Origin of the sequence: Flavobacterium sp. MAHUQ-57, assembly GCF_051908335.1 — a bacterium.
In the GTDB taxonomy this organism is placed as follows: domain Bacteria; phylum Bacteroidota; class Bacteroidia; order Flavobacteriales; family Flavobacteriaceae; genus Flavobacterium.
In genome coordinates, this window is the sequence record NZ_JBPZTE010000006.1 from 1,544,270 (window position 1) to 1,601,940 (window position 57,671).

The 57,671-nt window shown below is 36.5% G+C and carries 53 protein-coding genes (2 of these 53 running past the window's edge); 34 read left to right on the forward strand and 19 right to left on the reverse strand.

From position 1 onward, the window contains the following. The 9 genes from ACS8MM_RS07630 to ACS8MM_RS07670 form a co-directional block, all read left to right on the forward strand. On the forward strand, positions 1–505 hold the 3' portion of the coding sequence (locus ACS8MM_RS07630; RefSeq protein ID WP_379714864.1) for a hypothetical protein. 134 nt of this gene lie to the left of the window's left edge; the window shows 505 of its 639 coding nt (coding positions 135–639); its start codon lies off the left edge, out of view; its stop codon occupies positions 503–505. Positions 506–691: 186 nt separating this feature from the next. Then, complete coding sequence (locus ACS8MM_RS07635) at positions 692–1,195, forward strand: GbsR/MarR family transcriptional regulator (protein WP_379714866.1); 504 nt, start codon at positions 692–694, stop codon at positions 1,193–1,195. A gap of 115 nt (positions 1,196–1,310) precedes the next feature. Next, a complete protein-coding gene (locus tag ACS8MM_RS07640) occupies positions 1,311–1,634 on the forward strand; it encodes a hypothetical protein (RefSeq protein ID WP_379714868.1) in 324 nt (107 codons plus the stop codon). 3 nt (positions 1,635–1,637) lie between these two features. Then, on the forward strand, positions 1,638–2,351 hold the full coding sequence (locus ACS8MM_RS07645; protein WP_379714870.1) for a YqjF family protein: 714 nt from the start codon (positions 1,638–1,640) through the stop codon (positions 2,349–2,351). A gap of 10 nt (positions 2,352–2,361) precedes the next feature. Further along, on the forward strand, positions 2,362–2,805 hold the full coding sequence (locus ACS8MM_RS07650) for a hypothetical protein (protein WP_379714872.1): 444 nt from the start codon (positions 2,362–2,364) through the stop codon (positions 2,803–2,805). Further along, complete coding sequence (locus ACS8MM_RS07655; RefSeq protein ID WP_379714874.1) at positions 2,802–3,149, forward strand: hypothetical protein; 348 nt, start codon at positions 2,802–2,804, stop codon at positions 3,147–3,149. Before ACS8MM_RS07650 ends, ACS8MM_RS07655 begins: the two co-directional genes overlap by 4 nt. A 7-nt stretch (positions 3,150–3,156) precedes the next feature. After that, on the forward strand, positions 3,157–3,543 hold the full coding sequence (locus ACS8MM_RS07660; protein WP_379714876.1) for a hypothetical protein: 387 nt from the start codon (positions 3,157–3,159) through the stop codon (positions 3,541–3,543). A gap of 60 nt (positions 3,544–3,603) precedes the next feature. After that, positions 3,604–4,518: a TIGR01777 family oxidoreductase gene (locus ACS8MM_RS07665; protein WP_379714878.1), complete on the forward strand. Its 915-nt coding sequence runs from the start codon at positions 3,604–3,606 to the stop codon at positions 4,516–4,518. Further along, entirely contained in the window at positions 4,511–4,990 is a 480-nt protein-coding gene (locus ACS8MM_RS07670; protein ID WP_379714880.1) for an SRPBCC family protein, read from the forward strand. Before ACS8MM_RS07665 ends, ACS8MM_RS07670 begins: the two co-directional genes overlap by 8 nt. Before the next feature lie 32 nt (positions 4,991–5,022). Here ACS8MM_RS07670 and ACS8MM_RS07675 read toward each other — a convergent pair whose 3' ends face one another. The 4 genes from ACS8MM_RS07675 to ACS8MM_RS07690 all read right to left on the reverse strand — a co-directional run bounded on the left by ACS8MM_RS07675 (position 5,023) and on the right by ACS8MM_RS07690 (position 14,457). Continuing rightward, a complete protein-coding gene (locus ACS8MM_RS07675; RefSeq protein ID WP_379714882.1) occupies positions 5,023–5,310 on the reverse strand; it encodes a hypothetical protein in 288 nt (95 codons plus the stop codon). A 163-nt stretch (positions 5,311–5,473) separates the two neighbouring features. Then, entirely contained in the window at positions 5,474–6,280 is an 807-nt protein-coding gene (locus tag ACS8MM_RS07680) for a hypothetical protein (RefSeq protein WP_379714884.1), read from the reverse strand. Positions 6,281–6,284: 4 nt separating this feature from the next. Continuing rightward, the gene (gene pbpC, locus ACS8MM_RS07685) at positions 6,285–8,672 is read right to left on the reverse strand and encodes a penicillin-binding protein 1C (protein ID WP_379714886.1); all 2,388 of its coding nucleotides are present in this window, start codon (positions 8,670–8,672) and stop codon (positions 6,285–6,287) included. A gap of 46 nt (positions 8,673–8,718) precedes the next feature. Continuing rightward, on the reverse strand, positions 8,719–14,457 hold the full coding sequence (locus tag ACS8MM_RS07690; RefSeq protein WP_379714888.1) for an alpha-2-macroglobulin family protein: 5,739 nt from the start codon (positions 14,455–14,457) through the stop codon (positions 8,719–8,721). A gap of 251 nt (positions 14,458–14,708) precedes the next feature. Between ACS8MM_RS07690 and gcvP the strand changes: the two genes are divergently transcribed. The 6 genes from gcvP (at position 14,709) to ACS8MM_RS07720 (ending at position 25,789) form a co-directional block, all read left to right on the forward strand. Beyond that, positions 14,709–17,558 (forward strand): aminomethyl-transferring glycine dehydrogenase, encoded by a 2,850-nt coding sequence (gcvP, locus tag ACS8MM_RS07695; RefSeq protein ID WP_379714890.1) that lies wholly within the window; start codon positions 14,709–14,711, stop codon positions 17,556–17,558. A 28-nt stretch (positions 17,559–17,586) separates the two neighbouring features. After that, the gene (locus ACS8MM_RS07700; RefSeq protein ID WP_379714892.1) at positions 17,587–18,912 is read left to right on the forward strand and encodes a M48 family metallopeptidase; all 1,326 of its coding nucleotides are present in this window, start codon (positions 17,587–17,589) and stop codon (positions 18,910–18,912) included. A gap of 10 nt (positions 18,913–18,922) precedes the next feature. Further along, on the forward strand, positions 18,923–20,446 hold the full coding sequence (locus tag ACS8MM_RS07705; RefSeq protein ID WP_379714894.1) for a DUF6770 family protein: 1,524 nt from the start codon (positions 18,923–18,925) through the stop codon (positions 20,444–20,446). A 124-nt stretch (positions 20,447–20,570) separates the two neighbouring features. Next, entirely contained in the window at positions 20,571–20,951 is a 381-nt protein-coding gene (locus ACS8MM_RS07710) for a group III truncated hemoglobin (protein ID WP_379714896.1), read from the forward strand. Positions 20,952–21,139: 188 nt separating this feature from the next. Then, a complete protein-coding gene (locus tag ACS8MM_RS07715; protein WP_379714898.1) occupies positions 21,140–22,198 on the forward strand; it encodes a 3-oxoacyl-ACP synthase III family protein in 1,059 nt (352 codons plus the stop codon). A 270-nt stretch (positions 22,199–22,468) separates the two neighbouring features. Beyond that, on the forward strand, positions 22,469–25,789 hold the full coding sequence (locus tag ACS8MM_RS07720) for a T9SS type A sorting domain-containing protein (RefSeq protein WP_379714900.1): 3,321 nt from the start codon (positions 22,469–22,471) through the stop codon (positions 25,787–25,789). Positions 25,790–25,827: 38 nt separating this feature from the next. Here ACS8MM_RS07720 and ACS8MM_RS07725 read toward each other — a convergent pair whose 3' ends face one another. Together ACS8MM_RS07725 and ACS8MM_RS07730 are read right to left on the reverse strand one after the other, a co-directional pair. After that, positions 25,828–26,325 (reverse strand): hypothetical protein, encoded by a 498-nt coding sequence (locus ACS8MM_RS07725; protein WP_379714902.1) that lies wholly within the window; start codon positions 26,323–26,325, stop codon positions 25,828–25,830. Between the two features lie 108 nt (positions 26,326–26,433). Continuing rightward, positions 26,434–26,982 (reverse strand): helix-turn-helix domain-containing protein, encoded by a 549-nt coding sequence (locus ACS8MM_RS07730; protein WP_379714904.1) that lies wholly within the window; start codon positions 26,980–26,982, stop codon positions 26,434–26,436. Between the two features lie 287 nt (positions 26,983–27,269). Between ACS8MM_RS07730 and ACS8MM_RS07735 the strand changes: the two genes are divergently transcribed. From ACS8MM_RS07735 to ACS8MM_RS07800, 14 genes are all read left to right on the forward strand, one after another. Further along, positions 27,270–28,013: a hypothetical protein gene (locus ACS8MM_RS07735; RefSeq protein ID WP_379714906.1), complete on the forward strand. Its 744-nt coding sequence runs from the start codon at positions 27,270–27,272 to the stop codon at positions 28,011–28,013. A gap of 187 nt (positions 28,014–28,200) precedes the next feature. After that, positions 28,201–28,746 carry a GNAT family N-acetyltransferase gene (locus ACS8MM_RS07740; RefSeq protein ID WP_379714908.1) on the forward strand — a complete coding sequence of 182 codons (546 nt, stop codon included), beginning with the start codon at positions 28,201–28,203 and terminating at the stop codon, positions 28,744–28,746. Between the two features lie 274 nt (positions 28,747–29,020). Further along, on the forward strand, positions 29,021–29,524 hold the full coding sequence (locus tag ACS8MM_RS07745) for a DUF4199 domain-containing protein (protein WP_379714910.1): 504 nt from the start codon (positions 29,021–29,023) through the stop codon (positions 29,522–29,524). Positions 29,525–29,785: 261 nt separating this feature from the next. Next, the gene (locus ACS8MM_RS07750) at positions 29,786–30,346 is read left to right on the forward strand and encodes a DUF4274 domain-containing protein (RefSeq protein WP_379714912.1); all 561 of its coding nucleotides are present in this window, start codon (positions 29,786–29,788) and stop codon (positions 30,344–30,346) included. Between the two features lie 143 nt (positions 30,347–30,489). Further along, positions 30,490–30,840, forward strand: coding sequence for an immunity protein Imm33 domain-containing protein (locus tag ACS8MM_RS07755; RefSeq protein WP_379714914.1), 351 nt, complete (start codon positions 30,490–30,492; stop codon positions 30,838–30,840). Between the two features lie 201 nt (positions 30,841–31,041). After that, positions 31,042–31,320, forward strand: coding sequence for a hypothetical protein (locus tag ACS8MM_RS07760; RefSeq protein WP_379714916.1), 279 nt, complete (start codon positions 31,042–31,044; stop codon positions 31,318–31,320). Between the two features lie 290 nt (positions 31,321–31,610). Beyond that, positions 31,611–32,114: a hypothetical protein gene (locus ACS8MM_RS07765; RefSeq protein WP_379714918.1), complete on the forward strand. Its 504-nt coding sequence runs from the start codon at positions 31,611–31,613 to the stop codon at positions 32,112–32,114. Between the two features lie 174 nt (positions 32,115–32,288). Beyond that, entirely contained in the window at positions 32,289–33,005 is a 717-nt protein-coding gene (locus ACS8MM_RS07770) for a hypothetical protein (protein ID WP_379714920.1), read from the forward strand. Positions 33,006–33,083: 78 nt separating this feature from the next. Next, on the forward strand, positions 33,084–33,467 hold the full coding sequence (locus ACS8MM_RS07775) for a hypothetical protein (RefSeq protein ID WP_379714922.1): 384 nt from the start codon (positions 33,084–33,086) through the stop codon (positions 33,465–33,467). Positions 33,468–33,638: 171 nt separating this feature from the next. Beyond that, entirely contained in the window at positions 33,639–34,187 is a 549-nt protein-coding gene (locus ACS8MM_RS07780; protein ID WP_379714924.1) for a hypothetical protein, read from the forward strand. A 222-nt stretch (positions 34,188–34,409) separates the two neighbouring features. Next, on the forward strand, positions 34,410–34,922 hold the full coding sequence (locus ACS8MM_RS07785) for a hypothetical protein (protein WP_379714926.1): 513 nt from the start codon (positions 34,410–34,412) through the stop codon (positions 34,920–34,922). Between the two features lie 190 nt (positions 34,923–35,112). Then, complete coding sequence (locus ACS8MM_RS07790) at positions 35,113–35,718, forward strand: hypothetical protein (protein ID WP_379714928.1); 606 nt, start codon at positions 35,113–35,115, stop codon at positions 35,716–35,718. Between the two features lie 4 nt (positions 35,719–35,722). Beyond that, a complete protein-coding gene (locus tag ACS8MM_RS07795; RefSeq protein ID WP_379714930.1) occupies positions 35,723–36,025 on the forward strand; it encodes a hypothetical protein in 303 nt (100 codons plus the stop codon). Between the two features lie 4 nt (positions 36,026–36,029). Then, positions 36,030–36,281: a hypothetical protein gene (locus ACS8MM_RS07800; protein ID WP_379714932.1), complete on the forward strand. Its 252-nt coding sequence runs from the start codon at positions 36,030–36,032 to the stop codon at positions 36,279–36,281. Positions 36,282–36,379: 98 nt separating this feature from the next. On the opposite strand, the gene ACS8MM_RS07805 is transcribed toward ACS8MM_RS07800, so the two are convergent. From ACS8MM_RS07805 to ACS8MM_RS07815, 3 genes are read right to left on the reverse strand one after another with little or no spacing between them, the layout of a single operon-like run. Beyond that, the gene (locus tag ACS8MM_RS07805) at positions 36,380–37,843 is read right to left on the reverse strand and encodes a lipopolysaccharide biosynthesis protein (RefSeq protein WP_379714934.1); all 1,464 of its coding nucleotides are present in this window, start codon (positions 37,841–37,843) and stop codon (positions 36,380–36,382) included. A 13-nt stretch (positions 37,844–37,856) separates the two neighbouring features. Then, entirely contained in the window at positions 37,857–38,627 is a 771-nt protein-coding gene (locus ACS8MM_RS07810; RefSeq protein ID WP_379714936.1) for an FkbM family methyltransferase, read from the reverse strand. After that, on the reverse strand, positions 38,628–39,740 hold the full coding sequence (locus tag ACS8MM_RS07815) for a hypothetical protein (RefSeq protein WP_379714938.1): 1,113 nt from the start codon (positions 39,738–39,740) through the stop codon (positions 38,628–38,630). 135 nt (positions 39,741–39,875) lie between these two features. Between ACS8MM_RS07815 and ACS8MM_RS07820 the strand changes: the two genes are divergently transcribed. After that, positions 39,876–40,724 (forward strand): glycosyltransferase family 2 protein, encoded by an 849-nt coding sequence (locus ACS8MM_RS07820; RefSeq protein WP_379714940.1) that lies wholly within the window; start codon positions 39,876–39,878, stop codon positions 40,722–40,724. A 72-nt stretch (positions 40,725–40,796) separates the two neighbouring features. On the opposite strand, the gene ACS8MM_RS07825 is transcribed toward ACS8MM_RS07820, so the two are convergent. After that, the gene (locus tag ACS8MM_RS07825) at positions 40,797–42,008 is read right to left on the reverse strand and encodes a hybrid sensor histidine kinase/response regulator (RefSeq protein WP_379714942.1); all 1,212 of its coding nucleotides are present in this window, start codon (positions 42,006–42,008) and stop codon (positions 40,797–40,799) included. A 299-nt stretch (positions 42,009–42,307) separates the two neighbouring features. Between ACS8MM_RS07825 and ACS8MM_RS07830 the strand changes: the two genes are divergently transcribed. Both ACS8MM_RS07830 and ACS8MM_RS07835 read left to right on the forward strand, forming a co-directional pair. Beyond that, on the forward strand, positions 42,308–43,057 hold the full coding sequence (locus ACS8MM_RS07830) for an MlaE family ABC transporter permease (RefSeq protein WP_379714944.1): 750 nt from the start codon (positions 42,308–42,310) through the stop codon (positions 43,055–43,057). A gap of 2 nt (positions 43,058–43,059) precedes the next feature. Beyond that, complete coding sequence (locus ACS8MM_RS07835) at positions 43,060–43,827, forward strand: ABC transporter ATP-binding protein (RefSeq protein WP_379714946.1); 768 nt, start codon at positions 43,060–43,062, stop codon at positions 43,825–43,827. On the opposite strand, the gene ACS8MM_RS07840 is transcribed toward ACS8MM_RS07835, so the two are convergent. The 9 genes from ACS8MM_RS07840 to porU all read right to left on the reverse strand — a co-directional run bounded on the left by ACS8MM_RS07840 (position 43,824) and on the right by porU (position 55,577). Continuing rightward, positions 43,824–44,885 (reverse strand): mannose-1-phosphate guanylyltransferase, encoded by a 1,062-nt coding sequence (locus ACS8MM_RS07840; RefSeq protein WP_379714948.1) that lies wholly within the window; start codon positions 44,883–44,885, stop codon positions 43,824–43,826. The two genes, ACS8MM_RS07835 and ACS8MM_RS07840, sit on opposite strands and share 4 nt — an antisense overlap. A 50-nt stretch (positions 44,886–44,935) precedes the next feature. Then, positions 44,936–45,535 (reverse strand): SprT-like domain-containing protein, encoded by a 600-nt coding sequence (locus ACS8MM_RS07845; protein WP_379714950.1) that lies wholly within the window; start codon positions 45,533–45,535, stop codon positions 44,936–44,938. 1 nt (position 45,536) lies between these two features. Continuing rightward, positions 45,537–46,220, reverse strand: coding sequence for an SDR family NAD(P)-dependent oxidoreductase (locus ACS8MM_RS07850; protein ID WP_379714952.1), 684 nt, complete (start codon positions 46,218–46,220; stop codon positions 45,537–45,539). After that, positions 46,210–47,148: a M28 family metallopeptidase gene (locus ACS8MM_RS07855; RefSeq protein WP_379714954.1), complete on the reverse strand. Its 939-nt coding sequence runs from the start codon at positions 47,146–47,148 to the stop codon at positions 46,210–46,212. The genes ACS8MM_RS07850 and ACS8MM_RS07855 overlap by 11 nt, the downstream gene beginning before the upstream one ends. Before the next feature lie 75 nt (positions 47,149–47,223). Beyond that, positions 47,224–48,852 carry a pyruvate dehydrogenase complex dihydrolipoamide acetyltransferase gene (locus ACS8MM_RS07860; RefSeq protein WP_379714956.1) on the reverse strand — a complete coding sequence of 543 codons (1,629 nt, stop codon included), beginning with the start codon at positions 48,850–48,852 and terminating at the stop codon, positions 47,224–47,226. 3 nt (positions 48,853–48,855) lie between these two features. Next, positions 48,856–49,854, reverse strand: coding sequence for a pyruvate dehydrogenase (acetyl-transferring) E1 component subunit alpha (pdhA, locus tag ACS8MM_RS07865; RefSeq protein WP_379714958.1), 999 nt, complete (start codon positions 49,852–49,854; stop codon positions 48,856–48,858). Positions 49,855–49,982: 128 nt separating this feature from the next. Next, on the reverse strand, positions 49,983–50,465 hold the full coding sequence (gene cdd / locus ACS8MM_RS07870; protein WP_379714960.1) for a cytidine deaminase: 483 nt from the start codon (positions 50,463–50,465) through the stop codon (positions 49,983–49,985). A 70-nt stretch (positions 50,466–50,535) separates the two neighbouring features. Continuing rightward, positions 50,536–51,708, reverse strand: a complete 1,173-nt coding sequence (gene porV / locus ACS8MM_RS07875; RefSeq protein ID WP_379714962.1) for a type IX secretion system outer membrane channel protein PorV — start codon at positions 51,706–51,708, stop codon at positions 50,536–50,538. Positions 51,709–51,746: 38 nt separating this feature from the next. Beyond that, positions 51,747–55,577, reverse strand: a complete 3,831-nt coding sequence (porU, locus tag ACS8MM_RS07880) for a type IX secretion system sortase PorU (protein WP_379714964.1) — start codon at positions 55,575–55,577, stop codon at positions 51,747–51,749. A 201-nt stretch (positions 55,578–55,778) separates the two neighbouring features. On the opposite strand from porU, the gene gldJ reads away from it, so the two are divergent. Then, positions 55,779–57,527, forward strand: a complete 1,749-nt coding sequence (gene gldJ, locus ACS8MM_RS07885) for a gliding motility lipoprotein GldJ (RefSeq protein WP_379714966.1) — start codon at positions 55,779–55,781, stop codon at positions 57,525–57,527. 65 nt (positions 57,528–57,592) lie between these two features. Beyond that, positions 57,593–57,671 carry the 5' portion of a UDP-N-acetylmuramoyl-tripeptide--D-alanyl-D-alanine ligase gene (locus ACS8MM_RS07890; protein ID WP_379714968.1) on the forward strand. It continues 1,202 nt past the right edge of the window, so the window shows 79 of its 1,281 coding nt (coding positions 1–79); its start codon is at positions 57,593–57,595; the stop codon falls past the right edge of the window.

A 57,671-nucleotide genomic window follows, 5' to 3' on the forward strand; every position in this document is an offset into this window, starting at 1 on the left:
TTTGAATTGCGATCCGAATGACAACTCTACTTTTTTGTGGCAATTCAATAAGATAGACGACCAACATATTTCGCTTTCACCTGTCAACAGTTGCATTACAAAAACCATCTATGCCAGCGTAAGAGATGATATCAATTACTACGTACAAGTCCAGGCTCCGTATTCGGCAGATTGGATAACAGCCGTTGCGCGAGATGAAATCATAGGTTTTCAGTTGAGAAGTACCGCAATAGCACAACTAACCGGTTTCAACGGAAAATTCATCCGAATGAATGACCAACCGGACAACCAGAGTGGACATTCGGGTTATAGAGTACGAAGTATGGGAGAAACTTTTGATCAAAATGCACAATGGTTCATCGGAATCAAAAACTCTCTACAAAGTCATATACAATTCAGCGAACTGAATTATAGTATCGAATCCATCGGACAACAATTAAAGGAATCTCATATTGAAATTGAGGAAAATGTACTACAAAAAGTAGTTTCCCAATTACAATACTGATTATGTTTGTTTTACACCCGAAAAGCATAGACTCATTTCACCATAAATGAAGTGTATGCTTTTCTTTTAAATAAACTTTCATTTTTTTTTGAAAGTTTAAAAACTTTGTTATACATTTGTCTCATGACAATGAGCATTTTTAATGCGATTTGCATTTGACCTTTAATAAAGTGATATAAGCAGCAAATGGACTTCAAAGAAGCAAAAAATAAATTCGTTCAAACGTGGGGAGCATTAGGTTCACAATGGGGAATCAACAAAACTATGGCACAGATTCATGCCTTGTTAATGATTTCAAGCGAAGCCGTTTCTATGGAAGACATTATGGAGGAATTGCAAATTTCCAGAGGCAACGCTAGTATGAATTTGCGTGCGTTGATGGACTGGGGCATTGTATATAAAGAATACAAAGCAGGTGAACGTCGTGAGTTTTTTACAGCAGAAAAAGATTTGGATGAATTAGCTGTTAAAATTTCTCGTGAACGAAGCAAAAGAGAAATCAAACCGGCATTAAAGGTTTTAAAAGAAGTTTCTTCTATTGACGCCTCCTCATCGGATGAAGAAAAACACTTTGTAGAACAAACAGCAAAACTGTATGATTTCGTTTTAAAAGCGGATAATGTTTTGGATAAAATTACGGAATACAAAGACAATTGGTTAGCACAGATTCTAATCAAGTTCATGAAATAGTTCTTTTACAAAGCAGCTATTTATAAAACCTTAAAAAAGAAAAAGAATAATACATAACTATTTTTTTTAACTAAAACTTTCATTTTTTTCTGAAAGTTTAAAATGTACAAATACTATGAAAACAGCATTGAAAATAATTGAAATCATCAATATTGCCGCATTAATGTTTTTGCTAATGGGAGCATATGGCTTGCCTGTAACCGGTTTTTTACAGGTTGTCGCCGCACTAATTTTTGTTGGAACTTTCCCTAAAAACAAATTCATTTATGTCTACTTCGGATTGGTTATTTTCTTCTTTTCAGTCTGGAGTGGTTCTTTGGAAGATTGGTTTTTTATCATTCCCATTTTTCTGATTTTCTTTTTGACCTTCATTATTTACCATCAAAAATGGAAGCTAAAAAAGGAAAATCAAGAATCAGTTACAACAGAAAAAAATTAAAATATGAGCTTCTTAACCGCACAATGGAAAAACCTGATTATGGCAAACTATGTTGTCAATTCGGAAGTACTTGAAAAATACCTGCCAGCTGGAACGGAACTCGATTACTGGAACGGAAACTGCTATGTAAGTTTGGTTGGATTTCTCTTCAAAAACACAAAAGTTTTAGGTTTCAAAATACCGAATCACACCAATTTTGAAGAAGTCAATCTTCGGTTTTACGTCAAACGTTTTGAAAACGGAGAATGGAAACGCGGAGTGGTTTTTATTCAGGAAATAGTTCCCAAAAGCATGATTACTTTGGTTGCCAATACCTTCTACAGAGAAAATTACAAAACCTTGGTCATGCAGCATGAGAACCAACTGAAAGCTGAAATCAGAAAAGTGAGTTATAGTTGGGAAAATCAAAAGAAAACCAATCAGATTACGGTCAACGCATATGATTTTGCTTCAACAATAGATGAAGGAAGCGAAGCTGAATTTATCACCGAACATTACTTCGGTTATACCAAATACAATGAAAACACCACCTACGAATACGAAGTAAAACATCCAAAATGGCAACAATATCTGATTAAAAACTTCGAGATTACAATTGACTTCAAAAATGCGTACGGTAACGATTTTGCCTTTTTGAATGAACTGATTCCATCTTCTGTATTCCTAGCTAAAGGTTCTGAAATCAGTGTAGAAAAAAAACGAAAAATTAAACTTTAAATTCAAAATCATGAACATTCCCAATTGGTTAATCATCTCGGCAGGATTAGGTCAAATATTTACCGCTATGATATACCCGTATATACGACACCGCGTTTTTGATTGGTATACTGACGTTCAAAAACTAAAACCATTAAATCAGGAAATTGCGAAAACTTATGGACGATACATTCAAGGTTTGAATTTTTCTTTCGGAGCTATTACATTATTGTTTACCAATGAATTGAAAGAACAATCGGCGCTTGCGGTTGCTTTGACAGGATTAATTGCTGCGTATTGGGTTGGAAAAGTAGCCACTCAAATTGCCTATTATCCCATGTATGACATTCCAAAAAGAACCTTGTTTAAGATTGGAAGTTACTTCATGAATACCTTGTTCGTCCTTTTTGCGGTAACCAACACCTTGCTTTTCATTCACAATCTGACAGGACATTATAAACTCTTTCAGTCATGAACCTCAACATTGCAGGATATGTTATTTTCCTCATCATCATTAGCTATATCATTCTCGTTGTTGGAAAAATATGCTACCGAAATGGAAATATTTACGTCGCCTCACTAATTCCGGAACACATGGATTTATGCCAACAGATCAACAAAATGCTTTTGATCGGATATTATTTAGTCAACCTAGGTTACAGCGCTATGACCATAGTCAATTGGGAAGCCATTACTTCAATACAGCAATTGGTGGAAATCATAGCGACAAAAACAGCCATTATAGTACTACTCCTTTCGTTGCTTCATTATACAACCATTTTTATACTCACCAATTACATTCAAAAATTAATTAAATAAGAACATTATGGAAACTTCAAAAATTTTAATCGGTTACGCTATTTATTTACCCGTTGTATTTCTACTTACTTTTTATGTTTCACGAACCTTATTCAGAAATGGAAAAATATTCATGCTCGACATATTCAAAGGCCGAGAAGAAATTGCTTTTGCTACCAACAAATTGTTCGAAACTGGTTTTTACTTACTAAACCTTGGATACGCTTTACTGATTTTAGAATTAAGTCTATACCAAGACACTTATCAAAACCTAATCGAAAATTTAAGTTATAAAATTGGTGGTTTTTCAATTTACCTAGCCATTATGATGTTTTTCAATTTGTATCTGTTTTTCAGAGGAAAAAGAAAAGCTAAACAAAATCAAACTACAGAAGTGATTACTTATAAAGCGTAATCATTCAATTAAAATTGCGACTGTCTGAGTTATGACAGTCGCAATATAAACCCTAACAACATGAAAAAAATTGTAATAGTAGCTGGCACAGGTTTTTTAGGTCAAATTCTAGTCGATTATTTCCAAAAAGAAACAACGGAAATCATCATTTTAACAAGAGGAAAGACAAAAACAAAAGGCAACATCAAATTTGTTCATTGGAATGCCAAAACTTTAAACACTTGGCAACAGGAACTAGAAAATGCAGATGCATTGATTAATCTTGCAGGAAAATCGGTCGATTGTCGTTATACGGAAGAAAATAAAGTGGGTATTTTGAATTCTCGAGTTGACACTACCCAATTGTTGAACAAAGCCGTTTTACAATGCAAAAACCCACCCAAAATTTGGCTTAATTCATCAACAGCAACCATTTACAGACACTCCGAAGATAAAAAAATGGACGAATACACCGGTGAAATTGGTGACGATTTCTCTATGAATGTTGCTAAATCATGGGAAAAAGCCTTCTTTGAAACTGAAACACCAAAAACTCAAAAAACAGCATTACGAACTTCTATTGTATTAGGTAAAAGCGGTGGTGCATTCCTTCCAATAAAAAATTTGACTCAAATGGGATTTGGCGGAAAACAAGGAAGCGGGAATCAATTCATCAGTTGGATTCATGAAAAAGATTTTGCCAGAGCCTTAGCATTTATTATTGAAAAGCAAATAACTGGTGTTATCAATATTGTTGCACCAAATCCAGCAAAGAATACCGATTTCATGAGAACATTACGGAAGGCGATGAGAATTCCTTTTGGAACGCCTATTGGAAAGCGATTATTAAAATTTGGCGCAAAACTTATTGGAACAGAAGCTGAGCTAGTATTAAAAAGTAGAAATGTGATTCCTACTCGTTTACAAGAAAATAGATTCAAATATGAATTCGAAAACTTAAATGAGGCTTTCAAAAACTTATTAGAAAATGACTGAAATTATATTATATACAAAAATCAACGCCGGCAAACCAATCGTTTTTGACTTATCCCGAAACATCGATTTCCATCAACAATCGTTATCGCACACATCGGAAAAAGCAATCGCAGGAAGAACTTCCGGTCGAATTGAATTAGGTGAAACCGTTACCTGGAAAGCAAAACATTTTGGATTCAACCTAACGCACCAAAGTAAAATTACCGAAATGCATTACCCCAATTCCTTTACCGATGAAATGCTAGAAGGAAACTTTACTTCATTTGTTCATTATCATTATTTCGAAAGTGATGGAGAAGGAAACACCATTATGATTGATGAACTATTTTATGAAACTCCTTATGGCATAATTGGAAAACTAGTTGACGTTCTTGTTCTCAAAAAATACCTTCAACGGCTAATTGAAAAGAGAAACAAAACCATTAAGAAAATATCCGAAAAAAAACAAAGCGGCTCGGTGAAGCCGCTTTGAAATCCAATTAATATATAAACAATCTAAAAAAATTAGAGTCTTACAATTCCTGTAATGTATGGCGCACCATTCAGCGGTTGAAAAATTTCAACAATAGCTTCCCAAACTACTTCTGCTGGAGGCATGCTTGCAATACATTTGTAACGATAATTTGTTCCAGCAACTACTTGCGTAGAAACGGTTTGAGGTGTATAAGTTACTCCTACAAATCCCTTCATTGCTTCTTCAAATACTGCTTTATCTTGTGCTGTTAGTGGATGGTATGCTGTCCATCCTCCTACTACTACTTCCTGGTCGTTTAATAATGTGTTCGTTGACATAATTTAATTTGTTTATTTGATATCCTACTCATATGGCTTTTCAGATTCCGCCTTGTTTTTAAAGTTGTGTCAAACTCAACTTCGACGTCTAAGTAATATTACCACACAAATGTAACAGTAATACAAAAATCAAATCAGCGTATAAATACGTGATTTCAAACACTTAACAAAAAAACAACACGAGTAACCACCAAAACACGGGTACGCTTTCGACCCAAAAAGAAGTATAATAATCAGAACGCTTCGGGTTTGAGAATATCGTAAAAAGAGCCAACACGACAATGAGAATAAAATTGATCCAAAGCTGGCGCACCTGAAAATCCGATTTTAAAAACTCCAACCCATAAAAAGGAATCAACAACAAAAGGTTCAATCGTTTTGTTTTGTAAACTCCTAATTTTTGCGGCACTGTTTGCAGTGACCATGCATCTTTCTTCAGATCAATAATTTCAAAAATTAGAATTAGAATAATGACCAATAGAAAACGCTGGCAAAATTTCAATCCCACATCTTGATTAATTGGCAAATCAGCATTGATAATAGGCAGTAAAAGAGTAATCCCTGCCCAACAAAAAGCTACAATATAAATTTTAACACCAGCCCAATTTCGGGCGTTACCCAACTTTGGAAAAACAGGAAGCGTATACAAAACTGTTAATCCTAAAAAAAGAACGGTAATCCATTGGGTATGAAATTGCAATTGAAAGAAACAATATCCTGTTGCTACAAAAGAAAGCGCACTCAATATAACAATGGCTTTTCTTTCCATAGTCAGTTTGAGTTTTTTAGCCCGGACCAACTCATCGTATTTCACAAAATTATATCCGACAATCGTTCCGAAAAAAGCAAAAGCTGCCATCGGTGCATCATAGGCGATATGGAAGAAATGAAAAGTCATTTGCACCAAAGCATACACCGCCAATGCCACGTGAATACTTCCGTGAATATAAAAATCGAATATTTTTTTCAAAAAACTAATCATTCACGATTTCAACGTTCTGTTTGATTTCAGTTCCTTTTTCATCCACTACAGTAATCAAATGCCTTCCTGTATTGACCACAACAGGCATTTCATGGAAAGTTTGAGTGGTTCCCTTATATTCTTTATCAATGTACCAAAACAATTTGTAATCCCGGTTACTATGTGCTACTTTTAAGACTACAGGCTGGATTTTTCCTTCAAAATTTTTAGTCAAGTAAATGGTACTGTTCCCTTTAGGATAAATAAAACCCATACTTGCCTGTTGTGCACCCTGACAGTCATTCCTAAAAGGCGGCAATTGCTTATAATCAATATGAAGGTTCTTATAATACCATTCCATCACCGGAGGCAACACAAACCAACTTTGAGCAACTATATTCTCCACATTTTCGCAAGTGCTGTTCACCCGATATTGTCGTGTCGCATCCAAATGGATTAATTGATGATAGGGACAAGCTTTAGTTTTCTTATCATTTTTAGGAATCAATTGTTCTGTTTTAGGACAATTATCCTGTGCTAAATGCCCACTGAGCGAACAACATTCAACAGTTTCCAGATCATACGAAGGAGCTGTAAACCATTTTTTTCTCGGCAGAAGATTGAAAACATCAAATAAAACCGGTGCAGCACTATCAATTCCCGTTAATTCAGGTCGCCCTTCTCCAGAAGCATTGCCCACCCAAATGCCAACCACATAATCACTATTGGTTCCAATTGCCCAAGCATCACGATTCCCGAAACTCGTTCCTGTCTTCCATGCGATTTCAAGTGACGAATCATAAAAGCGCCATGCTTCATCCGCCTCCGGGCGATTCACTTCTTTCATGGCATTGTACGTTAAAAAAATAGAACCCGCTCCAAGAATTGGCTTTTCTGAAGTCTCGTCACCAAAATCCTGTTCGAAGTCGTATTGATAATTCAAATCCGAAAATTCATCCTCACGGTATTTCCCAAAACTCTGAATGTTATAATTCAGTGTCGACGTAAGATTTGCATAAGTTTGACATAAATCCCATAAATTACTTTCGGCTCCACCCAAAATCAACGACAATCCATAATGATCCGGATGCTTATTGATATTTTTCAATTGGAACTGTTGCAGCGTTTCATAAAATTTATGCACACCATGTTCCTGAAGCATTAATACGGAAGGAATATTCAATGAGCGCGACAACGCTCTTTGTGCCGGAACTGCGCCATCAAAAGTCAGATTGAAATTTTGCGGTGAATAACCAGAAATCTGTGTTGGAACATCAGCAACAAGTGTGTTGGGCAAAATTTCACCGTCATTCAGCATCGAAGCAAACAATAAGGGTTTGAGCACACTTCCTGTACTTCTGGGTGCCGATATGATATCCACATCTTTATCATGCAGCACATCTGTTGGAGTATTTCCGACATAACTGATCACATTTCTGTTTTTTATATCAATTACCAAAACGGCCATGTTATGCACTTCGTTTTGACTGTACTGACTGTGGTATTGTTTTACAATTTGGTTGATTCTGTTTTGTAATGAAAGATCAACTGTTGTTTTAATTTTTTGCCCTTCATGCTCCAAAGCAACTTTCTCCAACAAATGTGGCGCAATTTGCGGTAACATATAGGGTTTTTGAGGCAATGGTTCCCGTAAAGACAAATCATAAGTCATGGCATCAATGATCCCATTATCCATTAATTTTTTCAGCAATGCATTTCTTTTTTGCAATAGCTTCTCTTGGTTTTTTCCGGGATAAATGAGTCGGGGTGCGTTAGGTAAAACCGCTAATGTGGCACTTTCTGCCCAAGAAAGCTGATGTGGCTGTACACCAAAATACCGCCATGCCGCCATTTCAACACCCACAACATTTCCACCGAAAGGAGCATGAGCCGCGTACAACTCTAAAATCCTTTCCTTGGAATGTCTGAATTCCAATCGGGTGGCCAGAACGATTTCGATAACTTTTTCAAAATACGTTCTTTTTTTATTTTTTCTGGACAAACGGATAACCTGTTGGGTAATCGTACTTCCGCCACGCACTACTTTTCCAGCAGTTCTGTTTTGCTTCACCGCTTTTGCCATGGCAACCGGATTAAATCCGAAATGGTAATTAAAATGTTCGTCCTCAAAATAAATCAGGCATTGTTTGAATTTATCCGGAATGGAATCCTGTTCCGGAAAACGCCATTGTCCGTCACGGGCAATTTTAGCTGCCAACAAATCGCCTTCCTTACTTTCAATTACAGTCGAAAAAGGCTCCACAAATAAAGTCCGTGGTAACGAAAAATAATACGTCAACAGCAATACAAAACCCAAAATAGATTTGATGCGGTTTAATTTTATCCAATTAATTATCCTTACCAGTCGTGGAAAATTATCCAGTTTGATTTTACTGTTCATATTATAAAAACTGACAGGTCCTAAAAACCTGTCAGATACTAAACATTTATTTTACAATTTCAATCCATTGTCCTTTACTTCGAGCAATGAAACTATTATCATACATGGCTTCACATTGTACACCGGGCAAATAATATTTACCCAAATAAGAGGCATTGATCAACATTTTGAAAACACGTGTTTCCCTTGATTTCAATCCGAAATAATAATTAGCCCTATCATCCCGAATATCAATATAATCAGCGAGATTTTCGGTAGCATTACCATAATCCGTGTAGCGCGTATTGACGATTTCAAATCCGGACGGAAGAATCTGGGTTAAAGCAATAGTAGGCACAAACTCTCCTTTTTGGTTTGTTAAAATCACCTCAGCAATCAATTCAGTTCCCTGATTAATTTTACTCACATTAACCACATTTCCTTTTCGGTCTTTGAAAACTACTTTGGCCACCACATTATTGCTCATCACTTTTTCCTGTCCGACAGGAAGGATTCCGCTATTGATCACACGCACAAACAGTGTGTTCTTTTTATTGTTTTTGATAGCCAATTTATTCGCCTTGCCAGTTACGGTCAGATTACGTTGGGCAATCGCTTTTGTCGAGGTAATTTTCACTGTTTTTCCACCTGAAGTGAACTGCACATCGATTCCTTTACCGCCGTTGAATTTTGCAAATTTAGCCATCGCATACAATGCATAAGCGGTGGTTTGCGTACTCATCCAATTATCTGAAGAGAGACTTTTAGCCAAAGTCACAGCCATTGCAAAAGCTTTCTGTTTTTGTCCCAAGAGTATCAACGTTTCTAATGTCATTGCACGGTTTCTGTCTTCCGAACCATAGCTGTAATAGTAATAGGGCGAATAGCTTTCGGTGATATTGGTTTTAGAAAGTAAAGCCAATCCTGCCGAATTTTGCTTCAAGACCGCGTAAGCCGCTGCCAGTCTTAATTTACTTTCGTTGGAAATCTTTTGTGTTTCTCTTAAACGATTCATCGAAGCCAAATCAGCCGAACCGGCTAAAGCCAATGTATACAAACGGTACGCTTGCCCTAAATCGCTTTGGTACTGACTTTCATGGCGCCATTGTTTTGCCATTTTTTGCTGGTATGCAATCCACTTTGTTTTAAAGTTCACCGGCAAAGCATAGCCTTTTTTCTCAGCTTCAATAAGGAAGTGACCGGCATAACTCGTTCCCCAATCGTCTGCTTCAGGGCTACCCGGCCAATAACTAAATCCGCCGTTAGCCAACTGGAAGCTGGTCAATCTTTCAATGGCTGCCGAAACATTGCGTTGAATTGATTGTTTTCTACTGGCATCCAAATCAATGACATCGGTCAGATACAACTGCGGAAATACAGAAGAAGTCGTTTGTTCCACACATCCGTGAGGATATTGAATCAGATAATCCAGTCTTCTGCCGAAATCGATCGTTGGGATTGATGATATTTCCACCATTGCTTTATTACTTCCGGCTACGCCAAAGCTATTCCAACTGATGGTTTTACTGGCACCCGAACCTAAAGTCGCATCGGTAAATGCCGTTGTCACCGGATTAGGATTCATCACATCAATTTCCACATCATACACTGATTTTTCTGAGCCTGAAGTAGCTATAATCTGAATTTTCCCTATTCCGGTTGTATTCCCTACAACCAGATCGAAATACGCCATTTTTTCATCAGGCGAAGCAAAATATACTTTTTGTGATGCCGGTCCTGCCAGTCTTACCGCACTGTTTGTTTTCACTTGGACTGTTACATTTTTCACATGTTTTTCGGTAGCAAACAAAGTCACCGGAAGTGTTACTTTCTCGGACGGCGATATTTTTCTAGGTAAAGAAGCCAATACCATCAGCGGACTTTTCACAGCAGTTGCTTTTTCAGCCATACCATACGCACTGTTTTCTGCATTGGCGGCCACCACCATTGTTTTAACCGATCCGATATATTTCGGTAACTTAATCTGATGTGTTTTCGAATCGCCTTTACCCAGTTTAAAAGGACCAAAGTACATTACGACCGGTTTAAAGCGATTGGCTTTTTTAGCCTGAGCACCTCCTGCATCCTGATCTCCTCCGATACTGAAGATCTGATTTACTTTTCCGCCGTATGCTCCAATAACATTATCATAAATATCCCAGGTACGCACACCCAACGCTTCTCTGGCATAAAAACTATCCCAGGCATTTGGCGTTTTAAATCGGGTTAAATCCAACAACCCTTCATCGACAACTGCAATAGTATAGGTCATTGCCTTACCGTTTTTCTCACTCACTTTCACCGCCACTTTTTGTTCCGGGCGTAATACATCCGGCATCGAAATTTCAGGTTCCAAAACCGTTTGTTTGTCCACCACACTGATAGGCACAATACCGTACATACGGATTGGTGAATCGTTTTTAGTCGAAGCATGCGGTTGCAGCATCGTTACATTAATATAGACATTTGGTGTCATATCCGAAGTGATCTCTAAATCAACCTGAGTTTCTCCTTTTTTGGTTTTAGCCCAAAATGCCTTCACCACTCTTGATCCGTTTTCTACCGAAATCAGCGCACGGCCACCTTCACTTGACGGGAAGAAAATTTTAGCTTTTTCCCCTACTGCATACTCCTTTTTATCGGTTGAGAAACGCAGCATGGTAGCTTCTTTTCCTTCCGTATTTTTAGAACGCTCCGACCAATACGGATAATCTAAAAATACTGTTTGTCCCGAAGCGTGTCCGTCGTTAGGATCAATAGCACGAATCAGGTAACGTCCCCAGTCTTGTTCCGCAACTGAAAAATTCAAACTTCCCCTACCCGATGCATCCGTATTGATCACGAATGATTTATAAGCAGTTGTTGATGTTCCGGTGCTGTAACTAGACAAGTTATCTGAAGATTCATCCCACCACCAGCGTGAATCCACTTTATATACTTTTATTTCAAGACCTCTAACGGATTTAGGTCTTCCGTTTTCACCTAAAGTCACGAACTCATAATGGTTGTTTTTTCCAGTTTCAAGTAATCCGTATTTATTCGGTTCCGGAGCTTTAATACCCACATACGTTGGATACGGAGAATATTTTACCGAAGAAACATCAGTACTTACATCGCCTCCGTTTTCATATACTTTGGTAATAAATGCGGCATTCAGCATTCCCGGTGCCTGTCCCTGTAAAGAAGGATTGATCGGGAAGCTTACTTTCCCTTCCTGATTGACTTTACCGGAATAGACATTGATTTCTTCCGTAGAGAAATTACGCGTTGGGTCATCAAACACATATTGGTCATACCCTTTGAAAGCGGTTACCTGTTGGGAGAATTTAGCCTGAACTTCCGTTTTTAAATCTTTAGCAACCGCACCATGCATCCACAATACCTGAACTGTGTTCGCATTCTTTTTTGATGCCGACAAAACGCCTTCATTGAAACTGTTTTTAATTTTTAAACGGTTTGGTTTTATCGTTTCAATTTTCACACTCTTGTAAAACTGTGCACCTCCCACGCTTACCATGGCTTCCCAATTTCCGGTAACGGCTGAACTTTGGGTAATCAATCCGAATTTATAATGATTCAAATCATTTGCTTTCTGAATGGTTTGGTATATGGTTTTACCTGTTGGGTCATTCAATCGGAACTTTATCGGATGATTGGCAGGAATTTTATTCGCTTTATCATTCAGAATAAATGACAAATGGATAGAATCGCCCGGGCGCCAAACCCCTCTTTCTCCATAAATAAAACCTTTTAATCCTTTTTGCAACGTTGCTCCAGAAACATCGAAATTACTCACCGATAGGGAAAGTTCGTCATCCAACTTGACATAAGTACTGTTCTCACCTTTAGTTACAATGGCGAAATACGCATACTTCTTCAAATCAAATTGAGCCATACCATCGCCATCAGTAATCGATACAGCCAATTTTTGCTGTTGGTAATTATAGAGTTCCACTTTAACTCCTGCAACCGGATCAGTGCTTACAATGTCGTTCACTGTAATCATCACCGATTTATTATTTCCTCTTTTGGCAATTACCCCTAAATCAGTGGCCAGAATATTAGTCGAAACCTTCGTATTATAATAGTAATAATCGGTACACGGATCTTGACTTTCTCTCCATTCGTAATCCTCTTCGTAGTAATAATCATAATTTCCGCTCCCGCTATAATTTACGTCATCCTCTTCAGCCTCTTCGTCTTCAGCTCCATTATTTTCATCGGTACTCTCCGCACATTTAAATAAAGAATATTTCTTCTTGAATGAAAACTCCACACGATAGATAGCGCCGGGTTCCGGGGTAATTACTTTAGACAAATCAAGTGCATACGTATTCCACTTGGTATAATCCAGCAATTCATTTTGTTTGAGTTCCAGTGTGGATTTAGCCACAGGCTGACTGACCTTCTTGAGGTTATTTGCTCCGTTCAGTTCGTTATCCTGTAAAAACTGAAGAATGTTGTTTTTATAGATTTTATAGATTTTAACGTCAACCTTTTTAAGATTAGCCGCTTCAAAATTGATTTTTAAATTATTGGAACTTGGCAATATTGTTCCGTTTTTAACAAATTTCACTGCCGGATTGATCGGATCAAAATCGATTCTTTTCGAGTAATTCTGATTCATTTCATCACCATAGACATTTTTGATACCCTGAAATACTTCCACCAGTTTATTTCCTGAAACAGCGACCGTATTCGCAACCGGCGGTGTATATTCTTCCTCCTCATATTCTTCGTCGGCAACTGCCTCTACAACAGGTTCTGCAACAGCTGCAGTATCAAGAGCTACTCCAGCAGTATCCACATCCACTGCCGCCGCGGCTTCGGCTGCCGCTTCCACAACGGCTGCTGCTGAATCGACAGCCATAGTTTCCACTTCCGTTGCAGTAACCTCAACAACTTCTTCAGATTGCACCGGAGTCTGGTTATTGAAATACACTTTCAATACATTCCCCATAGTAGCATATTTCACGTCAGAAGTATTTTCAATGGCCACCAAACCTTTGAAGTCCTGGTCTTTTTTCAGCGGATCGGAAAAATTGATTACCAATGACTGGTTATTTTCATCCCCGATCTTAATATCCATTACTTTAAAATCGCCTTTAGCCGGAATGGCAATCTTCGTTTTACCTTCCGTATCAATGTCTGCATCATCACCATCCCATGCCAGAGTGATATCACTTGCTTCATCAAAGCGTTTGATGCCTTCCACCCTAAATTTGAATTCGGTTGTTGAACTGTTCTCTTTATCAAAAATCACGTTCAAATCATCGCCTTTTTGGCTGCATTCCACTAATTCTTTCACTTCATCAAACTCAAGAAAATCGGCTGTCTTTAAAGTCCCATTCATATAATAGGTTTCTTTGTCAGACGATTGGATATCATCGGTTGTCACCGTAAAATCCTGCTTTATTGTTTTCAGCGAGAAGTTGAACTCGGATAATTCCTTCGGAACATTCGTGATTTTATCTAACTTCAGTGAAACCTGATACAAGGTATTCTGATCTAATTTTTCATTTGGAACAAACGCAATTGTATTGGACGAAAGCGCTATTAATTTTCCACTGACACTGGGTGAAATATCCAACAAATCGCTGTCTAATTCCTGGTTGAGTTTCCAGGCAGGATTGTTAAACGCAAGTTGGACTCTGATATCCGATTTGACGGAAACAAATCCGGACGTAAAAGCCGAAATGTGATTTTTGAAAAGCTCAAAATTGGAATCAAAATCGGCCGCTTTTTTACCACACGAAAAAAGAACGGAAAAAATCAGGAAAAACCCGATAAACCTTGTTAGTTTCATAGAAGATGAAGGTTGTTTTTAAATAATTTTAAGTAGTAAATGTAAGAAGATTTACATGAAATTTAACATTAAAATTAATTTCGTTAAATACTAACTTGTTTTCTAAATAATAGCTACTTTTGTTCCTCAAAAAATCAGATTATTTTAGGTGATTTCCAATGAAGAAGGACATCCTATTCAGCGTAAAATGCTGTTGGAATACATAACTGATTTTAAACACACAACTTTATACATAGCATTTATCAAACAAAATGAGAACAGACGCATTTGCATTAAGACACATTGGTCCAAGGGAAACTGATCTACAACACATGTTTAAAACCATTGGCGTAAAAGATATGAGCCAATTGCTTTATGAGACTTTTCCAGACGGAATTCGTTTAAAAGAAGATATCCAATTAGATCCTGCGCTGACTGAGTATGAGTATTTATCTCACATCACACAGTTAGGATTAAAAAATAAAGTATTCAAATCGTATATCGGTTTGGGTTACCACCCGGCAATTGTTCCGCCGGTAATTCAAAGAAATATTTTTGAAAACCCGGGATGGTACACTGCGTATACTCCGTATCAGGCAGAAATTGCACAAGGTCGTTTAGAAGCTTTATTGAATTTCCAGACCACGATCATTGAATTGACCGGAATGGAAATTGCTAACGCTTCGTTATTGGATGAAGGTACTGCTGCAGCAGAAGCGATGGCTTTACTTTTCGACGTAAGAACTCGCGATCAAAAGAAAAACAACGTGAGCAAATTCTTCGTGTCAGAAGAAATTTTACCACAAACGTTATCTATTTTACAAACCCGTTCTACTCCATTAAACATCGAATTGGTGGTTGGAAACCACGAAACTTTCGATTTTTCTGCTGATTATTTCGGGGCTATTTTACAATACCCAGGGAAATACGGTCAAGTTCATGACTATTCTCAATTTATTGCTAAAGCGACTGAGAATGAAATTAAAGTGGCTGTTGCTGCGGATATTTTATCTTTGGTAAAATTAACTCCTCCGGGAGAGTTGGGCGCTGCAGTTGTAGTAGGTACAACACAACGTTTCGGAATTCCAATGGGATTTGGCGGACCTCACGCTGGTTTCTTCGCCACTAAAGAAGAATACAAACGTTCAATGCCGGGAAGAATCATTGGTGTTTCAATTGACGTTAATGGCAACCGCGCTTTACGTATGGCATTAGGTACACGTGAGCAACATATCAAACGTGAAAAAGCAACTTCAAACATCTGTACTGCTCAGGTATTATTAGCTGTAATGGCAGGTATGTATGCTGTATATCACGGACCAAAAGGTTTACAATACATCGCTAACAAAGTACACGCTTCGGCAGTGACAACTTCAAAAGCATTGGCTTCTTTAGGTATCAACCAAGTGAATACTACTTTCTTCGATACGCTTTTAGTAAAAGCCGATGCAGAAAAAGTGAAAGCGATTGCAGAGAAGAACGAATTCAACTTCTTCTACCCTAACAAAGACTGTGTTTCGATTTCTTTCAATGAAACAACTTCAATTGCCGACATCAACACCATCATTGCTATCTTCTCTGAAGCAGCAGGTAAGTCAGCAGTTCATGTTTCTGAATTGACTTCTGAAATCAATATTCAAAATAACTTAGTAAGAACTTCTACTTTCTTACAACATGACGTATTCAACAACTACCATTCGGAAAGCCAGTTGATGCGTTATATCAAAAAATTAGAACGCAAAGATTTATCGTTAAATCACTCGATGATTTCTTTAGGTTCATGTACGATGAAATTGAACGCTGCCGCAGAAATGTTGCCACTTTCAATGCCGAACTGGAATAGCATTCACCCATTTGCACCGGCTGATCAAGCACAAGGTTATATGACCATGTTGAAAAAACTGGAGCAACAATTGAATGTAGTAACCGGTTTCAAAGGCACTTCATTGCAACCTAACTCGGGAGCACAAGGTGAATATGCCGGTTTAATGGCTATTCGTGCGTACCACATTTCACGTGGTGAAGGTCACAGAAACGTATGTTTGATTCCATCATCGGCTCACGGAACCAATCCGGCTTCGGCAGCGATGGCAGGCATGAAAATCATTGTTACCAAAACCACTCCGGAAGGCAACATCGACGTAGAAGATTTAAAAGCAAGAGCCATTGAACACGCAGCTAATTTATCTTGTTTAATGGTAACCTACCCTTCTACGCATGGGGTTTACGAATCCACAATTATCGAAATTACGCAATTGATCCACGACAATGGTGGATTGGTATATATGGACGGTGCCAACATGAATGCACAAGTAGGTTTAACAAATCCTGCAACTATTGGGGCTGATGTTTGTCACTTGAACTTACACAAAACTTTCGCTATTCCTCACGGTGGTGGCGGACCTGGAGTTGGACCAATCTGCGTGAACGAAAAATTAGTTGACTTCTTACCTACTAACCCGGTGATTGCTACTGGAGGAAAAGACGCTATTTCGGCTATTTCGGCTGCACCATACGGATCGGCTTTAGTATGTTTGATTTCATACGGATACATTACTATGTTAGGTGCTGAAGGCTTACGTTCTTCTACCGAACATGCTATTTTGAATGCGAACTACATGAAAGCACGTTTAGAGGAACACTACCCAGTTTTATATTCTGGTGAGATGGGACGTGCCGCTCACGAAATGATTTTGGATTGTCGCGAATTCAAACAAAACGGAATCGAAGTGGGTGATATCGCAAAACGTTTAATGGATTATGGTTTCCACGCTCCAACGGTTTCTTTCCCGGTAGCAGGAACTTTAATGGTTGAACCAACCGAATCGGAAGATTTGGCTGAACTAGACCGTTTTTGTGATGCCATGATTTCAATTCGTAAAGAAATTGCAGAAGCTAGTGCCGAAAATCCAAACAATCCTTTAAAAAATGCACCGCATACATTAGCGATGCTTACTTCAGATACTTGGGATTTACCATACACAAGAGAAAAAGCGGCGTATCCATTGGATTACATCGCAGACAATAAATTCTGGCCTACGGTTCGTCGTGTAGATGATGCTTACGGCGACAGGAACTTGGTGTGCTCATGCGCTCCAATTGAGGCTTACATTGAAAATTAATATGAGGAAACAATTAATATCGTTTTACATGATTTTACTAAACTCTTTGTTTTGCTTTTCGCAAAGCAAAGAGTTTTCCTATTTACCGGCAAATAAAGATTCTTTAAACAATTACATCAAATCGGCCGCAGCAGAGAAAATAGTAAAACTTGGAGATAAGAACAGAAAAGACATCAAAAAAATTGTTGAAGAACGAAGAGACAATTTCATCAAATCCATAGAAGATAGCACCTATATTTTTGATAAGAAAATCAACAATTACCTAAAAGGGATTCTGTCGGAGATTTACCAAAAAAACAACATAAAAGACGCGAAGAAATTTTATTTTCTTATCGACAAGTCACCCATCCCTAATGCGGCATGCTACGGGAACGGAATTTTTTCGATCAATCTTGGTTTATTCAATCTGATTGATAGCGATGACGAATTGGCTTTCATCATTGCGCATGAGATTGCACATTATCAGTTGGACCACAACGACAGCAGTCTGTTAAAGTATATTGAAACAATGAATTCGAAGGATTTCAAATCGAAAGTAAAACAAATCGACCGTCAGGAATACGGCAAAAGAAAAGCTTTTTACGATTTGATAACCGGTTTGAATTACAATTTTTTACGACGCAGTAGAAAAGCAGAAACACAAGCCGACTCCTTAGGTTTAGCATTATTCAACAAAACAAAATACGACAAAAAGGCCAGTGTGAGTGCGTTGAAAAAATTAGAAAAAATCGACGAGATGATTTTCAATGAAGATCCGTTAATCAAACAACATTTTAATTTTGAGGAGTATCCATTCAAAGAAGCATGGCTAAACAAAGAAGAAAACCTATTCGATTTGAAAGAAACGGCGGATGATTATGCGATGCACAAAGACTCCTTAAAAACGCATCCTGATATTCCGATTCGTATTGAGCAGTTGAACGCTTTATTGAAATCCGAAGCCAATGGAACGGCGGCAATGTCTGACAACCTGCGTGAAATCAAAAGTATTAGTGCCAAAAATAGCATCCTGATATTTATAGACGATTCGAAAATTGACTTGGCATTGTATCAAACCATGATATTATTCAATCGAAAAGAAATCGACCAAGAACGCTATACCTTTTTGATTGCCGATTTACTAAAACGTACTTACGATAGTAAACTTAAACATTCATTCGGAAAGTATGTCGATCCGGTAAGTCCATTCTCAGAAGAGAAACACCTCAACGAAGTACGTACCTTTCTACATAATCTGGAAGTTAAAAACGTACGCAAACTAGGACATTCCTTCTGTTCCAAAAACAAGGAATTGATGAAAAACAATCCGGAGTTTGCCAAAATAGAGCAATTTTTTAAAAACCTAAATATTTAATCTTAATTCAATGAAAAACAAATTCTTAGCATTGGTGATAAGCTTATTATCACTAACAGCTTTTTCTCAAACCAGCAAAATTGGCGGGGTAAACAATTTCATCCTTAGAAATTCAGGAGCGATTTTAGATAAAAATAAGGATGTAGACGGCTATTACTTCTACTACCTTGTAGACAAGTTAAAAAAAGGAGAAGCTGAATTTGCTATTCAAATTTTAGACAAAAACTTAAACGAGGTTGCTAAAAAATCGTACGTAGACAACAAGAACACGTTCTTAATGACAAGTAGCTTTAACAACCAAGCTATGATGTTTGCAATGGCTAATTTCAAAGACAGAGAAATCAGTCTACTTAGCTTTGACAAAGGAGCTAACGCAAAAGAAACCGTTAAAATTCCTTTGGAGAAAAAAGAAATTGCGTACTTGCAATTGGCACAACAAACAGGAGACTTCAACGTATTGTTCCCAGTTGACAATAAAGGATTCCTTTTCAACAAATTTGAAGACAACAAAAAAATCGGTTACTCTTTGAAATACTACCCTACTGATGGTGGTAAAGCTTGGGAATTCAATTCACCTGAAGAATCAAAAGAAATTTTGGCAATCAACCCTATTGAAGTAAACGACAAAGTAGTAGTTGCATTGGAAACTTCAAAACCAGGTTTGCTTTCTAGAAAAATTACTTTACGTACGAAAGTAATCGATGTAAATACCGGTAAATTATTATTCGAAAAAGAATACAGCAAAAACGCAAAACCAAGATTGATCAACAATGCGTTCTTGGATGCGAACAACAATGTGGTATTAATGGGAGAATACTTCAAAGAAGGTGACAACATTTTCGCTGACAAAAGCTTAGGTTTATTTACAGAAGTAATCGATGTAACTGGAAAAACCATCAAAGAAAACTTCACAAGCTGGGCGAATGACGTAAGCAAAATTTTCAAAACTGAAAAAAGCTTTATCGATGACAAAGGATATGTATACTTCCACAACATCGTAAAAACTAACAATAACGAGTACTATGCTATTGGTGAGTTCTACAAAAGAACTGCAAGTGCAATGGGTATTGCTGGTGCTATGTTAGGTGGTGGAAATACAGTAACTCAAATTACAATTACGAACTCTGTAGTATTCAAATTCAACTCTGATTTCAAATTGACTTCAATTAAAGAATTCGAAAAAGGAAAATCAAGAGCGCCAAGTTTATCTGATTTCGGTAGCCCACAATTGAATGCTCACGCATTGAAAAACTATGGTGCATTCGATTATACCTTCACGCAGTTAGACAAAGCGAATGATAGATTCTACGCTAACTTCATCGATTACGAAAGATTAAAAGGAGAGAAAAACAAATTGGCTTTCAAAACAATCATCTATGATGAAGGTCAATTAACAGAAGACAAAATCTACCTTACTACTGACAACAAGTTCTTCAGAACTTTACCAGCAAAAGTAGGAAGCGTTTTATTGTTAGAATACGACAAGAAAAACAAAGAGATCAGCTTACACATGGAAAAGTTGAACATCAACTAATACGAAAAGGACTCCGTTGGAGTCCTTTTTTTTTATCCTCTTTACTCCCATTTTGTTCAAAAAAACAGTGCTTATGCATCCACTAGAGAAGTAAACAATCCGAGCTTTTCCTTATTTTTACATCATGAAAGACATAGAAAATCAAGACGACCTCTACTTGCTTGTAGATGAATTTTATAAAAAACTATTGACTGACCCAAGTATTAGCTACATTTTTACGGATGTAGTCAAAATTAAAATTCAGGAGCACCTTCCCATTTTGGTTACGTTTTGGTCACAAGCCATTTTAGGTACCGGAGGCTACACCCGCAACCTCACCGACATTCATTTGGACATTGACAAAAAAGAACATTTAACACCAGAATTGTTTCAAATTTGGTTAAACCATTTCAATACTACGGTCGATACCTTTTTCAAAGGAGCAAAAGCCGAGCAAATCAAAACACAGGCATTGAGCATTGCAACCATTATGCAAATCAAAATTATAAATCAACGAAAAGGCTAACCACAAATTGGCCTTTTTATATTCTTCCCAAAATGACTGTATAATTCGTAAAAAAAGAAGAAATAAAAACAGCATCTATAATTTTATAACTTTTTCTTTCGATTATTGGCAAAAATGAAGAAAACACACCCAATTACTATCAATAGATTAATATTATGGTTAATTTAGTGTAAACTTTATCTCAACTTATGAATATCCGAATTACTGGTTCGGGAAGCTATATCCCGACCGAAATTGTGACGAATAAAGATTTCGCCAAGCACGTTTTTTTAAATGATGATGGCACCCCATTTCCATTACCCAATGAAACCATCACCGAAAAATTTCACGACATTACCGGAATTGAAGAAAGAAGGTATGTGACAAATGATTTACTAACTTCGGACATTGCCAGTATTGCAGCCAAAAAAGCAATTCAGGATGCCGGCATCGATCCCGAAGAATTGGATTACATTATTTTTGCGCACAACTTTGGTAACGTGAAAGTCGGCGCAATACAAACTGATATTTTACCCAGTTTAGCCACTCGCGTGAAGTTTGACCTGCGCATCAAAAACCCACGATGCGTTGCTTACGATATGCTTTTCGGTTGTCCGGGATGGATTGAAGGTGTTATCCAAGCCCAAGCCTTCATCAAAGCCGGAATGGCCAAAAAATGTTTGGTCATTGGTGCCGAAACCTTATCGCGTGTCGTTGACTTGCACGATAGGGATTCGATGATTTATTCGGACGGTGCGGGAGCCACCATTGTAGAAGCAACAGATGCTGACGGTGGAATTTTAGCCCACGAAACCGCAACCTTTACGTATGACGAAGCCTACTATTTGTTCTTTGGCAATTCGTTCAACAAAGACCACGACCCGGATGTGCGTTACATCAAAATGCACGGTCGTAAAATTTATGAGTTTGCCTTGAGTCAAGTACCCAAAGCAATGGCTTCTTGTTTGGACAAAAGTGGTATTGACATTTCGGAAGTAAAAAAAGTACTGATTCATCAGGCGAATGAAAAAATGGACGAAGCGATTATTCAACGCTTTTACCGCATCTACAAACAAACACCTCCCGAAGGTGTGATGCCCATGAGTATCCACAAATTAGGAAACAGTAGCGTAGCCACCGTTCCTACTTTATACGATTTGATCGTAAAAGGCGAAATCGAAAACCAACAACTGAATAAAGGTGACGTAGTGATTTTTGCTTCGGTAGGTGCCGGTATGAACATCAATGCGGTGGTGTATCGATATTAATTATGAATTATAAACTCTGTTCACTATAAAAAGGCTACTCTTTCGAGTAGCCTTTTGTTTTTCAACTCTTTATTGTTTTTTTTTAACCGAGTGAAATTTTGGAAACACTCCTTTACACTAAACAATACAATTCTTTTACTTACTCCAGCACTATTGAAAGTAAAATCTTATAACCTAAATTCTTTTCAACATTCTAAAAGTCAATCCATTCCGACATTGATTCCTATTTTTTTTTCAATTATCTTCGTACGCTCTATTAATCCCATTTCTATGAAACAACTTTACACCTTATTCTTATTTATAAGTGTAACAGTTTCCACAACTGTAAATGCACAAATTGACCCACAATTACAGTGGGTATTAAACACCGAAAACACCTCCATCGAAGGTGGTTTCACCACTGGAAATGGCATCGCAGTGGATGCATCCGGAAACCGTTACATCACAGGATACTTTGACAAAACAGCGGATTTTGACCCGTCAGCAGCAACAGCCAACCTAACGTCCCTAGGCAGTTTTGACATTTATATAGCCAAATACGACCCCAACGGTAATTATCTTTGGGCGAAAAACATAGGCAACACCGGTGACGACAGAGCTAATGCTATTGCTTTGGATAATGCCGGTCAGTTCTATATTATCGGAAATTTCAAAAGTACAGTGGACTTTAATCCTTCCGCTGGTGCCGATAATTTAACATCCGTAGGAGCATTAGATGGCTTCATTGCTAAATATGATACCAACGGAAATTATATCTGGGCCAAAAGTATTTCTGGAAATGCCAGCATATCTTTAAGTTCCATCGCTCTAGACAGCAGCAACCAAATTCACATTACAGGTCACCACAACAACACCGTTGATTTTGATCCTTCGGGTGCTACAGCAAACCTCACAGCAGTAGCAGGAGGTACCGATAGTTTTATAGCCAAATACGACACTAACGGAAATTACCTTTGGGCAAAAAATATAGGTGGCAACAACTTTGACTACGCTTACTCCATTGCGGTAAACAGCAGCGGGCAAGTACACATCACCGGAGTATTTTCAGGCACCGCCGATTTTGATCCTTCGGGAGCTGCCGCCAACCTCACGGCTCTTTCTACAAATTCAGATATTTTCATCGCCAAATATGACACCAACGGGAATTATATTTGGGCAAAAGCAATTGGTGGAAACAACACCGACAGTTCAAATGCAATTGCATTAGACAGCAGTGGTCAAATACACATCACCGGCTATTTTAATGATACTGCCGATTTCAATCCTGCAGCCGCAGTCAATAATCTTACCTCAGCTGTGGCAGGTGTTCAGGATATTTTTATTGCTAAATATGACACCAACGGAAATTACTTGTGGGCAAAAACCATTAGCGGAAACAGTATAGAAAAATCAAATTCAATTGCCATAAACAGCAGTGGACAGGTACATATTTCCGGATCATTTTATGCTACCGTAGATTTTGATCCTTCAGTTGCCACCGCCAATCTTACTTCCACAGGAAACAATGATATTTTTATCGCCAAATACGACAGTAACGGAAATTACCTTTGGGCAAAAAATTGCGGAGGAGCTAACGATGACGTTGCCAATGCCATTGTTGTAGACACCAACGACAAAATATTCTTTACCGGTTTTTTCAGAGACACCGTAGATTTTGATGCTTCGGTATCTGTTTCCAACCTGACAGCCGGTTTCGGAAATGCGAATTGCTTTATGGCTTGTTACAGTGCAACAGGGACTTTTAACAATGCACAAGTTATTGGAGGGTATTCCAACCAAATCTTTGCAGAGATCGGAAAATCAATAACTACCGACAATCAAGGCAATGTGTATGTAACAGGTACTTTTAACGGAGCTACCGACTTTGATCCTTCAGCAGCAACCGCTTTACTTACGCCCATATCAAGCAATCAGGATATTTTTATAGCCAAATACAATTCCAACGGAAATTACCTATGGGCTAAATCCATTGGAGGAAATAATGCAAAATATGTCAATTCCATCAAGTTAGACAACAATGGACAAGTACTTATTACAGGCACCTTTGTTGGGGCCGCAGACTTTGATCCTTCCGCTGCAACAGCAACCTTAACTCCTGTGGGAAGTTCGGATATTTACCTAGCCAAATACGACACCAACGGGAATTACCTTTGGGCAAAAAACATGGGTGGAGTTAGTAATGACGAAGCAACTTCCATTGCATTGGACAATAACGGACAGATTTACCTTTCCGGATTTTTCTTTAATTCGGCTGATTTTGACCCTTCACCTGCAACTGCTAATCTGACAAGTGCTGGAGGTTACGATAGCTTCATTGCCAAATACGATGCTAACGGGAATTATCTGTGGGCAAAAAACATCAGCGGAACCAGCGATGAATATTCGATTTCTATGGCTTTGGACAATAACAACCAAATACATATCACCGGAACATTTATAGGAACTACCGACTTTGATCCCTCAGGTGCGGTTGCCAATCTTACATCGGTATCCGGTAATTCAGATGTTTTCATTGCAAAGTACGATTCCAACGGAAATTATATCTGGGCAAAAAACATAGGAGGTTCTGGACCTGAAGTAGTTCGTTCCATAGCATTAAACAGCACAGGACAAATTCATATCACAGGTACATTTCAAAACACGGCAGACTTTGATCCATCTGGAGGCAATGCCAACCTTTCGGCTGTTGGAGCGAGAGATATTTATATTGCCAAATACGACATTAACGGAAACTACCTATGGGCAAAAGGGATGGGTGGAACTAGTACCGATGAAGCAATGTCTTTAAGCTTGGATACCAGTGGCAGACCTCATATTACAGGTTATTTTCAAGGCACGGCTGATTTTGACCCATCTCCAGTAGCTGTAGCCAACTTAACTTCGGCATCAGGAAGCATCGATATCTTTATTGCCAAATACGATGTCAACGGTAATTATATCTGGGCAAAAGCCATCGGAAGTCTAAATGTTGATTCAGCGAATGCCATTGCATTAGATCGTAATAACAAAGTCCACATAACCGGATATTTTAACAATACCGTTGATTTTGATACTTCGGGAGCTACCAGCTACTCTACTGCTTTGAATAATATGGATGTTTATTTAGCGCAATACACTTCCTGTACGACTGCCAATACAAGTATTACCCGTAACGGTATGACTTTAACTGCCGATTCGACTGCCGATTCGTACCAATGGATAGACTGCTCTAACAACAATGCTTTTATTCCAGGCGCTAACAACCAATCGTATACCCCAACTGTAGATGGAAATTACGCAGTTATTTTAACGGTTGGGAGTTGCGACAGCGTTTCTGAATGCCAAGCTGTATTGGGCACTGAAGAAAATCAATTAGAGACGGTCGTATTGTACCCTAATCCTGTTACCAATCATTTTTTCATCTCCCTACCCCACATTTTTGAATCTTCAGAAGTGACGGTTACGAATTTACTGGGTAAAATCATTAAAAAAACGAACTACAAGCAACAACAACAAATCAATATATCGCTTGAAGACACAGCCAGCGGCATTTATTTTGTTCGTCTGGAAGGCGAACAAAAAACAAAAATATTCAAAGTCATTAAACAATAAATCAACCATCAAAAACCTTTCGGAAACGGAAGGTTTTTTTATGCAGGCTCATCAGTAAATTGTACTTCGCCTCCGACTTTTTGAATCTTTTGCTGAATTGCGGTTTTCATAAGAAGAAGACTTTCCTGGTTGAGATGCAACTGCTCTAGACTGTATTGATTGTATTTGTTGAATGTTTTCAGTGCGTGATCCCGGATAATCAAAATCAATCCATCATCGGGCACTTCCTGTTTGCTTAAGTGCGCCATGGTTTGGAATGCAGCTAAAGCTTCGATGCGGTTGCACTCCGCAATGGCGATTTCTTTTTGAATGCGACGGAGCTTGACCTCCGTCTTGATCTCCTCTTTTTTACATTGCGTGTTGGTGCGTTGTTCCTCCTCTTCCAACAATTGTGTCACTGCTGTAGACATTCCTTTTTCCTGTTGCACGCTTAGCAATAAGGCAGTCAATTGTTGCATGGGCTTCAATGGCAGCGCTAGTTTCCCTGATTTAAACATCGACCATTGACTTCTGGGAACACCTAATAACATTGTCATTTCTTCTAGTTCTAGTCACAGCATTTTTTTTAACTCACCTACCAGTAATTTGGTTATAGTCATGACTTAACATACTAAAAACCCTACCGGTTATCGGGAGGTTTTTTTTTACATCCAATTATCCGATTCACCCAACTTCAATCTTTTGATAATTTGATGTTCCAACAGGTTAAGATTTTCCAATTTTAATTTAGTCATTTCCAGTTTATGCATACTCCGCTTATCCAGCATTTTTTTGGCCCTAGATTGAATTGAGGATGCCAAAGCCTTATCCACCCCATCAAATCCATTCTCAATCACAGTCGCAACAACTAACGCCGCTAAACATTCTTTACGTTGATTTTCAAGAGTTTCAATTGCCTTTTGGATACGATACCGTTTTAATTTTATCGTTTGAAGTTCGCTTTTTAGTTGCTTCTGTATTTTCATCTCTTCCGTCTTTAAAAACGATTTAGTTGCATCAGGCACCTCCTTGACATTCTTTACCTCCCCCATAAGAGAAAACAATCTTATCTTTGCTGCAAAAGAAATCTCTCGCTTGGAGGATTTATACATTGACCAATGACTCACAGAAATCCCCAATAGCCTTGCAATTTCACTCTGAGTTAATCCCAGCACCGGTTTCATTACGTCCTTCTCTTTACATGTGTTTTTCATTTTTTATTTTTTTAAATCAAACACAACTCTTGTGCCTTTTTTTGAAAAAATTAAAAATTAAACACAAAAAAAGTGTTTAATTGTAAAAAAATAAATCCTAAACACAGGAATCAATGGAGTGAGAATTTGGTGTTTTTAAGGAGTAAGGAGAAATGAGTAGGTTGGGAGAAGAGGTTTTGTTTTATTTTTTTTGCATACTATTTAAAATACTACACTCATTCAATTCATTAAAAAATGTAATAAAGCTGCGTATATTTACGAGTTATATGGCATTTTGAAAAACATCGGTGAAAAAGACAGTTTACATATTGACAATTACATTCGGGCTAGCTTTCTATAACAGCAGAGCGCAAGAATCAAATGATAGTAAATCAAAAGTTATTTCTTCAGACACAATTACTAAAAAACAATTTGAAGTTAAAGACAGTATTTATAAAATTGGGGAATTCCTTTTTGAAGCTAAAAGGAATGCAAAATTTGAATTTATAAAAAAGGGTGAAAAGTCAAAAATCAAAACAAAAGGAGATACATTGTATTTTGATAATTACATTGTGCTTCTTGGAGATATTGACGAAATAACTAGTCCTGGCATTTTTAAAAAGTTTAAATTTAACTCACAATTTGAAAATTTTAAGACAAATAAAATTTATAAAGGAAAACTTGCAGATCCAATTTTTTCAACAGACAAATCCGCAAAACGCTTTATTACTCGAATAAAAGATGGTTGTAAAAAAACTGGTGTAAATTTCGCAGGACATTACACAATTATTGAATGGGGTTGCGGAGCTGCTTGTGCACAAATGGCAATTGTGGACAGGATTAGTGGTGAAATAATTTACTCCAAAATCCCTTTCGACAAAAATGATGGGCATTGTGGTGCTGAATATAAAATTGATAGTAGATTGTTAATCATAAACACAGAAGCATTAAGTGAATGGTGGGGATATGAATCAGGCTATAAACGTTGTGACCATTGGAGAATGACATCTGTATTTGAAATTGAGAATAATAAACTTATAAAAATTGAATAACAAGAAAAAAGCCATATAACAACGGTTTCACGAATTGGCGAGAATATTGGTAAATTCATATTTGTATTTCGCTATTAATTTTATCTTAGTGAAAAATATAAAGTCCCGAACTTCGACACTTCGCAAAGCTGCAAACCGTTATGCGGCATTTTACCCAAAAATCGTGTGATAGAAATAATTACAAAAGATGAACATAAATTTAAATACTGAAAGATTAAATATAAAACCAATTTCTGTACTAAATATTGAAGACATTTATAAGTTGCAATCATTAGAAGAAACGGCAAAGTTTAATACATCGGGAATTCCCAAAAATATAAACGAAACAAAAATTACTGTTGAAAATTGGATTGTCGAAAATGCAAAAGAAGACACCAAACGATTTACTTTTTCAGTTGAATTAATTGATGGAAATGAATTTATCGGTTTGATTGGAATTAATTTAGGGAAAGATCATTATAAAAATGCGGAAGTTTGGTTTCAATATGATTATAAATTTTGGAATAAAGGTTATGCAACAGAAAGTTTAAGAAAAATAATTGATTTCGGATTTAAAAACTTGAAACTACATAGAATTGAAGCTGGTTGTGCAATTGAAAATATTGGTTCAATCAGTGTTTTAGAAAAAGTTGGTATGCTTAGAGAAGCACATACACGAAAATTATTGCCTTTAAAGTCTGGCTGGTCAGATAATTATGGATATGCAATTTTGTCGACTGATGAAAGAAAATAACCCCGATAGCGCGGATTGACTTCGTCTGTTCGGCTAAAGACTAGGGTGCATTCCGTGCTTTATAAAACATGAAAAGACTATAACTTAAAAATGTTGTAGTCTTTTCATGTTTTAATCAATTTTGGACACGAGCCGAACGCTCGCCAGCTTTTGATCCCAATAAAGCAGGTTTACTTAATTTGTTACTACTTATAACTTCCGATCCAACCCTCAATTCATCCTACCGTAACAAACTTATTCAAACCCCGACTAATTCTGAAAAAACTAATCAACTATGAATCAAACTAAAAACCTTCCGGTAAAAAAAGGCTTACTTTACGGTGTAATGTTGGGAATTGTGGTAGTCAGTATCGGGATTATACGTTACAAAACCGGAATGATACTCCACGACGACCAAACACTGAGTTATGTATATTGGTGCATCTTCACATTGACCATTTGGTACGCTGTGTTCCAATTCAAAAAACAGGATGCTGCCTCCTTTTCCTATAGGCAAACCATAAAAATAGGGCTATTGAGCGGACTCATAAGTGCGGCCTTGTACACCGTTTACATTGTGGTGCTCAATACGTACATTGACCCTGAACTGGCTTCCAAAATAATAGAATACAAAACGGCCAACCAAGCAGGCTTATCCGCTGAGGATGTCTCCAACTCAAACAAAATCATGGAAATGAATGAAGCCCTGAGAGGCTTAGTGTACATGTTCGTGTGCATGACTTTCGGAAGTATTCATTCAACAATGGCAACATTTGTAGCAAAAAGGGGTAAGAGTTAAAACCAATACTACTCCCGCTCCGCATAGTCTGACTACGTAGAATCTTCGATTACCCGACTGTGCGACTATAATTAACAAAACATCTACTTTAATTTACATAATTAATGGCTCAAAATCAGGAGACTTTGAGCAGCAGGCTAAAGTTGTAGATATAACCTGTGCATTCCAACTATTTCCTTATTTTTGAAAAGCACTATACGATTGCTGGTTTAGACAAGTTGAATATTATCATATAACAAAAACACATAATAAACTAACGAAATGATACTATTGCCTTACAAAGAGAGATTGATTAGAGAAAATTTCTTGGATATTTCATTCAATAACGAAGGCGATGACAACTTAACTAATTTCAAACTTTTTGAAAAATTAAATTCGACTGACCAATATTATCTTGCAGAAAATTACAATTGGGATAATGGCATTGCAATACTAAAATGGATAATTGAAAGTAAAAAATGTGATAAAGGCACTGCCTCTCTTATTTTTTGGACGTCTGAACCTGATTACTATTTTGAGAAATCGGAAGCTGAAATTTCAGATTACGAAAAAGACATTTTTTTGTTGCTTAAAAGAATAGTCGAAAAGTTTAATCACAAAGAATTTAAAAAGTCAAACTTAAAATACAATCCAGCTGACAGGGAAAAAAGAATCGATTGGAGTAAACAAAATCTAGAATGGAATATTCCTGAAGAACTCAAAAAACCAACAAAAGGCTTTCCAATAATTAGTCTTGGAATTGTTCAGCAAAAAATTTGGGAATGGCAACGAAAAAGAAGAGAAACTAAAAGAGCTGAAAAAAGAGTGAAACGAAAAAAATAACAGTATACAACAGTCGCTTGGCTGGATTCCTTCGGTAGTCGCTAACCTCGTGTGCGAATCGGTGCTGTCTGGTATTTGAAAAAGCGTTAACTAAAAGCGGGCATATAATAACTACAAGTAATTGTAACGAAAACTCAACAGAAATGAACGACTGGAATTCTTACATTGAAGAACAAAAGAAAATTTGTAATGAATATAAATCTTTATGGAAGCCTATTAATGAAAATTTGAAAGTTGGGATCTCAACAGATTTGAATTCTGATCCGTTGAATGGTTTACGACATAACTCAGAAGACGGAACAACAGGTTGGTTTATTTGGTCTGGCGAATATGAAGAAAGAGAAGATTTCTTTGAGCCAATTTGTGCAGCACATTTACTGGAAAGAAAACCACAAGTAATTAAATATTTAGGTTTGGATGTTGGATTCAGATTTTTAATCGGAAAAGACAATTATGAAGACGTATGGTTTGACAAAAAAGTAGGTGAAATATAATAAACTCAACTACCTCCCACTGCTCCGCATAGTCTGACAACGTCGAATCTTCGATTAACCGACTTTGAGGCAATAATTAACAATATATCTTCTTTAATTTACATAATTAATGGCTCAAAGTGAGGTAACTTTGCGCAGCAGGTCAAACAGAACAGTTGTTTGTAGCAAGCACCAAAACGAAAAATCATCCCCTTTGAAAGTATGACAGAAATACTAAATTTCCTGAATGAATATAAAAACGAATTAACACAATGGTTAGAAAAACCAACTGTTTCCGCACCCCCGGAAGTAATGGAAAAAATTATTTCCACTATAGAATTATCACTACAACTTATAAACACAAACAGAAAAGTTTCAGCAGAGGAAAAACAAATGATTGAAGGCAGTTCATATCTTGCACGATACTTTGATGGATGGGGTCAAGATTATTTTGACAAGTATTTGGAAATGGTCCATTACATCAAGCGATATCATTATTAAAAATCAAAAATGCACGATCAACATTCTTTTACCTCTTTGCATTTTCCTGTTTCTGCTCCGCGAAGTCTGATTTTGTCGAATCTTCTATTTCCAGACGCCGAGGCGATCAATAATAACCCCATTCGTGGCACAGCATACTACTCGTGGCAAAAAAAGCAAAATAACAACAGATACTACGTTCGGCTAAAGTTGTAGATATAACTTGTACGTTCCAACTATTTCCCTATTTTTGAAAAGCACTATATAACAGTGGGTTTAACCGAATTGCAATCCTTCTTTACAAACTCCTTATGAAAAATCTTTTTGGCATTACGTTCATTTCATTGATGCTACTTATCGTGTTAGTGAATTTTGCTTGTCAGAAACAAGAAAACCATCTTTCCAACACCTTGCTTTTAGATCAATCAAAAGAATTGACAAATGCTAATAAGAGAGAATTGCACCACTTACTTTCATCCATTTGGTCAATAAATGTAAGAGAAAAAAAACAAACTTCTATCGAAACTCAAAAAATTGAAAATCTGTATACAGAATTTGAAAATTTTGAATTAAAAATTCAAAAAAGCGATCGCAAAAAAGCAATTGAATTAATTAATCAGCAAAATGCGAAATTTAAAAATGATAGTGTTTATAACATCCCAGGATTTATTTTTAAACCTATAGTTATTGAAGAATTAAATGAATTAAACGATGACGTTTTTAAGTCCTATTCGATATCAAAAATTTCAAACTTCTACTTGGTTTCTGCAGGTTATATTTTTACCTCACGTAGTTATGGCCGTGAAGCGCTTTAAAGCGGCTGCTAATAAAAGTGTTACACAATTGCGAATTTGAGGTTAATAAAGGTTTATTTTCGCTAGAAATTCTAACTTTAATAACACCAAAGCTAAAAGTGCATCATTAAAGTAAAGCAGTCAGTTCCGAAGTTCGCAACCTCAACAAGTAGTAAAACGTTACACGTAAATTGTATGTCGACACCAATAGACCACAATAAACTTCTCCAAAAAATCGCAAAAGAGCGACTGAAACCTTATGGAATAGTTCAAAAAGGACAATCACGCACTTTTCTTTACGATAAAGACTGGTATACTATTGTAATTGAATTCCAACCTTCATCTCGGACAAAAGGAACCTATTTGAATATAGGAATTGACTTTAACTTTTATCCAAGAGACTATTTTGCTTTTGGATACGGCTACAGAGAAAAAGGATTTGAAGAGTTCAAAGACGAAGAGCAATTCCATAAATTAGTAATCAACCTTTGTGAACTTTCAATACAACGAGTTCAGGAGCTTGAACAAAAATGTATAGACGTCTGGACTGCACTAAAAACAGTGGAAAAGGAAAAAGCGCACGATAGTTGGAGAATTTATGAGGTGGCGGTTTTACATATTTTGACTTTAAACTTTGACCAGGCAAGAAAACATCTCTTTCAATTGAGCAAAACGAAATGCAAATATGACTGGGAAATGGAAAGAAAGAAAGCGGCAGACGAATTATTGGATTGGCTACAAAAAGAACCTACAAATTTGGACAAGATAAAAAGCATAATCAACAAAACACGACAATTGAAAAAACTCCCGATAGTTCCATTGGACAATTTAACTGAAAGAAAAACGCTTCCTAACAGCACCTCCCAAAAAACGGGCCGGATGTGGTTAAAAAAACTTTTAGGCATTGAATAAATTATTAGCAGTTTGACTTGCTGGCACTTCGAAAGCTTTGCCATCGGGAAGCCGCAAAACAATAGTAGCAATTAAAAAATGACCGACAACAATTTAAAATTATTAAAATACAATCAACTGTGGCTGGAATTTGGCGTACTGACAACTGATATTCTACTGACACAAGTGAAAGACTTTGAAAGTGGTTTGGACGAAAATACGGAACACTATCGTTATCGTGCGTTCAAAAACTATTTAGAAACCCAATCCCAATTATCTGATGAGCAAATTGTCAACCTATTTGAACTCATTACAATTGAAACAGATATTGCAATGGCAACCTCCATGGCACTTGACATCTTAAAAAGAAAGTCACTTAACGATTCACAATTTAAACATGTCTCAAAACTTTTAAAACAAATAATTGGAGAGAACATGCAAGCCTATATCGACCAAGAAATAGTTTGGAGACAAAAACGGTAACAAGCATAATGAGTTACTGCTCATAAATTTTCGAGAAGGTTATGAATTTTGTGGTAAACTCATATTTCTATTTTACTAGACATTTTATCTCTATTCGAAAATGTAAAGTTCTACACTTCGCTACAAAAGAGAAGCCGCGAAAAATTGTATTCAACTAAAAAACAGCACCTAATGAAAAAAATTTTATTTCTTTTTATACTATTGAGTAGTACTTCTTGTACGTTAAAAAAACAAGAAGGAATTTTTTCATTTGAAAAACCTACAGGTTGGAAAAAAATTACATCAGATTCTATATTCGAACATATGAAATCAAAACACCAACCTATAGTGAGTAGAGAAACCTATATAAATATCAGACATCAGTCTAACAGTAGCCTTGACAATCCATTCTTTACAATTGTTAAAAGAGAAAATAAACATGTAAGTGATGACGCTTTTTTTGATTCTGTTCAAAAACAGGTTGACTTGTATAAAGAATTTTATCATCCTATTCAATTTACTGACGAACCAAAAATCATCAAAATTGACAAAATGGACGCATTATATTACTCTTTTGAATTTCAAGAATCAAGAAACAATAAAATAAAACAGCATAGAAGCAAAGCTTATATCATTCCAAATAATAATTTTTCTTATGAAATATATATGAATGATGAAAAAAATCGCGATTATCAAAAAGATTTTGATCAATTACTTTCTTCAATACAATTCGATAAATAGTCCGCTGCGCAAAGTCTTCTTTCATAACGACACTACTCGACAAAGTGGATTCCTCTAAAGGCTATTCGAATTGTTATGGCTATTTTATTTACTTTTGAAATGTATCACAAATAAGCAAAATGTAGGCATACATTCGCTGGAACAGAATAAAGTTTAATCCTTTTAGTTTACCAATCAACTATGCAACTATTCCGAAAATTATTAGGCAGAAAAACACCACATTTGAAAGAAGAAAATTTCAGTGTCACCATAAACAATTTAACGATTGACGACAGTCTGACTTCTGAAAAATTCTTACCTATGAAAAATGAGTTGGTAGAATTTCTTATCACAATTTTACAAGAAATCAATAGACTTGAACAAGAAATTTTTAACCGCAGTGAAAAGTTAAAAAATCCAAAAGAACCAAATCAAGTTCAACCTGGAGAAGATGAATTATGGGAGGAATACACTTCCCGATATCGAAAAATTGTCAGCCCCATCTTCTTGGATACTACTCAGGGAAATCCTGATTCTTTTGGCAACCCTGCAAAATATGATTACCTGCTCTATCCAGATACAAAGTTAATTTTCATAATGAAATCCGAAAATCGAGCGGTTGTTGAAATTGAATTCTATCAAAGTATTGGAAAAAAAGAACAGTTTGTTTTGAAAAAAGAAATAGAAAACTGGAAAATAGCAACAAAAAAATATGGCTTTATAGGAGAAAACACCTGGCACAAAGATTCATTATAATAATGTCGGTTTTCTTTTTACCATACACTATTCATCTTACCTAACTAAACTAAGACAACAAAATAGTATCTAGTCATGCTTTGTACAGTACGAATCCTATTTACTGGAATAAAAGCTACACTTTAGAAAATAAATTATCTTTGTCTATTCGAAAAAAACGCTCTCTAAGAGTTACTTTGTTACCATAAAAATGAGCCAGTCTACTACTACAAAAATTGTTTACAAGAATCCCTACTCCTATATTGCTTTACTTATAATCTGTTGGGGTATGTTTTTGATGAGCGTGACAACACTATATCTATTTGGTATGTGTTTCTTTGGGCTAGGCGCAGTCGTAGTTAGCTATCCGCTACTCGATCCAAAACAAAAAAAAATCATATTCACAGGAACCAAAGCATACAAAGAACAGATCAAAAAGGAATTAGCGAAAAGAAAAACAGATTTTGGGCTTTTTGCTTACACAGACAAAGGATTCACAATAGCATTGCAAAATAAATTTCACACAATAAACTGGACTGAAGTACTTTGCCTTTTTGGCTATAAAGTCGATCTATTTGCTGTTGACGAAATTCGTTTGGACGTTTTTTGCGAAAATAATATTGCATTTACACTTTCTGAAGAAACACCCGGATGGTATGTGTTTTTGGACAAAATCGTCGAAAACTTACCCCAAAGTAAACCAAACTGGGCAATTGAAATTGCTTTTCCTGCCTTCGAAACTAATTTGACACTTATCTTCGAAAAGTACAACAAAAGTGTAGAAGAAGCGAAACAACTGTATTATAAAGAAAAGTAAAGTTATGTATATTACTCTTGATATTAGTAAAAAAATTGAAATGGACTTCGGGCACAAAGCGACTGAAGTGTATGGCCTTTTCGATCAAGCCTTTGAAAGTGCTGCTTATTTGAAGGAGGAAAGAATTGTTCGATGCATAGTGTTTTTGGCCGAACAAAACATCGAAAAGCTAAAAAAATACATCAAAGCGGCCACCGATGATCCAAGAGATGTACTTTTTTGGGCCGAATACCTAAACCATAACGATAAACATCCAACAAAAATTCGAGATTTCGACCAACCTTTTGACCAAGCCACCTTACAGTAAACAAATGAAATTTATACAAAAAACATTCGGAATCCTTCTTTTACTTATTACATTACTTCTCGCCTCTTCCTTTGTTTATGCCTTTCGAATTCTTTTTGATAAATGTATCTACAAATTAGAAGCGAAAGCAATTGGAGCATCAGGATATGCCATTGGATTTGCCCTTCTTTTAAATTGTTGTTCCCTTCTGATTTACTTCTTAACCCGAATGAGTCTGTATTTACTCATAAAGAGAAAAATGAATAGTCGTAAATAAATTGATCGATATAAAAAATTTCAAAAGAATAAACAGAAAGACAACGAGAAAAGTCCCAACATGACTCTTTACTAAACCATTCTAGTACTTCTTCATCATTATTTAAATAACGATTTCGGTAGTACCTCTTTAATCGGGATAATATTAAAAATCCGGTTACCCAATGCAAAAATTACAAAAGCGATGGCAGGTTTGTAACACAGAGTTAGAAACTTATTAGGTGCATCGGGCAGGAATTTACCAACCACAAGCACAACAATCAAAAGCCCGAATACATACAAATACTTACTGCTAAACGGATGCACCCCAAACTTGCGGTAATTAAAACCAATTTTAATCAAATTGTAAACCGTTAATGAAATAGAGGTCGCTATGGCAACACCCGTAATTCCCATTTTAAAAATCAACAGGAAAATAAGATTGTTTACTATCGTTAATACCGCCAAAGCAATGGTAGTGGTATTATTGAACTTGTAATATTTGGAATTCGTAATGATGTAACCGTTAAAACCGGTCGCCAGATCAAACAATAATGCTAAACCTAAAATATAAACCACCGGAAGACCTTGCGCCAGTTCATCACCGTTTTTCATCAGGAAAAATAAATCTTCGATACCTGAGGCGACCAACCCGAATAAAACAGCTCCCATGGTAAACAAATACAAAGAAGTTTTATGATGCAGCGATTTTAAATCGGACATATTGTTTTCTTCAATATACTTTGCGATAATAGGTGCCGAAATGGTATACACGCCCAAAGCCGGAACGGTAATCATACGTACTAAATTAGCCGAAGTATTGTAAATCGCCAAAGGTTTATTCCCAATGAACTCACCAATCATAAAAGCATCGATATTGAGAGCAACGATAGAACCCAAACTACCAAAGAAAGTATAGAACGAATATTGCATGAGCTCCTTCTGGAAATTGTTTTCCTTTAAGAAAGCGAACGAAGTTTTTCCGGTAAATCGATCCAAACGTTGTACATAAAAAAACATCCCTATCAATGCCAATGCAAAAAACAACACTACAATCCAAATTGCTGTCGTAGCTGCTATTTTGAAAAAGAAAAAGGCACTAAAGGCTAAAATCAATCCGAGTTTAGGAAAAACATTTTCGAAAATATTAGGAACCACGATTCTTTTTTTAATCGAAATAAATCGTGAAAACAATTGGATAAGCGCCAAACACAGCATAACCGGAAAAATGTATGCTCCAAAGGCATAAAACTGCGATTCTCTGATTTGTTCACTAAAATAAGACAAAGTCCAAAACAATACCGTGACAATAACAAAATTCCTAAGGATAAACCAAATGGAATACTTTAATAGATTGTGTTGGTTATTGGTTTCTTCCATTTTGGGATAAAACCGAACGTTGGCATGCATAATCCCAAAAGTTACCAAAGGTAGTGCCAATAAGGCTGTAGGCAGAATGTATTGTATTTTACCTGCAAATTCCAAATCGTTAGGATACAAGAATACCGTTGACAGAATCCCTATCAACGTACTGAAGTACCCAACGATACTGTATTTTAAACTTTGCCTTGCTACTACGCTCATTTTGAGTTATGAATTATAATTCTTTCGGCACGAAAATGAAGTTATTGATATACGTATTAAAATCATTCAGATACTCATCCTTTTGGAAATCGGCCATTTGCGATACTTCGAAAGGTTGTAAGCCTAATGTTTTTCGGTCGAAGTAAAACACTTCGTATCCAAACCCAACAATAAAATCGAAGATATCCTTGATTGGGTAATGTGCATGACGCAATTCGATTTCGATGATGAAAGTCGGTTTGATTGTTTCCAGAATGGTTTTACATCCTTTAATCGTATCAAACTCGTGGCCTTCGACATCAATTTTTACGACATCAATTTTGGACACATTTTCTTTTTGAGCCCAATCATCTAGCGTAATGGTTTGAATTTCTATTTTTTCAACAGCATCACCCATATCTTCCAATGAAGCTCGCGTGTCTTGCAAACCGTCACCTTTTTTAGGAATGTGCAACACCGAAGTTCCCGTTTGGGAAGAAACCGCCAATGGAAACAATTTTACTTTTGGAAAAAGCGGCTGAATGTAATTCACCAATGTCTGATTCGGTTCAAAACCATAAATCTTTCCGGATTGAATTACTTTTTCGGCCTGATACAAATAAATGCCTTTATTGGTTCCGATATCGATAAAAACCGAATCACTTTTCAATACTTGATGAATGTACAACAATTCGGGTTCGCACTTATAATTACCGGTAGACAATGAATGCAACGTTTTATAATAACGCTTTTTGTATAATGATGGCCAGTACTTGTAGGCCAGTTTAATAAGACTTTGTAACATTTAGTTTTTTGTTAATTCTAGCAGTTGTTCTTCCAATATGTTTTTCACTTTTTCAAAGGTATATTTTTCAACGTAAGGATTTAGTTTTTCATATTCCTTTTTGAGTTGTTCTACTGTAACAGTATTCAACATCTCGTACAACTCGTTTTCATTTTCATAATACAGATTATGCCAGTCCATTTTCGGATAACTTCCCGGAAAGATTCCTATTTTACCGTTATATATACAATCGGCTTCACTCCCACTGACCTTCGTACTGCCGTAACATTCATCCACCCAATAAAATGAGGTTTGTTCTTTGACAGGACACAAAAGCAAATGCGCCTTACTGATGATTTTGCTGTAACTCACCCACGGAATAAACTGACTGAAATACGTAATCCGGATTTTGGAATGACAATTCTTTTTCAACTGTTCCAATTGACTCACAACCGAATCATTTTCAGGTTTCCCTAAGAATGTAAACTGTAAAGTAGATTGTGGTTGCAGTCGAGAAATAACGCTCAGTACCAAATCAACATCTTTCCTTTTATTCGAAACATTACCGGGCATCACAATGTGAATTACCTCATCCTCTGGAAAAACAGATTCATGGCAATAATTCATCTGAATCAATTTTGATTTAGCCGAATGCTTTCCGTTGGCTAGAATTGTTTGCAATGCTGCTTCTGAAATAACACCGTATTGTTTTGCCTTAAGAATTACTTTTCGTTGCGAAGCCACTTTTTCTTTCAGGTACAATTTCAAGAAATAGGTAAATCGCTCCTTTTCTTTCAAAATATTAGCGAAAGAAATAGTTTTGAAGAACAAACTGAAATTCAGGTTATGAATCAGACACAACACCTGTTGCGAAGTGAACAGTTTCTCATAATCTCTAAAATCACGGTGTAACGTATTAACCACGACACCTTCAAAATGGGAAAAATCTGTTTCTGCCACCGAAACGATAAGCGAAATATGTTCTTGTGGAATTGCCGTTAGTTTGTCATAAACTTTCGGACTTACAAAAAAATGAAAATCAATACGATTCATTCTAGAAACCAACAAATACCATTGTTCGAGCAGAGCCGAATGGGTTTCCATTTCAATAAAAGCAATTTTCTTCTTTTCCAAGAGTTTTCTATTTCTTATTGGACAAAAATAAAGATATTTCCGCTTTGAAAGGGATTAATTTCTGGTATTATCCGACACTTTAGTTAAAATTTATTTCTTAAAATTTATGTACGTTTGTAGTCATTATACTGAAAAATGAACTATTACATCGTCATACCCGCACACAACGAAGAAAAGTTTATAGGATTAACACTTGATTCTTTGATCAACCAAACCGTTTTACCCAAAAAAGCGGTCATTGTTAATGATAATTCTACGGATCAAACTGGTCCGATAGTGCAATCCTATATCGAAAAATACCCATGGATTTCATTGGTACATAAACAATCGGACGCCATTCATTTGCCAGGCAGTAAAGTGATACAAGCTTTTCAAGCTGGACTTGCTACTTTGGACGAAGAGTATGACATCATGATCAAAGGTGATTCGGATTTAATTTTTCCTCCCCATTATTTCGAAACAATTATACAGCATTTTGAGAGCGATCCTACTATTGGCATGGTAGGTGGATTTGCATACATCGAAAAAGAGGGCGAGTGGATTTTAGAAAATTTAACCGATAAAGATCATATTCGCGGTGCATTCAAGGCATATCGAAAAGCAACCTTCCATCAAATTGGCGGATTGAAACCCGCTATGGGCTGGGATACGGTAGATGAATTGTTGAGTAAATATTACAATTGGAAAGTGGTTACCGACGAAACTTTGAAAGTAAAACACTTGAAACCTACGGGAGCCAACTACAACAAAACAGCACGATACAAACAAGGCGAGGCATTCTATACCCTGGGCTATGGTTTTTTCATTACTGCAGTCGCATCTTTAAAACTGGCCATGCGAAAAGGAAAACCTTTATTGTTCCTGGATTATATCAAAGGTTTCTGGAAAGCCAAAGCCGAAAACAAAACGATGCTGGTAACTCCAGAACAAGCCAAATTTGTCAGAGCCTATCGCTGGAAAAAAATGAAGGCGAAACTTTTTTAAATTTGACAAAAAACAAATCATCCTAAAATATATACTTCCAGGATGACCGTTACGTTAAATAAGATTCTATTTTTAGTTTAGAAAAGCCACATCGATATATTTATTTACAACCGATTCAAATTCTTTTTTGTTCACCGGTTTCGATAAATAGCCATTGAACGCTTTATTGTAATTTTCTTTATTTTCTTTAAACGCATAGGAAGATTGCGCGATAATAGGAATCTCGGGCGCTTCATTTTTAATGAGTTGTGCCGCGGTATAACCATCAACTTGTGGCATACGAAGATCCATCAGAATTAAATTGATATCTGGGTTTTCTTTGTAAATCTCATAAGCTTCTTCCCCATTTTTAGCCCGAATAATTTCTACATCTCCTTTTTCCAATAATTTTTTAAGTAGCATGAAACTGATTTCTTCATCTTCAGCAATCAGTACTTTAATTTTTTTCTTTTCTTGAACTGCCAATTCATCTATTGTTGACGGTACATAAGGCACTTTAAAATAGAAAACGGTTCCCGCACCTACTTCCGATTCTACTTTCAAATCGCCCCCCATCAACTCGACATATCTTTTTACGGTTGAAAGACCTAAGCCAACATCTCCTGTATTACTCAACAATTTTTCCTTACTACTGCTATTAAGACCAATACCACTATCTCGAACATAAAATTTTAATTCATCCTTAACCAAGCGGTATCCCATTTCTATAAAGCCTTTATTGGTAAATTTCAACGAATTGTGAAGCAAACTGGTAAAAACACGAGTTATCTTTTCTTTATCAAGCATCACGGTATCTTCATCATCTGCCAACCCTTTAAAAGAACGCAAGTTCAGCCCTTTATAAAACACCTGATCTACAAACTTAATTTTCAAATCATCAAGCAGTTCATTTAAGGATACGCTTTGGGTATGAACCGATTCATTTTCGGATTCGAAAGAATGGTAACTTGTGAATTCGGCAAAAAGTCCGTGGAGTTCATTGGAACAATTGGTAATAATCTCGGCAAAGTTATTTTTCTCCTCCACATCCAAAGAAGCAGTACATAACAAATTGGACAAACCAACGACCGTATCTAATGGACCTTTGATTTTATTCAAAAAAGACACTACCATTTCAGGACTTTGAGGTGGATAACCACCCGGATTTTCCAGATTCAAACTATTTAAAACAATCTTTGCCTCTTTATCAGTATCATTCAACAATAAGGACAAACCCATGAGCTTTTCTTTTAAATGCGCCATCCGACTCTCAATCGCATCATAGGAGGATTTATTTGTTTCCATATACTCTGTTTTTAAATTAACACTTTCATTTATCATGGGGCTAATTCAAACAAGTTCAATGGGATGTAAATGTTTTTAAATTTTTTAATTATTTGAATATCATAAAGTTACAGTTTTAAAAAAGAAAAAAAAACGTTTTGTCAAAATCTTTACCCAATTTTATGTTAAACTATCCAAAACCATAAATTTATTTCAAACCTTCACTCTGTTTTCAAATATCAGGCCTACGACTTAAAATAATTCGGAAGCACTATCCTACTCCTGACAATTTTCGTATTTTCGCTATTATTTTTAAGCCTATGATGCTCGTTAGATATTTATCACAAATTGGGAGGTATTTTATCATGCTTCGCGAAATCTTCAAAAAACCCACCAAATGGTCTATGATGCGCCAATTGATTTTCAAGGAAGTGGATGATTTAGTTATCGACTCTCTAGGAATTGTTTGTTTCATTTCGTTTTTCGTAGGTGGGGTTGTAGCCATTCAGACCGCGTTAAATCTTACCAATCCATTGATTCCAAAATACTTGATCGGTTTTGCGACCAGACAATCGGTAATTTTAGAATTTGCCCCTACATTCATTTCCATCATTATGGCAGGAAAAATGGGATCATTCATAACCTCTAGTATTGGTACTATGAGGGTTACAGAACAAATTGACGCATTGGAAGTTATGGGTGTTAACTCATTGAACTACTTAGTTTTTCCTAAATTAATGGCTTTATTGTTGTATCCATTTGTAATTGGCATCAGTATGTTTTTAGGAGTCCTAGGAGGATGGATGGCAGCTGTTTATGGTGGTTTTACATCTGCAGATGAATTCATCAACGGAATTCAGGTTGAATTCATTCCATTTCACGTAACCTATGCATTCATCAAAACCTTTGTTTTTGCATTTTTACTCGCAACTATTCCTTCTTTTCATGGCTACTATATGAAAGGTGGTGCTTTGGAAGTTGGTAAAGCAAGTACAGTATCCTTCGTTTGGACATCTGTAGTGATTATTTTATGTAACTATATTTTAACGCAACTCCTTTTAGCGAAATAATTATGATTGAAGTAAAAGACATTAAGAAATCATTCGGAGACCAAATGGTCCTAAAAGGAATTTCTACTACGTTAGAAGCAGGAAAAACCAATTTAATCATTGGACAATCTGGCTCAGGTAAGACGGTTTTTTTAAAATCATTATTGGGAATTCATCATGTAGATAGCGGAACCATTTCATTTGACGGCCGTATTTACTCTGAAATGAGAGATGATGAAAGACGTGAGCTAAGAACTGAAATCGGAATGGTATTTCAAGGGAGCGCGTTGTTTGATTCGATGACTGTGGAAGAGAATATTGGTTTTCCTTTGAAAATGTTTACCGATAAAACAAAAAAAGAAATTAAAGAAAGGGTTGACTTTGTTATTGACAGAGTGAACTTAATCAATGCCCATACTAAAAAGCCTTCAGAAATTTCAGGAGGTATGCAAAAACGTGTCGCAATTGCTAGAGCTATCGTTAATAATCCCAAATATTTATTTTGTGACGAACCCAATTCAGGATTGGATCCCAAAACGGCCATCGTTATTGACAATCTGATTCAGGAAATTACTAAGGAATATAACATTACCACCGTTATTAACACACACGATATGAACTCGGTGATGGAAATTGGCGACAAGATTGTATTCTTAAAAAATGGATTAAAAGCTTGGGAGGGAGATAAAACTCAGATTTTCAAAACCGATAACGAAGCCGTTACCGATTTTGTATATTCATCTGAATTGTTCAAAAAAGTAAGGGAAGCCGTATTGAAGGAAGGAATTTAACGTTCCTTCAATTTCCCTACAACGGCTTTAATATCTTGTTCTTTATTTTTGGGATAAATCAAAAGTACATCGTCTTTATCTACCACAATATAATCCGTCAAACCATCGATTACCACTAATTTCTTTCCTTCGGTACGGATAATATTATTGGATGCATTCTCTAAAAACACCGTAGCATTAACTACGGCATTATCTTGCTCGTCTTTTGGCAATTTATCGTACAAAGAACCCCAAGTTCCTAAATCATTCCAATCAAAAGTCGCCGGGAGTACAAACACATTCTGTGCTTTTTCTAAAATGGCGTAATCCACAGATATATTCTGAGCTAAAGGATAATTGTCTTGTATAAACGCATTTTCTTTATCCGTATTTAACACTTCATAGCCATTCATAAAATGAGCATACATAGAAGGCTGAAAGGTTTCAAAGGCTTTTAGCACCGATTTGGCACTCCAAACAAAAATACCTGCATTCCACAAAAAGTTTCTACTTTGAATGAATTTGCGTGCTGTGGCATAATCCGGTTTTTCACGGAACTGTTTCACCTTTTTAACGGGACGTGAATCCAACTTATCGAATTCGATATAACCATAACCCGTATTAGGGAAAGTGGGCAAAATACCCAAGGTCATTAAATTTTCGTCTCTATCACAGAAATCAAAAGCGTGCTGAAGATTTCTACAAAATTGCACTTCGTCTTCAATCCAATGATCAGAAGGCGCCACAACCATTACCGCATCTGGGTTTTGTTTCTTGATTTTTAACGATGCGTACAAAATACATGGGGCCGTGTTACGCATAGCTGGCTCCAGAACAATTTGCTCTTGTTGCACCATTGGCAATTGCTCCAAGACAATATCGTTATAACTCTCGTGAGTCAGGATTAAAATATTCTCTTTTGGTATGATCTGAGATAAGCGGGAAAACGTTTTTTGAATTAACGTTTCACCTGTACCCAACATATCATGAAACTGTTTTGGGAACTCGGTTGTACTTACCGGCCAAAAACGGGAACCTACCCCTCCGGCCATAATTATAGCATAATAATTCTTGTTCATAGTTTAAAAGTTACGAAGTAACGAATCGGCAAAGTTACAAAGAATTCTATTTAACTAGGCAGTAACTCCACTTCCGCATTCGGATTAAACAAATAAATTTTCCCGGTGGCAATTTCCATACATTCTATACGCTTAGTCCGTAGAGCCACTTTTTTAAATATTTTCCCATTATGGATTCTGAATTTACTTCCATAGGGAATTTCGAAAACATAATTCTTGTCATTCTCGGGATCGAATTGTTTTAAAGCCAAAGCCAAAGTAGCATCGGTATCACTACTCGCTTTCGGATTTCTGAAATGTCTTGCAATTAAAGGCAATAACTGATTCGGAAAAATTTCCGGACGAATGAAAGGTACCATCAAACGTTGAAACGTCAGTTTCCATTCATCTCCATGTGGTTTTATCAATCGACCGTATTTTTCAAAAGCCACCAAATGGGCAATCTCATGAACTAAAGTAATCAGAAAACGGTATTTGTTCAAACTGGCATTGACTGTAATCAGATGATAACCCTGAGCATCCTTTCTATAATCCCCATGTCGAGTTAATCGTTCATTGACAATTTTAAGATGCACATGATGGGTTCTGATTAATTCAAAACACACGGGAACAGCATGTTCCGGTAGATATTTTAATAAAACATCGCTCAATTTAAGGTGTAGTTGATGAAACCTGAAGTACTTTTCCGTTGAAATATTGATTCCCGGTCAAAGCAAAATTAAAAATATAATCCGCCATTCCTGCAGCAGATATTGGAGCTTCATATCCTGGGAATGCTTCCTGTAGCATTTCGGTTTGTACCGCACCCAATGCCAATACATTAAATGCAATTCCTCTCTCCTTATATTCCTCAGCCAATAATTCTGACAAAGTAATCACTGCCCCTTTACTGGAACTATAAGCTGCTAATCCAGCAAACTTCATACTTCCTTGAATTCCTCCCATAGAACTAATGGTCACCACATGGCTCCCTTTCTGCAAATACGGAATACAAACACGAGTTAAATTAGCTACTCCAAAAACATTTACTTTATAGATATTTTCGAATTCCTCACCTGAAATCTGATCAAAGGGCTTTAACAATAACGAACCTGCATTATGAATTAGAACATCTACTTTCTTCCAAGTATGTTCAATGAAATTTTCAACTTTTTTCAAATCCTCTTCAATAGACAAATCGATTGACAAACAGGTAATATTTGAATTTTCAATTAATGCCTGTGGCGTTTTTCTTGAAATTGCCAGAACCTGATGTCCGGCGTTCGCAAACAAAAGTGCTAATTCATACCCAATTCCACGAGAAGTTCCCGTGATAATAATATTTTTATTTTCCATCTAATTGAATTTCTTTTTGAGGCGCATTAATCATTTTCTCCAAAACAGGAATACAAATATTGATTACTTTCTTCATATGTTTCACATCCATTTTTTCGAATTCATCATCTGCGTGATGGTAAAAATCATAGTTTTCAAAATCGAAGGTTGAAATCGTATGAGATGGAATATTATACTCTTGGTAAAATGGATAATTATCAGACGCTTTAAACAATTGGTAATGCGATTCAGCGGGTAAGTAACCAATCCATTTTTCACCCGCATATTCATTCATTCTTTTGGCCATATTGGATTTGGTGATACCAGTCATATAAACCAACATGTCTTTATCTTTCATTGGAACGCCAATCATTTCAAAGTTGAACATAAAATACACATCAACCCCGTCCTTTTTCATATTCTGAGCCAAATGTCTGGATCCCAGCAATCCTTTTTCCTCAGCTGTGAACAACGCTAAAACAATAGAACGTTTATTATTCCTGTTTTTCCCGAAATACCTTACCAACTCTGTTACAGCAGTTGTACCAACGGCATTATCATTAGCGCCATTGGCTATAATATCACCTTCAACCTCACTTGCTGTACCAATATGATCATAATGAGCACCGATTACTACATACTCGTTTTTCAATTTTGGATCCGTTCCTTCAATAACCCCTACGATATTAAAAGCCGGTTTATCGAAATTAGTCAACTTATCTCTATAGGTTGCATAGTAAGGCTTAACATTGTTTTCTTTGTAAATCTGTTCCAGAAAAGCCATGACATTTTCCATTTCAGGCGTACCTGGTTCTCTACCTTTATTCGCATCCGATGCCAAAAAAGAAAGAGTTTTAGTAATACTTTCTTCGGAAGACAAATTATTTCCCGATTGTGCACAGGAAAGATTCAGCGAAAAAAGTGCAGAAATAATGAAGAGATAGCGCATTGATTATTAGTTTGAGATATGTAAAAATAAAAAATCCCGACGAATCGGGACTTTTTGAATGCAAAAATATTTTAATTAGGCTAACATTGTAACCGGATTTTCCATAAAGGCTTTGAATGTTTGAAGAAATTGTGCGCCTGTAGCACCATCAACCGTTCTGTGGTCACATGCCAAAGTCACAGTCATGGTATTACCTACAACAATCTGACCATTTTTAACAACAGGCTTTTCAACGATAGCTCCTACTGATAAAATAGCCGAGTTCGGTTGATTGATAATCGAGGTAAAAGACTGGATTCCGAACATCCCCAAGTTAGAAATGGTAAAAGTGCTTCCTTCCATCTCATTTGGTTGAATTTTTTTCACTTTTGCTCTACCTGCCATATCTTTTACAGTAGCACCAATTTGTGTCAATGTCATTTGATCTGTGAATTTCAACACAGGAACAACCAATCCATCTTCAACAGCTACAGCTACACCAATATTTACATGGTGATTAATAATCATAGCCTCTTCTTTCCATTGAGAATTCACTTGTGGGTGCTTTTTCAATGCCATAGCCGATGCTTTGATTACCATATCGTTAAATGACACTTTAGTTTCAGGCAAACCGTTAATCATATTACGTGAAGCAATTGCATTATCCATATCCAACTCGATAGTCAAATAGTAATGAGGAGCCGTAAATTTAGATTCTGACAAACGCTTAGCAATTACTTTGCGCATTTGTGAATTTTTCACTTCTTCTTGGAATACTTCACCAGCTGGAACAAATGGTTTAACAGCTGCAACTGCTGAAGTAGCCTGAGCAACTGCTTGAGCAGGAGTTGAAGCTGCAGTAGCAGTTCCAGGAACAAAATTCTCCACATCTGCTTTAGTAATTCTTCCATTTTCTCCGGAACCATTTACCTGGGCTAAATTAATTCCTTTTTCCTGAGCAATTTTTTTAGCCAACGGAGAAGCAAAAATTCTACCCGAAGCATTAGCCACTGGAGCTGCAACTGGAGTAGAAGCAGCAGCAGTAGTAGCTACTTTATTTTCTTCAACTTTTGGAGTTTCAATTGAACCACCTACTTTAAAATTAGCAACAATCCCTGAAACATCTGTTCCGGCTGGACCTAAAATAGCTAATATACTGTCAACTGGAGCCGAACCACCTTCTTCAATTCCAATGTACAATAAAGTACCCGCATTGAATGATTCAAATTCCATTGTTGCTTTATCTGTTTCAATTTCAGCAAGAATATCTCCTTCTTTTACTGCATCGCCCACTTTTTTCAACCAAGTTGCTACAGTTCCTGTAGTCATGGTATCACTCAAACGAGGCATTGTAACCACTTTAACACCTGCTGGTAATTCTGCAACTGGTGCTGCAGTAGCAGTAGTTGATTTTTCTTCAACTTTTGGTGCTGGCTCTTCTGCTTTTGGTGCTGAACCACCTTTTAACAAAGCAGAAATATCTTCTCCTTCTTTACCTATAATAGCCAACAATGAATCTACCGGCGCTGATTGGCCCGCTTCGATTCCGATATGCAATAAAGTTCCTGCATTAAAAGACTCAAACTCCATGGTCGCTTTGTCTGTTTCAATTTCAGCAAGAATATCTCCTTCTTTAATTGTATCACCCACTTTTTTAAGCCATGTTGCAACGGTTCCTTCCGTCATGGTATCGCTCAAGCGCGGCATTGTAATTACTGTTGCCATAATTTATAATCTATGAGGGATGAATGGATAATTTTCTTGTTCGTATACTACATCATACAACTGTTGCGGATCAGGGAAAGGAGATTCGTCTGCGAATTTCTCACACTCAGTTACCAAATCAGCAACTCTCTGATCGATCACCTCGATTTCAGCATCTGTAGCATAGTTGTTTTCTTTAATCATATCTAAAACCTGAGTAATTGGGTCGATTTTTTTGTATTCTTCCACTTCTTCTTTGGTTCTGTATAATTGTGCATCCGACATTGAATGGCCTCTGTAACGGTACGTTTTCATTTCAAGGAACGTTGGTCCGTCTCCACGACGTGCTCTGTCAATAGCTTCCTGCATTGCTTCAGCTACTTTGATAGGGTTCATCCCATCAACAGGCCCACATGGCATTTCATATCCTAAACCTAACTTCCAAATGTCTGTATGGTTAGCGGTTCTTTCTACAGAAGTTCCCATGGCATAACCATTGTTTTCAACTATAAAAACTACCGGTAATTTCCAATTCATAGCCATATTGAAGGCTTCGTGCAACGATCCTTGACGAGCAGCTCCGTCACCAAAATAAGTCAAGGTAACTCCTCCAGTTTCAAAGTATTTATCTGCAAAAGCGATACCGGCACCTACTGGGATTTGTGCACCAACAATACCGTGACCACCATAAAAACCATGCACTTTATCAAAAATATGCATAGAACCACCCATCCCTTTTGAAGTTCCGGTTACTTTTCCAAGTAATTCTGCCATTACCCTTTTCGGATCAGTTCCCATACCGATAGGTTGCACGTGGTTACGGTAAGCCGTAATCATTTTATCTTTTGACAAATCCATTGCATGTAATGCTCCGGCTAAAACGGCTTCTTGTCCGTTATATAAATGTAAAAAACCTCTAACCTTTTGTTGAATGTAAAGGGCTGCCAGCTTATCTTCGAATTTTCTCCAGAAAAGCATGTCTTCATACCACTTCAATAAAACTTCTTTTGTTACTTCTTTCATGTGACTTAGTAAAGTATTGTGTGTAATTATTTTAAAGGACGCAAAAAATTGACCTCACACAAATTTGCGAAGAGCAAAAGTAAGACATTCCAAATAATTACTAAAATTTACAGCGTTATTTTTGTTGATTACAAATAGTTTTTATCAAATGTCAGGGGTAATAAATTTTGGATGGAATCCGATTTATAAACTTCTCCTGTTTCTCCCATAAAAAAAATTTCGATTGGAGCATCTTGTCTAAATTCATATTCATAAATAGACTGACGGCATGCTCCGCAAGGAGGTATTGGCTTGGTCGTAACATTTTCAGTTGCGCCTGCTGTAATCGCCATTTTTACAATTTTAGCATTCGGATAAACTGCGCCTGCTTGAAAAATTGCCACACGCTCAGCACATAAACCTGATGGATATGCTGCATTTTCCTGATTGGAACCTACCACGATTTCACCGTTATCCAACAACAACGCTGCGCCTACTTTAAATTTCGAATAAGGGGCATAGGCATTTTTCCTTACTTCAATCGCTCTCTTCATTAAATCTTGGTCTTCACTAAAAAGTTCCTCCAGTGAATGAAATACTAAGATTTTTGTGTCAATTTTAATTTCTTTCATACTTTATAAGGGAAAAAAAATCCAAATTTCAATAAAGAAATTTGGATTTGCATTTAATTATTAATTCTAATTAATATTGTTCGTAATCATCACCAAAGTTGAATGTTAATGAAAAACGCAATGTATTTTCTAATGGATTTTTAACTCTTGACATTGAAAACAAATAAGAAGCATCCAATTTGATTGCATTGTATTTGAATCCTGCTCCCAAAGTTGCAAACTTTCTAGCACCTTTATCTTTACTTTCATTAAAATACCCAGCTCTCAATGCAAATGAATCTTGATACCAATATTCCAAACCTGCAGAATACGTTAACTCCTTTAATTCTTCTTTAAAACCATCGGGTGCATCACCGAATGATTTAAAAATCCCAGAAACCCATCCAACATTATTGTAAGCATCTGCTGCAGCCTGATATTCCGGCCCATCTATAAAACCGTCACCATTAGCATCAGTAACAACTTGAGGCGTTGGCACTAATAACTTTGTGAATTCAAGATTTGTAGTTACTTTATTGTATTCATCAAAGATAAAATCAAAACCTCCACCCAAACGTAGATTTGAAGGCAAAAAGTTTGAACTTCTTTCCACATCTCCGTCGTAAGAAATTTTAGGACCTAAATTTTGCAAATTGAAACCTGCTCTCCAACGACCATTAAAATCATTGTATGCAATTTCAGCTGATTCGTAATATCCAGCAACATCCACAGCAAAAGTATTTGCTGCAGAAGCATCACCTGACGACGACGCAATTCTTAGGTTTGAACGAATATATCTACCGGCTACCCCCATGGAAAAATTATCACTCAACTGTAATGAATATGACAAGTCGAATGCCAACTCATTTGGTTTTACTGAACCAGTAGTTGTACCGTTTTGATCGGTCAACTCGATATCACCCAAACCAAAATATCTCAAACTTCCTGCAAAAGCACTACGTTCGTTGAAACGATTAAAATAAGTCACCTGACTTAATGAAATATCATTCACCAAATCTGTCAAATAGGGAGTATAACTCACTGAAAAACCGCTTTTCTTAAGTGAAAAAGCATATTTAGCAGGATTAAATTGTTGTGAAAAGGCATCAGGAGATGTTGCAACTCCGATATCACCCATACCTGCTGAGCGGGCATCGGCTGCAATCAATAAAAAGGGTACCCCAGTTGTAATTGGTCTTTCATTCTGGGCAAAAACAGTCGTAGATGCTACCAACCCAGTAAAAAGTAAGATTAGTTTTTTCATTATATTTTTCAAAATATTCAACAAATATATACTTTTTATTAAAGTATCACTAATTTCTCAAATTTTTCGGCTTTTTTGTTGGTCAAGGTAGATTTGACTGTCAATTTATAGACATAAACTCCTTTACCAATTTTATCACCGAAATCATCCCTTCCGTCCCAGGTGATATCTCTTGACGTAAAACCTTCGGTAGTAACGGTTTGATTTTTACTCCAAACCACCTTACCACTTATAGTCAACACCTGTACCTGAACATCCAACGGCTCGAAAGGTTTGTTGTGTGTAAACCAAAACTCAGTGTGACTGACAAACGGATTTGGATAATTCAAAACATTTTTCAAAACCAAATTATCATCATCAACCACTATAAACTGTAACTCAGATGTAATCAAATTATTGTACACATCCCATGCTTTAAAAGTTAACGTATGCAAACCCGGTGTCAAATTCTGAAACGGAAATCGCAATTTTCCTTTAGTATAATCATCCAATTCGGTTTCATAATAATCATTCAACACATACGGTTTTGTTTCATCACCATCCAAATAGGCCACAATATCATGACCGATACCACTAGCGGTATTAATCCCGTTTTCATCTTCCAAAAATGCCAAAAACAAAGGAGATTCATTTGTAATTCCTCCCGACACAAAAGACTCATCATTCATATATAAACGCACCCTTGGCGGTGTATTATCAACTGCCGCATTGGTATTCAATCCACCTATTCTAATTGATGTATCATAACCTGTTTGATCTTCTAACACATTCGTTTTTTTAGCATAAAAACTAACTTTACCATTCCCTTCAGTAATTCTGATATCTCTAGGCACCACAAAAGTAAATTCAAACAAGCCATTTCTGATTGAAGCATTTCCTCTAAAAATTGTCTCTCCCAAAGTTTTGAAATTCATTTTATACACTACCCCACCAACCATCGTTCCGTCATTTCCTAAAGTAGTTCGATCAATTTCCTTATCAAAAATATTTACAGACAAAGCACCATTATAATCGGACAAAAGCGCATCAAACTCATCGCTCACTTCACCCGAAAACTTCACAACACTCAATGCTCTTAGTGGCTCTGTTACCGAAGCAATTGGAACATCATTAATTTTAGTCAATCTGATTTTCGGTTTAGGAATTGCTAATTTTAGCGCAGGATCTCCAATATAAAACACCACATTATTTCCGGAATTCATCATATTTACTTTTGTAAGTCTGACAGCTTCCGCAATCGAAACATAATTATTCGATCCATAAGCAAATAAATACTCTGCAAATCTTTGATTAAAACTTTCCCCGGTATTTTGTCCAATTTGTCTTGTAGTAGTCACCATTGAAACCGCTCCTCCTTTAGGATTCCAATAGGTATATTCACCTGCAGTTTTTCGCAGAGGATTATCAAAACGAGTAAATTCACAAGTCACCGTAATAAAAAGTGGATACTTATATTTATTATTGAGATTCTGAGCATCTACGATTTCAAACAAACGCTCCTGAGCCAATCCATCTTCACCACCATGACCCAAATAATCAAAAAACAATGCTCCCTGCGCAAAGGAATCAATAAATTCCTCTTTAGCTTTGGGATATTTTTGGCCTCCCGAAGTAGTTTCTTGAACATATGCATCCGAATGGATTTTTTTAGCATTAAAAAAAGGTTTGTTGGACGTAATTGTATTGGCCATATTATCTACCACAGATTGCAACGAAGCATCACTTACTTTATCAAGATCGTCTGAAACGAAAACTAAATTATTTCTCCATTTTCCATAGGACTTCTCGTCATAATAATCAATAACTTTTGTTACCATTTGTTCTGCCTGATTCAAATTTGACGCCAAAATTCGTCCCACTGCAATATCCAAACTTTGCGATGACAACATACGTCCTTCATTATCATCCATCATCCCGAAATAATCATCGGATATAAATGAAGAGATAACAGAAAAACTATCCAAAGCATGAAAAATAGGAACAATGTTCGTATTGCCACTAATTCGGTTTTTAAAATCAAAAGAAGCATCTCCGAACAAGCACAAATATTTGATTCTGTTTGCGGGAGTAGTAGCATTTTCATATACATACTTCACAAAATTTCGTATTGCGCCAATATCCTGCTTTCCTGAAGAAAATTCATGGTATAGTTTTTCTAACGTAACCACTTTTACCTTTAACTGATTTTTATTCACATGAAAAGCAGCTAATCTTTCAGCCTGTGTAAGCAAAGATTGCGGTGTTACTATGACATAATCAACATTTTGAAAATTACCTTGATTATCTTTAAACACATCTCCTTTTAAATCCTGATTGGCTACAGTAGTATCTGAGTCACGCAACGGTGTGTAAAAATCCGCATTATCGATTGCCACATAGTTTCTTTCCTCTCCCATGGTAGCCAAAACAGAGAACTGACTTTGGGCAGCGTTGGCTTTTGCGGTAACGTTAAATATATCAGTTACATCCCAAACCTGACTAATTGCTGTCGCGTTACTGATCTGGTATTCACAAATACCAACATTAGCCTCAACTTCATCAACTTTAAAACTAAATTGTTTTCCAAAGCCTTTCAAAAAAGACTTCCCGTTAACTTTAATAAAATCAAGGTAGGCGTTAGCACTTGGCACCCCTCCATTATTATATTTAATAGTTACTGAAATTGTTCCAGGAGCAGGATTAGTCGTAAAAGTGTTCGTACTTGAAGAAGCGAAAACCGGACCTTCAGGATTGATTGCACTAAAATTCAAAATCCCCACATCCTGTGCATTCACTTTAACATTGAATGTTGTACCTACAACTCCAACAGCGGCACCGTTAACCACAACACTAACCGGAGTCGACGGAACCAGGTTAGGAAAACCAAATGGAAACGTTTGTTCATTTTGTGTTTGAAACTGTTCACCGTACCATCTTCTACCCAATTTCACTATATTAACATTATCCACTTCATGAAATTGGTATTCATCGAAAGTAGTGTAAATATTAGTCGGACTTCCAACTGGTTCAACCAACTGTTGAATCCTTTTACCAGGATTGGCTGAGGAAGTGATATAATAATACGATTTTGAAGCATACAAATTAGTATGGGTCTGACTTTCATCGTTCCAATTCTCAACTCCTTGTGCATAAAACAATATATAATCAGTATCATTAAAAACCCCGTCTTCTTCACCAACAAATTGAATGGCATTTTCCGTAAGATCATCAGGATAAGGAATAGAATTTAACAATGGCAACATTTTTCCACCATTACCATACAACTTAATATTTCTTGGATCCCCATTTGTATTAATCCCCAATCCACTTAGAAATTGTTTCGTTAATTTATAAACACCTGATTTTTCAACATAAAACCTTTTCCATGTTCCACTGCTTAACACAGAATTCGAAAATGCTCTTTGACGAGATGAGAAACTGCTCCTTTTTGTATCTGGAGACAAGATGTACGTCAATGATTTTATTCTTTTAAAATTACCATTTTCAGTGATAATAGGAGAAAAAGTTATAACACCGAAAAAATTATCACGTGCTTTCACATTTTCTACTTTAACATTTATGGCATTAGAAATATATTTCTTATCCAATTCCCCAATTTTCTCATTGGAAACGGTTTCGTATACTACGTTTGAAATTCGAACAGAATTTTCATCAATCGGAGCGTTCAGAGGTATAGCTTTAGAGAACAAGATAACCTTCTTTGCTTCATCGAAACGGAAGTTTCCTTCTTGAAAATAAGGTATCGAATAATGATACTTTTGATTCAATACGTACTTAGAATCATTCCACAACAAGTCAATATTGCCACTTTCCTGTGCAACAAGAGGTTGTAAAAAAGAAAACAAAAGGAAAAATAAAATCTTTTTCATATCTTTAATAAACGCAATAAAGCCTTTTATATTTTTAAGGTGTAAAAATAGCCAATTACACAATATAAAAAACAAGATAACGTTATCATCTGATATTAACGTTTAAAATTTTAAGATTTTTTTAAAATATTTATTCATTTAGTGTTGCAGTTTAATGGTTAATTATTATATTGCGCCACAAAATAATTACCTACTGAAAGTATGAAAGTAAACAAAACAATGACAGTAAGAGTACTTTTTTCCATGATGGTACTGTTAGGTTTTACTACTAGTTGTAGTAAAAAGTCAAGCACGAAAAACACTTCGTCAGCAACAGGATGGAAGATCAATGATCCGAACGGAGGTTTCCAGTACAACTCCAATTTTACAAAACAAGAAACTGCTCCAGGCCTTATTTTAGTTGAAGGTGGTACATTTACCATGGGTAAAGTACAAGATGACGTTATGCACGATTGGAACAATACTCCATCTCAACAACACGTACAATCTTTCTACATGGACGAAACAGAGGTAACTAATATCATGTACATGGAGTACTTGGATTGGTTAAAAAGAGTTTTTCCTCCGTCTGACGCAAACTATCGTCATATCTATGAAGGTGCATTACCGGACACTCTAGTTTGGAGAAATAGATTAGGTTATAATGAAACTATGACCAACAACTACTTAAGACATCCAGCTTATTCTCAATACCCAGTAGTAGGTGTTAACTGGATTCAAGCAAGCGAGTTCGCGAAATGGAGAACAGACCGTGTTAATGAAGCAATTCTTGAAAGAGAAGGCTACATGAAAAAAGGCGCAAAAGTTGTTGATGTTGATGCCAACAATACTTTCAATACAGAATCTTACTTAGTTTCTCCTTCTACTTCTTTCGGAGGTAACGAAGAAATTATTTTACAAAAACAAATGGGACGTTCTGCTGGAAAGTCGAAAAAGGCGAAAAAAGCAGAATCTACAGATACAACTTCTACTGCAGGTGCTGACGGGCCTAAAAATGTATACGCTCAAAAAACATCTGGTGTTTTATTACCTGAATACAGACTTCCAACTGAAGCTGAATGGGAATATGCAGCTGCTGCTGACGTAGGAAATAGAGAATACAACATTTACAGAGGACAAAAGAAATATCCTTGGAAAGGTCAATACACTCGTTCTGGAAACAGAATCACTAGAGGTGATCAATTGGCTAATTTCAAACAAGGCAAAGGAGATTACGGAGGAATTGCAGGATGGTCTGATGACAATGCTGATATTACAGCCGCAGTAAAATCATACAAACCAAATGATTTCGGTTTATATGACATGGCTGGTAACGTTGCTGAGTGGGTACAAGACGTTTACAGACCTATCGTTGATGATGAAGCAAATGACTTCAACTACTTCCGTGGAAACGTTTATACTAAAAACAAAATCGACAAAGAAGGTAAAGTAGAATTCGTAACTTCTGACAACATCAAATACGACACGTTAAGTAATGGTAAAATCATTGCTCGCAACAAGCCAGGAGAAATTGCTCAAGTTCCTGTTGACGAACAAGAAACTTACTTAAGACAAAACTTCTCTACAAGCAACAATATTGACTTCAGAGATGGAGACAAGTCGTCAACTCGTTTCTTTGATTTTGGAGGAAGTGAAGAAGGAGCTGCTCCTCTTTCTGAAAAGAAAAGAATGTATGACTCACCAATCCATAAAGTTTCTTCTGTTAAAGACACAGTTAGTGGAACTTCAGCAATGGATCGCAAATTCGACAAATCCGTTAAGAGAACTACATTAATCGGAAACGATGTAAGGGTTTACAAAGGAGGTTCTTGGAGAGATAGAGCTTACTGGTTAGATCCAGCAACAAGAAGATACTGCCACCAAGACATCGCTACTGATTACATTGGTTTTAGATGTGCAATGTCAAGAGTTGGTCCTAAATCTGATTTCAAGAAAAGACCAAGAAATTAATAATACTTTCATACAAAATAAGAGCCCTATTTTTAGGGCTCTTATTTTTTTAGTAAATTCGCCACATGAAGATAGAAGAAATTTACCAATGTTTTTTACAGTGTGAATCTATTTCCACAGATACACGCAAGATTGAACCAAATT

Bases quoted from the DNA above. Each gene is read 5' to 3' on its own strand.
- ACS8MM_RS07765 (WP_379714918.1), top strand. From the start codon at position 31,611: ATGAAAAATCTTTTTGGCATTACGTTCATTTCATTGATGCTACTTATC.
- ACS8MM_RS07725 (WP_379714902.1), bottom strand. From the start codon at position 26,325: ATGACAATGTTATTAGGTGTTCCCAGAAGTCAATGGTCGATGTTTAAA.
- ACS8MM_RS07710 (WP_379714896.1), top strand. From the start codon at position 20,571: ATGAAAGACATAGAAAATCAAGACGACCTCTACTTGCTTGTAGATGAA.
- ACS8MM_RS07825 (WP_379714942.1), bottom strand. From the start codon at position 42,008: ATGGAAACAAATAAATCCTCCTATGATGCGATTGAGAGTCGGATGGCG.
- ACS8MM_RS07750 (WP_379714912.1), top strand. From the start codon at position 29,786: ATGATACTATTGCCTTACAAAGAGAGATTGATTAGAGAAAATTTCTTG.
- ACS8MM_RS07760 (WP_379714916.1), top strand. From the start codon at position 31,042: ATGACAGAAATACTAAATTTCCTGAATGAATATAAAAACGAATTAACA.
- gcvP (WP_379714890.1), top strand. From the start codon at position 14,709: ATGAGAACAGACGCATTTGCATTAAGACACATTGGTCCAAGGGAAACT.
- porV (WP_379714962.1), bottom strand. From the start codon at position 51,708: ATGAAAAAACTAATCTTACTTTTTACTGGGTTGGTAGCATCTACGACT.
- cdd (WP_379714960.1), bottom strand. From the start codon at position 50,465: ATGAAAGAAATTAAAATTGACACAAAAATCTTAGTATTTCATTCACTG.
- ACS8MM_RS07775 (WP_379714922.1), top strand. From the start codon at position 33,084: ATGACCGACAACAATTTAAAATTATTAAAATACAATCAACTGTGGCTG.
- ACS8MM_RS07705 (WP_379714894.1), top strand. From the start codon at position 18,923: ATGAAAAACAAATTCTTAGCATTGGTGATAAGCTTATTATCACTAACA.
- ACS8MM_RS07850 (WP_379714952.1), bottom strand. From the start codon at position 46,220: ATGGAAAATAAAAATATTATTATCACGGGAACTTCTCGTGGAATTGGG.
- ACS8MM_RS07840 (WP_379714948.1), bottom strand. From the start codon at position 44,885: ATGAACAAGAATTATTATGCTATAATTATGGCCGGAGGGGTAGGTTCC.
- ACS8MM_RS07795 (WP_379714930.1), top strand. From the start codon at position 35,723: ATGTATATTACTCTTGATATTAGTAAAAAAATTGAAATGGACTTCGGG.
- ACS8MM_RS07690 (WP_379714888.1), bottom strand. From the start codon at position 14,457: ATGAAACTAACAAGGTTTATCGGGTTTTTCCTGATTTTTTCCGTTCTT.
- ACS8MM_RS07670 (WP_379714880.1), top strand. From the start codon at position 4,511: ATGACTGAAATTATATTATATACAAAAATCAACGCCGGCAAACCAATC.
- ACS8MM_RS07800 (WP_379714932.1), top strand. From the start codon at position 36,030: ATGAAATTTATACAAAAAACATTCGGAATCCTTCTTTTACTTATTACA.
- ACS8MM_RS07715 (WP_379714898.1), top strand. From the start codon at position 21,140: ATGAATATCCGAATTACTGGTTCGGGAAGCTATATCCCGACCGAAATT.
- ACS8MM_RS07645 (WP_379714870.1), top strand. From the start codon at position 1,638: ATGAGCTTCTTAACCGCACAATGGAAAAACCTGATTATGGCAAACTAT.
- ACS8MM_RS07700 (WP_379714892.1), top strand. From the start codon at position 17,587: ATGATTTTACTAAACTCTTTGTTTTGCTTTTCGCAAAGCAAAGAGTTT.
- pbpC (WP_379714886.1), bottom strand. From the start codon at position 8,672: ATGAACAGTAAAATCAAACTGGATAATTTTCCACGACTGGTAAGGATA.
- ACS8MM_RS07820 (WP_379714940.1), top strand. From the start codon at position 39,876: ATGAACTATTACATCGTCATACCCGCACACAACGAAGAAAAGTTTATA.
- ACS8MM_RS07665 (WP_379714878.1), top strand. From the start codon at position 3,604: ATGAAAAAAATTGTAATAGTAGCTGGCACAGGTTTTTTAGGTCAAATT.
- ACS8MM_RS07770 (WP_379714920.1), top strand. From the start codon at position 32,289: ATGTCGACACCAATAGACCACAATAAACTTCTCCAAAAAATCGCAAAA.
- ACS8MM_RS07780 (WP_379714924.1), top strand. From the start codon at position 33,639: ATGAAAAAAATTTTATTTCTTTTTATACTATTGAGTAGTACTTCTTGT.
- ACS8MM_RS07810 (WP_379714936.1), bottom strand. From the start codon at position 38,627: ATGTTACAAAGTCTTATTAAACTGGCCTACAAGTACTGGCCATCATTA.
- ACS8MM_RS07755 (WP_379714914.1), top strand. From the start codon at position 30,490: ATGAACGACTGGAATTCTTACATTGAAGAACAAAAGAAAATTTGTAAT.
- ACS8MM_RS07805 (WP_379714934.1), bottom strand. From the start codon at position 37,843: ATGAGCGTAGTAGCAAGGCAAAGTTTAAAATACAGTATCGTTGGGTAC.
- ACS8MM_RS07790 (WP_379714928.1), top strand. From the start codon at position 35,113: ATGAGCCAGTCTACTACTACAAAAATTGTTTACAAGAATCCCTACTCC.
- ACS8MM_RS07635 (WP_379714866.1), top strand. From the start codon at position 692: ATGGACTTCAAAGAAGCAAAAAATAAATTCGTTCAAACGTGGGGAGCA.
- ACS8MM_RS07655 (WP_379714874.1), top strand. From the start codon at position 2,802: ATGAACCTCAACATTGCAGGATATGTTATTTTCCTCATCATCATTAGC.
- ACS8MM_RS07660 (WP_379714876.1), top strand. From the start codon at position 3,157: ATGGAAACTTCAAAAATTTTAATCGGTTACGCTATTTATTTACCCGTT.
- ACS8MM_RS07835 (WP_379714946.1), top strand. From the start codon at position 43,060: ATGATTGAAGTAAAAGACATTAAGAAATCATTCGGAGACCAAATGGTC.
- ACS8MM_RS07860 (WP_379714956.1), bottom strand. From the start codon at position 48,852: ATGGCAACAGTAATTACAATGCCGCGCTTGAGCGATACCATGACGGAA.
- ACS8MM_RS07830 (WP_379714944.1), top strand. From the start codon at position 42,308: ATGATGCTCGTTAGATATTTATCACAAATTGGGAGGTATTTTATCATG.
- ACS8MM_RS07675 (WP_379714882.1), bottom strand. From the start codon at position 5,310: ATGTCAACGAACACATTATTAAACGACCAGGAAGTAGTAGTAGGAGGA.
- ACS8MM_RS07855 (WP_379714954.1), bottom strand. From the start codon at position 47,148: ATGCGCTATCTCTTCATTATTTCTGCACTTTTTTCGCTGAATCTTTCC.
- ACS8MM_RS07650 (WP_379714872.1), top strand. From the start codon at position 2,362: ATGAACATTCCCAATTGGTTAATCATCTCGGCAGGATTAGGTCAAATA.
- ACS8MM_RS07720 (WP_379714900.1), top strand. From the start codon at position 22,469: ATGAAACAACTTTACACCTTATTCTTATTTATAAGTGTAACAGTTTCC.
- porU (WP_379714964.1), bottom strand. From the start codon at position 55,577: ATGAAAAAGATTTTATTTTTCCTTTTGTTTTCTTTTTTACAACCTCTT.
- ACS8MM_RS07730 (WP_379714904.1), bottom strand. From the start codon at position 26,982: ATGAAAAACACATGTAAAGAGAAGGACGTAATGAAACCGGTGCTGGGA.
- ACS8MM_RS07640 (WP_379714868.1), top strand. From the start codon at position 1,311: ATGAAAACAGCATTGAAAATAATTGAAATCATCAATATTGCCGCATTA.
- pdhA (WP_379714958.1), bottom strand. From the start codon at position 49,854: ATGAAAGAAGTAACAAAAGAAGTTTTATTGAAGTGGTATGAAGACATG.
- ACS8MM_RS07740 (WP_379714908.1), top strand. From the start codon at position 28,201: ATGAACATAAATTTAAATACTGAAAGATTAAATATAAAACCAATTTCT.
- gldJ (WP_379714966.1), top strand. From the start codon at position 55,779: ATGAAAGTAAACAAAACAATGACAGTAAGAGTACTTTTTTCCATGATG.
- ACS8MM_RS07745 (WP_379714910.1), top strand. From the start codon at position 29,021: ATGAATCAAACTAAAAACCTTCCGGTAAAAAAAGGCTTACTTTACGGT.